The organism is Pseudomonas sp. Tul2A7 (assembly GCF_054790505.1).
Genome location: NZ_CP186499.1, coordinates 4,160,001 through 4,217,671, shown reverse-complemented (window position 1 = coordinate 4,217,671; position 57,671 = coordinate 4,160,001). Strand labels below are relative to the sequence as shown.

Sequence of the window (57,671 nt, the reverse complement as noted above, 5' to 3'; positions counted from 1 at the left end):
TGGAGACCTTGCCTTCCTGCGCCGGATCGACGCCGCTGATCTGGATCGGCTGCATCAAGCCCTTGTAGGAGAGCATGCCTTCCATCTCGGTGAACGGCACGGCGGCAGTCACTTCGGGATTTTTCATCGCGGCGGCGGCGACCGGCTGCCAGTCATCGATCGGCTTGACGCCAACGATGGTCGCGTGCGGCACCATGCCGAGGATGCGCGAGCTCATTTCGCGCTGGAAGCCGTTCATCACCGACAACACCACGATCATCGCCAGCACGCCGAGGGCGAGGCCGATCATCGAGGTCATCGAAATGAACGAAACAAAGCGATTGCGGCGCTTGGCGCGGGTATAGCGCGTGCCGATAAAGATCGATAACGGTCTGAACATTCGCTGGGGCACCGTATAAAAATAAAAGACCCGACGCCTTTTCAGGTGTCGGGTTTCAGCCAATCAGATAGGCGTGAGGCGACCTTCTTGCAGGTGCAGTACGCGATCCATCTGGCGGGCCAGGTTCATGTCGTGGGTCACCACCAGAAACGCCGTGCGCATCGAGGTGCTGAGTTCCAGCATCAAATCCTGAATGCCCTGCGCGGTGTGGGAGTCGAGGTTGCCGGTTGGCTCGTCGAGCATCACCAAGCCTGGCTTGTTCACCAAGGCACGGGCGATGGCCACACGCTGACGTTCACCGCCGGACAGCTCCGCCGGTTTGTGCTCCAGGCGATGACCGAGGCCGACGCGTTCCAGCAACGCCGTGGCGCGCTGACGGGCTTCCGGGATCGGCGTCTTGCCGATCAACAGCGGCATGCAGACGTTTTCCAGCGCAGTGAATTCCGGCAGCAAGTGGTGGAACTGGTAAACGAAACCGAGCGCACGGTTACGCAGCAGGCCACGCTTCTTCTCGCTCAGCGCCGACAGCTCTTCGCCGTCGAGCCAGACGCTGCCCTTGGTCGGCGTATCGAGACCACCGAGCAGGTTGAGCAACGTACTTTTACCCGAACCCGAGGTGCCGACGATCGCCACACGCTCGCCCGGATGCAACTCCAGTTGCAGGCCGGCGAGGACTTCTACCGATTCCGGGCCTTCCTCGTAGGATTTGCCCAGGTTACGGCAGCTCAAGATTGCTTGTTCACTCATGCCCGACTCACTCATAACGTAGCGCCTCCGCCGGCTGGGTGCGCGCGGCACGCCAGGCGGGATACAGGGTGGCGAGGAAACTCAGAACCAACGCCGCGGCGCAGACCATGACGACATCCTGGCTCTGTACCTGCGACGGAAGATAATCAATGAAATACACGTCAGCATTAAGGAATTTGTGGCCGATCAGGCCTTCCAGTGCCGAGATCGCCGCGCTGACATTAAGCGCCGCGAAAATGCCGACCACCGCGCCAATCGCCGTGCCGACCACACCGATCACCGTGCCCTGCACCATGAACGTACGCATGATCGTGCCCGGCGTCGCGCCCAACGTGCGCAGGATGGCGATATCGCCCTTCTTGTCGTTCACCACCATCACCAGCGTGGAAATGATGTTGAACGCAGCGACGGCGACGATCAGCAGCAACAGCAGGCCGATCATGGCTTTTTCCATGCGGATCGCCTGATACAGATTGCCGTGGGTGCGCGTCCAGTCACGGGCGTAGTAATGGTCTTCGCCGAGTTGCTGGGCGATGTTCCAAGCTACGCGCGGTGCCTGGAACAGGTCGTCGAACTTCAGGCGGATGCCCTGCACCTGATCAGGCTTCCAGCGGTGCATCTTCGCCAGATCCTGCAGGTTGGTGACGCCCAGATAGCCATCGAGTTCGCCAGCGCCGACATGGAAAATGCCGACCACGGTGAAGCGTTTCATGCGCGGGAACATCCCGGCCGGGGTCACGCTGACCTCCGGCGCGACGAAGGTGACTTTGTCACCGATGCCGACGCCGAGCTTGGTCGCGGCCTTGTCGCCGATGACGATGCCGAAGCTGCCCGGCGTCAAATCGTCGAGTTTGCCCTGCTTCATGAAGTTGTCGATGATCGACACGTTGCGCTCAAGCGCAGGGTCGATGGCGTTGAGCAACACCTTGGACACCTGACCGTTATTGGTCAGCAGGCCCTGCATCTGGGTGAACGGCGCTACCGCCGTCACCTGCGGGTTCTGCTTGACCGAGGTCGCCAGGCTTTGCCAATCGTTGATCGGCTCAGTGGATTCAATGGTCGCGTGGGGCACCATGCCCAGCACGCGGGTGCGCATCTCATGATCGAAGCCATTCATCACCGACAGCACGACGATCATCACGACCACGCCAAGGGCGAGCCCGATCATCGAAGTCAGGGAAATGAATGACACAAAATGATTGCGACGCTTTGCACGGGTATAACGCGTGCCGATAAATACGAAGAGAGGTCTGAACATGTCGGGGCTTGTTCGGAGGGAAAAGGAACGTCCTTGTGGCGGGGGTCGATAACCAGCTTTACACTCAGACCACCGCCGCTACCATGGGTTCGCCATGTCGACATTAGATGAAGAAGATCGCCGCGAATACTACCGTATCGAGGACACGATCGCACTGGAAATTCGGCCCCTGTCCGCTCCCGAAGCCGCAGGCCAGGAAGTGTTGCAGGATGCTTCCCCACTGTTCAACCTGCTCAGCGAACTGCACCTGAGCGAATTCGAGTCGCAGCACCTGTTGCGCCAGATCAGCGAACGCGATCGCGCCATCGCCGCGTTCCTGAAATCGCAGAACAAACGCATCGACCTGCTCAGCCAGGTGGTCGCTCTGACCGTGCTCGGCCATATCGGCGAGCCGCAACCGGTGATCATCTCCGAAGGCGGGATCGACTTTCAGTACCCGACGCCGATTGCCACCGGCGCACACCTGTCGGTGAAACTGGTGCTGATGCCGCAAGCGCTGGGCCTGTTGCTGCGCGCCCGCGTGACCCATTGCGACCGCAAGGGCGAAGGTTATGACGTCGGCACCGAGTTCGAACACTTGACCGATGCCCAGCGCCAATTGCTCGCCCGCTATATCTTGCAGAAGCAGGCACAGGAACGACGTCTGGCCCGCGAACAGAACGAATCAGGCATTTAATTTAAGGAAGAACCGTGACCCTCATCTACGGCCACCGCGGCGCCAAGGGCGAAGCACCGGAAAACACCCTGAGCAGTTTTCAGGAATGTCTCAAGCACGGCGTGCGCCGTTGCGAACTCGATCTGCACCTGTCCAAGGACGGCGAGTTGATGGTCATCCACGACCCGACCCTCAAACGCACCACGGAACGGCGTGGCAAAGTCGTCGAGCACACCGCCGCCGAACTGGTCACTTACGACGCGCGCAAGGGTGGCCCGGGCTGGATCAAGCCGTGCCCGATTCCGACGCTGGAAGAGTTGTTCGAGAAGTGTGATTTCGAGCACTGGCAACTGGAAGTCAAAAGCGCGTCGCGTACTCGCGCGGCAACCACGGTGCTGGCGATTCGTGAAATGGCCCAACGGCATGGCCTGCTCGACAAGGTGACGATCACCTCGAGTTCGCGAGAAGTGCTGAAAGCGGCGCTGGATCTGGTGCCGGATGTGTCGCGCGGGCTGGTCGCCGAATACGCCTGGCTCGACCCGTTGAAGGTCGCGGCCAGTTATGGCTGTGAGATTCTTGCGTTGAACTGGACGCTGTGTACGCCGGAACGCCTGCAGAAGGCGCAGCGTCAGGGGCTGCATGTGTCGGTGTGGACCGTCAACGAGCCTGCGCTGATGCGCAGACTCGCCGACTTCGGCGTTGACAGCCTGATTACAGACTTTCCCGGTTTGGCCACTGCCACCCTCGAGAATTGCTGAAATCGGTCTCCCCGGCCGGCTCAGGCCACCGGCCGGAGCCCGTCAAAAAAGCCGGTTGAGGCCGTCGTACGCCGCTACCCGATAGGCTTCGGCCATGGTCGGGTAGTTGAACGTGGTGTTGACGAAGTACTTCAGGGTGTTCAGTTCGCCCGGCTGGCTCATGATCGCCTGACCGATGTGGACGATCTCCGACGCTTGATAACCGAAGCAATGAACGCCCAGCACTTCCAGGGTTTCGCGGTGGAACAGGATCTTCAGCATGCCTTGCGGCTCGCCGGCGATCTGTGCACGCGCCATGCTCTTGAAGAACGCCTTGCCGACTTCGTACGGCACTTTGGCCTGGGTCAGTTCCTGCTCGTTCTTGCCGATCGAGCTGATCTCCGGAATGGTGTAGATGCCGGTCGGCACGTCATTCACGAAGCGCCAGCTACCGTTATCAACGATGCTGCCAGCAGCCGAACGACCCTGGTCGTGGGCGGCACTGGCCAGGCTCGGCCAGCCGATCACGTCACCGGCACCGTAGATGTTCGGCACGCAGGTGCGGTACGCCTCGTCGACTTCGATCTGGCCACGGCTGTTGACCTTGACGCCGATGTTTTCCAGACCCAGCGTGTCGGTGTTGCCGGTACGGCCGTTGCACCAGAGCAAGGCGTCGGCCTTGATCTTCTTGCCGGACTTCAGGTGCAGGATCACGCCGTTGTCGACGCCTTCAACGCGATCGTAATCTTCGTTGTGGCGCACGGTGATGTTGTTGTTGCTGAAGTGGTAGCTCAACGCCTGGGAGATTTCCGAGTCGAGGAAGCTCAGCAACTGGCCACGGTTGTCGACCAACTCGACCAGCACACCCAGACCGCTGAAGATCGATGCGTATTCGCAACCGATCACGCCGGCACCGTAAACGATCAGTTTGCGCGGGGTGTGGTTGAGGCTGAGGATGGTGTCGCTATCGTAGATACGCGGGTGGTGGAAATCGATGTCCGCCGGGCGATACGGGCGCGAACCGGTGGCGATGATGATGTGCTTGGCCACCAGTTTCTCGACCACGCCGTTGGCGCAGACCACTTCGATGGTTTGCTCGTCGGCGAAGCTGCCGGTGCCGAAGAACACGTCGACGCGGTTACGGGCGTAGTAACCGGTGCGCGAAGCGACTTGTTTGGAAATAACCTTTTCAGCGCTTTTCAACACGTCCGGGAACGAGAACCAGCGCGGCTCGCCGATCGCCCGGAACATAGGATTGGTGTTGAACTGCATGATCTGCCGCACCGAGTGACGCAGTGCCTTGGACGGGATGGTGCCGAGGTGGGTGCAGTTGCCGCCGACCTGGCGACGGCTGTCGACCATCGCGACCTTGCGCCCTGCTTTGGCGGCGTTCATTGCCGCGCCTTCTCCCGCCGGGCCGGAACCCAGCACCACCACGTCGTAGTTGTAGACAGCCATGCGTACTCCTCAGAACAGGCCGCGGTGCCAGCAGCACCGGCGGCTAAATCACGCCGAACGGCGGCGCGAAGGAACAATTGGGGGTCAATCAAGAACCCGGACACAGTCTATAGAAGCGTCAACGCCGCGCACATTAACCCTTGGTCGCGTCGTAGGCTACTTTTGCCTGCACTACAACGCCAGCTTTCGTATTGTTCTCAGTCAGTTTTCTTGCCACTGAGGCGCTCGAAAGCCGCATTGGTGCGGACGACAAAACCTGTATCGGCACGAATCACAAAGAATGCACCAATGTCATGTTTTTCGGCATAGTCCCAAGCCCTTTCGGGGCCGAGAATCAGCAACAGCGTCGATAGTCCATCGGCCATCAACGCTGAAGGATGAATCACCGTGACTGACGCCAGGTCGTGTAGGACCGGTGCACCGGTGCGGGCATCAAAGGTGTGGGAATAGCGCCGACCGTTTTGCAGGAAATAATTGCGGTAATCGCCCGAGGTGGAAACGCCGTAACCATCGACATTGATGATGCGTTCAGCGACCTGTTGATCATCACGGGGTTCTTCCAAAGCGATGCGCCAAGGCGAACCGTCGAGTTTTTTGCCTTTCGCCTTTAACTCCCCCGTCGCTTCAGCGAGGTAATCGTGAATGCCCAATGCGTCGAGCCTGGCAGCGATGGTTTCGACTGCATAACCGGCGGCGATGCTATTGAAGTCGACCTCGACGGCGGCATCCTTGCACAACTGATCACCATTGATGTGCAGATGCTGTTGGCCGACTCGCTGCATCACTTCGGCCAGCGCAGCAGCGTCAGGGACGTTCTCTTCGCGGCCTTGTGGGCCGAAGCCCCAGAGATTCATCAGTGGTTCGACGGTCAGGTCGTAGGAGCCTTCGCTTTGCGCTGAGAGTTGTTCGCCTGTGCGGACCAATTCGAGTATCGACGCAGGCATTTTCTGACAGCTGTTGGCGGGCAAAGCGTTGAAGCGCTCGATGTCCGAATCATTGCGATAGGTGGACAGCTGCCGATCGACTTCGCCGAGGATGCCCTCCACTTCACTGCGAACCTGCGTCGCTTCAGGTATGCCAGCGTGACGCAGGTACTTGATCGAATACGTGCTGCCCATGGTAGGTCCGCCGAAGCTTTCCATGGACTCGCCATTACCGCAGCCAGCCAATAGACCGCCAAGAATCACAAGCCCAAGCAAGCGTCCAGTGAACAATTATTCATCTCTCCGTAAAACCGCGGCGGCCATTATGAATTAAAGGATCTGCAACATCTTTATACAAAATCCAATAGCGAGTACCTGAACATGTCCTCCACCACGGGCAAAGGCAAAGCGATCTTTCGCGTTGTCAGCGGCAACTTCCTCGAAATGTTCGACTTCATGGTCTATGGCTTTTACGCCACGGCCATCGCCAAAACCTTCTTCCCCACCGACAGTGCCTTCGCTTCGCTGATGCTTTCGCTGGCTACTTTTGGTGCCGGTTTCCTGATGCGTCCGCTGGGGGCGATTTTCCTCGGCGCCTACATTGACCGCCATGGTCGTCGCCAAGGACTGATCATCACCCTCGCGCTGATGGCTGCCGGTACGGTGCTGATTGCCTGTGTGCCGGGCTACGCCACCCTCGGCGTCGCCGCACCGCTGCTCGTACTGCTCGGTCGCTTGTTGCAAGGCTTCTCGGCCGGCGTGGAGCTGGGCGGTGTCTCTGTCTATCTGGCAGAGATCGCGACACCGGGCCGCAAGGGCTTCTTTGTCAGTTGGCAATCTGCCAGTCAGCAAGCGGCAGTGGTCTTCGCCGGGTTGCTCGGCGTCGGCCTCAACCACTGGCTGAGCCCGGAACAAATGGGTGATTGGGGCTGGCGCGTGCCGTTCCTGATCGGTTGCATGATTGTGCCGGTGATCTTCGTCATTCGTCGTTCGCTGGAGGAAACGCCAGAGTTCCAGGCCAGAAAACATCGCCCTACCCTGCGGGAAATTGTCCGCTCGATCGGTCAGAACTTTGGCATCGTCATCGCCGGCATGGCGCTGGTGGTGATGACCACGGTGTCGTTCTACCTGATCACCGCGTACACCCCGACCTTCGGCAAGGCTGAGCTGCACCTGTCGGACTTCGATGCGTTGCTGGTGACGGTGTGTATTGGTCTGTCGAACTTCTTCTGGTTGCCGGTGATGGGTTCAATGTCTGACAGGATCGGACGTAAACCCCTACTGCTGGCGGCGACGATTCTGGCAATTTTGACGGCCTACCCTGCCCTGTCGTGGCTGGTGGCGAACCCGAGCTTCAGCCATTTGCTGATCGTCGAGCTGTGGTTGTCGTTCCTGTACGGCTCATACAACGGCGCGATGGTGGTGGCGCTGACCGAGATCATGCCGGTGGAAGTGCGTACGACCGGGTTCTCGCTGGCTTACAGCCTGGCAACAGCGACGTTTGGTGGGTTTACCCCGGCGGCGTGTACGTATCTGATTCATGTGCTGGATAACAAGGCTGCGCCGGGGATCTGGCTCAGTGGCGCGGCGGTGCTGGGGTTGATTGCGACGCTGGTGTTGTTCCACGGCAACCGGCATGAGTTGCGCACAGCGCAAGCTTCGGTCGCCGGCGGCGCCAACTAGATCGCCTTGGTCAGCGCGATCGTTCCCACGCTCTGCGTGGGAATGCCTCAAGGGACGCTCCGCGTTCCAATGGGACGCAGAGCGTCCCGGGCTACATTCCCACGCAGAGCATGGGAACGATCACGCCACAAACAAAAACGCCCCGACCAAAGTCGGGGCGTTTTCATGTGCAGCTATCGCTTAGCGCGGGAATGCTGGCGGGTTTACACCTGCCATGTCTTCCATCACGCGGATAACCTGGCAGCTGTAACCGAACTCGTTGTCGTACCAAACGTACAACACAACGCGGTTGTCCTGAACGATGGTCGCTTCAGCATCGACCACACCGGCGTGGCGCGAGCCAACGAAGTCGGTCGAAACCACTTCCTGCGAGTTGACGAAGTCGATTTGCTTGTGCAGATCGGAGTGCAGCGCCATGTAGCGCAGGTACTCGTTCATCTCTTCACGGGTGGCGGCTTTCTCAAGGTTGAGGTTGAGAATGGCCATCGACACGTTTGGCGTCGGAACACGGATCGCGTTACCGGTCAGCTTGCCGGCCAGCTCAGGCAGGGCCTTGGCAGCAGCGGTGGCAGCACCTGTCTCGGTGATTACCATGTTCAGCGCGGCGCTACGGCCACGGCGATCGCCTTTGTGGAAGTTGTCGATCAGGTTCTGGTCGTTGGTGTACGAGTGAACGGTTTCGACGTGACCGTTGATGATGCCGAACTTGTCATTCACAGCTTTCAGCACCGGCACGATGGCGTTGGTGGTGCAGGAAGCGGCGGACACGATCTTGTCCTCAGCGGTGATTTCACCGTGGTTGATGCCGTGAACGATGTTCTTCAGCTTGCCCTTGCCAGGTGCGGTCAGAACCACGCGGTCGATACCCGGGCACTGCAAGTGCTGACCCAGGCCATCGGCGTCACGCCATACACCGGTGTTGTCCACCAGCAGCGCGTCTTTGATGCCGTACTGGGTGTAATCCACTTCAGTCGGGTTCTTCGCGTAGATCACCTGGATCAGGTTACCGTTGGCGGTGATGGTGTTGTTTTCTTCGTCGATGGTAATGGTGCCGTTGAACGAACCGTGTACCGAATCGCGACGCAGCAGGCTGGCGCGTTTGGTCAGGTCGTTTTCGGCGCCTTTTCGCACGACGATGGCACGCAGACGCAGACCGTCGCCACCACCGGTTTTTTCGATCAGGATGCGCGCCAGCAGACGGCCGATACGACCGAAGCCGTACAGCACAACGTCAGTGCCTTTACGTGCGGAAGCGTTTTGCTGGCCAACCACGTCAGCCATTTCTTCACGAACGAATTGCTCGGCGCTGCGGCCGTTGCCTTCGTTACGGAATTTGAACGCCAACTTGCCCAGATCTACCGAAGCCGCGCCGAGCTTGAGCTCGCTCATGGCTTTGAGCAGTGGGAATGTTTCGTGGACGGAGAGTTCGCTGTCGTCGGAAGAACGGTGGCGCGCAAAGCGGTGAGCTTTGAGAATCGCGATGACAGACTGGTTGATCAGGCTGCGGCCATAGATCGAGCTCACCACGTTGTTATTGCGGTAGAGCTGACCGATAAGCGGAATCATCGCTTCTGCGAGTGCTTCACGGTCGATCCATTCACCAAGACACTGGTCGGGCTTCTGAGTCACGGTAACCTTCCACATGTAGGGGCAGAAAAAAGGGGCTACATTATGCCGCCGACAACCTCCTGTAGCAATGCGCGCTTGTCGCGAAATCGGTAACAAAATTCCGTTCAAAAAAATTACGCCTCTCTCAAGCCCAGTAAAACCGGGGCTTTCAGCGCAGTCAATTTTTCGACGACTGTTAGACGATGTCTGTAACCCTCCGTAACACCACCCCGTTTCGGCACTACATAACCACAAAAAAACGGCTGGTTTTTATGGTTACCACTACATTTCGTCCAAACAGCGAAGATAGACGTAGTCTGCAACTGACAGGCGGCACCCGACGCCGCTACAATTACCGACTTTGTCGCAAAGCCTGGAGCTCAACCTTCCGTGCCCGTTCTGCGTCTACCGCTACTCCCTGCCGAGGCAGGTAAACAGCATTGGGGCAATCTGCCCGGTGCTGCCCTCAGCCTGGCGATTGCCGAGGCTGCCAGCGCTGCCAAGCGCTTCACCCTGCTACTGACCGCCGACAGCCAGAGCGCTGAACGACTGGAACAGGAGCTGAGTTTCTTCGCCCCGGATTTGCCCGTGCTGCATTTCCCCGACTGGGAAACCCTGCCGTACGACCTGTTCTCGCCGCACCAGGACATCATTTCCCAGCGCATCGCCAGCTTATACAGGCTGCCGGAACTGGCGCATGGCGTACTGGTGGTGCCGATCACCACAGCATTGCACCGCTTGGCGCCGACCAAATTCCTGCTCGGCAGCAGCCTGGTACTGGATGTCGGCCAGAAACTCGATGTCGAACAGATGCGCTCACGGCTCGAAGCCAGTGGCTATCGCTACGTCGACACGGTTTATGAGCACGGCGAGTTCACCGTACGCGGTGCGCTGATCGACCTGTTCCCGATGGGCAGCAAGTTGCCGTATCGCATCGACCTGTTCGATGACGAAATCGAAACCCTGCGCACCTTCGACCCGGAAAACCAGCGCTCCATCGACAAGGTCGATTCGGTCAAGCTGCTGCCGGCTCGTGAGTTCCCGCTGCAGAAAGACGCGGTCACCCGTTTCAAGGCGCGCTTCCGCGAGCGTTTCGACGTCGACTTCCGTCGCTGCCCGATCTTTCAGGATCTGAGCAGCGGCATCACTCCGGCCGGTATCGAGTACTACCTGCCGCTGTTCTTCGACGAAACTTCGACGCTGTTCGATTACCTGCCGCAGGACACCCAGGTGTTCTCGCTGCCGGGCATCGAGCAAGCGGCGGAAAACTTCTGGAACGACGTGCGCAATCGCTATGAAGAGCGCCGCGTCGATCCTTCGCGTCCTTTATTGCCACCGGCGGAATTGTTCCTGCCGGTGGAAGACTGCTTCGCGCGCCTGAAGAGCTGGCCGCGTGTGGTTGCCAGTCAGCAAGACGTCGAAAGCGGCGCTGGTCGCGAACGCTTCCCGGCGCAAGCCCTGCCGAATCTGGCGATCGAGGCCAAAGCCACGCAACCGCTGGCCGCGCTGGCCGGGTTCCTCGATGAATTCCCCGGACGCGTGCTGTTCACCGCCGAATCCGCCGGCCGTCGCGAAGTGCTGCTGGAGTTGCTCGAACGTCTGAAGTTGCGGCCGAAAACCGTCGACAGCTGGCCAGACTTCGTCGCGAGCAAGGATCGCCTGGCAATCACCATTGCCCCGCTCGACGAAGGCCTGATGCTCGACGACCCGGCGCTGGCATTGGTCGCGGAAAGTCCGCTGTTCGGCCAACGCGTGATGCAGCGTCGCCGCCGCGAGAAGCGTGCCGACGGCAATAACGATGCGGTGATCAAAAACCTAACCGAGCTGCGCGAAGGCGCGCCGGTGGTGCACATCGATCACGGTGTCGGCCGCTATCTGGGCCTGACCATTCTGGAAATCGACAATCAGGCAGCCGAATTCCTCACCCTCGAATACGCCGAGAACGCCAAGCTTTACGTGCCGGTGGCCAACCTGCATTTGATTGCGCGCTACACCGGCAGCGACGACGCCCTGGCCCCGCTGCACCGCCTCGGCTCCGAGGTTTGGCAGAAAGCCAAGCGCAAAGCCGCCGAACAGGTGCGCGATGTCGCCGCTGAACTGCTCGACATCTATGCCCGTCGCGCCGCTCGCGAAGGTTACGCATTCGCCGACCCGAAAGCCGATTACGCGACCTTCAGCGCAGGCTTCCCGTTCGAAGAAACCCCGGATCAGCAGTCGACCATCGAAGCCGTGCGTGAAGACATGCTCGCGCCGAAACCGATGGATCGACTGGTCTGCGGCGACGTCGGCTTCGGCAAGACCGAAGTGGCCATGCGTGCGGCGTTCATCGCCGTGCATGGCGGTCGTCAGGTGGCGATTCTGGTGCCGACCACCCTGCTCGCCCAGCAGCACTACAACAGCTTCCGCGACCGCTTCGCCGACTGGCCGGTGACCGTAGAAGTCATGAGCCGCTTCAAATCGGCCAAGGAAGTGAATGCGGCGATTGCCGATCTGGCCGAAGGCAAGATCGACATCGTCATCGGCACGCACAAGCTGCTGTCCGACGACGTCAAAATCAAAAACCTCGGGTTGGTGATCATCGACGAAGAGCACCGTTTCGGTGTCCGTCAGAAAGAACAGCTCAAAGCCCTGCGCAGTGAAGTCGACATTCTGACCCTGACCGCCACGCCGATTCCGCGCACGCTGAACATGGCGGTGTCGGGCATGCGCGACCTGTCGATCATCGCCACGCCGCCAGCGCGACGCTTGTCCGTGCGCACCTTCGTCATGGAGCAGAACAAGAGCACGGTCAAAGAGGCCCTGCTGCGTGAATTGCTGCGTGGCGGCCAGGTTTACTACCTGCACAACGATGTGAAAACCATCGAGAAATGCGCTGCCGACCTCGCCGAACTGGTGCCGGAAGCACGCATCGGCATCGGTCACGGACAGATGCGCGAGCGCGAACTCGAACAGGTGATGAGCGACTTCTATCACAAGCGCTTCAACGTGCTGATCGCCTCGACCATCATCGAGACCGGCATCGACGTGCCGAGCGCCAACACCATCATCATCGAGCGCGCCGACAAGTTCGGCCTGGCGCAACTGCACCAGTTGCGTGGTCGTGTCGGCCGTAGCCACCACCAGGCGTATGCGTATCTGCTGACGCCGCCGCGCCAGCAAATCACCTCGGACGCGGAAAAGCGTCTGGAGGCAATTGCCAATACTCAGGATCTCGGTGCCGGTTTCGTGCTGGCGACCAACGATCTGGAAATCCGTGGTGCCGGCGAACTGCTTGGCGATGGCCAGAGCGGGCAGATTCAAGCCGTGGGCTTCACGCTGTATATGGAAATGCTCGAACGCGCGGTGAAATCGATCCGCAAGGGCGAGCAACCGAACCTCGATCAACCGCTCGGCGGTGGCCCGGAAGTCAACCTGCGGGTGCCAGCGCTGATTCCGGAAGACTATCTGCCGGACGTTCACGCACGCCTGATTCTGTACAAGCGCATCGCTTCGGCGACCGACGAGGAAGGCCTGAAGGATCTGCAAGTCGAGATGATCGACCGTTTCGGCCTGCTGCCGGAGCCAACCAAGAATCTGGTGCGCATCACGGCGCTGAAGTTGCAGGCCGAGCAATTGGGCATCAAGAAAGTCGATGGCGGCCCGCAAGGTGGGCGTATCGAGTTTGCCGCGCAGACGCCGGTCGATCCGATGACGCTGATCAAGCTGATCCAGAGCCAGCCAAAACGCTACAAATTCGAAGGCGCGACGATGTTCAAGTTCCAGGTACCGATGGAACGCCCGGAAGAGCGCTTTAATACTGTAGAGGCGCTGTTTGAGCGCCTCCTCCCGAAAACTGTTTGAAGGACGCCCAATGCGCCTGTTTCGTTCGCTGACTTTGCTGCTGACCTCGCTTTTGATCACAGTGTCAGCACCCTCGGTTTTCGCCGATGACCTGTATCAGGTCGAAATGATTCTGGTCCGGCAGAACGCCGTGCCGGCGATCGTCAGCCGTGCCGCGCCGGAAGACTGGGCCGCTGGCGCTCAGCGTTTGGCCGATGACAGCCAGCGCACGCCTGCACTGAATGACGTGGTGACTAAACTCACCGCCAGCGGCGACTACAGCGTGCTGATGCACAAGGCCTGGCAGCAAACCCTTGGCGAAGCACCGGCAAAAGTTGCGGTCAGCGACGGTCAGGAGCAGTTCGGCCAATTCCCGATCGAAGGCACGCTGGAGATGAAGCTCGGGCGCTTCACTGACGTCGCTGCCGATTTCTGGGTCAATCAGATCGACGCCAATGGCCTGGTCACCGCCAGCGAGCGCCTGAAACAGGACAGCCACACCAAGAACGGCCAGCTCAACTATCTCGACAACGGCCATCTGGCCCTGCTGATCAAGATCACTTCCCTGACCGCACCTGCGCCACGGGAAGCGCCTGAAGCGATTCCGGACTGATCGAAGTCCTTATGAACCCGCCGCTGAGTAAACCGTTGGCGCCCTCCTGGGTCAGCCGATTCAAGGAACAGAGCCTGGAGCGTGGCCGCCGCTACGCCCTGGAAAATCGGGTACGCATCGCCCAGGTCGGTGATGCGACCATCACCGCCAGTTGCGAAGGCTCTGGCGGTAACGTGTACCGTCAGACCATTCACCTGCGCGAGTCAGCCAAAGGCACTTTGTTGCTGGTGGACGCTGGCTGCACCTGCCCGGTGCGCACCAACTGCAAACACTGCGCCGCTGTTTTGCTGAAAGTGCAGGAAACCCTCGATTACCCCGCCGCTGCCAAAGACGCCGAACTCTTGGAAAAGCTGCAGGCCGTGCTGGAAAACCGCAGCCCGAAAGCGCCACCGCAAGTGCTGGTCGATAACGTGCAGCCATTGCCCCGCCTGTGGCTGGCCAGTGTCGAATTCAGCGCTTTCGAACCGCGTAACGGCAAGATGCAGCGCTACATTCAGCATCGCGCGGCGCTGTCGTTCAGCTATCTGGATGAATACGTCAGCGGGCAGAAGAACAGCGACATCCTGATTCGTCAGGAAACCCAGACGCTGCGGATAAAACGTCACCCGGAAGTCGAACAGTCCTACCGCGAACAGTTACGCATCCTCGGCTTCCGCATCGCCACACGCCAGAGCAAAGCACTGCCGGAAAGCGCCGGCGAGCTGTACGAGATGGTCAATGACAGCGCCTGGCTGACCTTCACCCTCAACGACCTGCCGAAACTGCGCAGCCAAGGCTGGGAACTGCAGATCGATGAGGAGTTCGGCTTCGATCTGACCGCCGTCGATGACTGGTACGCCACCGTCGAGCAGGTGCCGGAGCGTGACTGGTTTGATCTGGAGCTGGGGATCATCGTCAACGGTGAGCGCCTGAGCCTGTTGCCGATCCTGCTCAACCTGATGCGTTCGCACGCGGAAATTCTCAATCCGGAACGCCTTGCCCGTCGCCGCGACGATGAACTGATTCTGGTCAATATCCCGCAACGCACCAGCGACCATGGGCCGTTGCAAGTGGCTTTGCCGTTGGGCCGGTTGAAGCCGGTATTGATGACGCTCGGCGAGTTTTATTTGCAGGAGCCGGGCGAAACCACCCTGCGCCTGAGCAAGGCGGATGCCACGCGGCTCAACTCGCTGGAAGGCCTGCCGCTGCTGTGGGAGGGCGGTGAGCAGATCCGCACGCTTGCTCAGCGCCTGCGTGATATTCGTGATTTCAGCGCAGAGGCTCCGGAAGGTCTGAACGCGACGCTGCGCCCTTATCAGCTCGAAGGTTTGAGCTGGATGCAATCGCTGCGGCAACTGGAGGTCGGCGGGATTCTTGCGGACGACATGGGTTTGGGCAAAACCCTACAGACTCTGGCGCATATTCTCAGTGAGAAAATCGCCGGTCGCCTCGATCGCCCGTGCATGGTGGTGATGCCGACCAGCCTGATTCCGAACTGGCTCGATGAGGCGGCGCACTTCACCCCGCAACTGAAAGTAGTTGCGCTGTACGGCGCCACTCGCAAAAAGCACTTTGACAATCTGGCGGATTACGACCTGATCCTCACCACTTACGCACTACTGCCCAAAGACGTCGAGCGTCTGGCCAAGCAGCCGCTGCATGTGTTGGTGCTGGATGAGGCGCAGTACATCAAAAACCCGAACAGCAAAGCCGCTCAAGCCGCACGCGAGCTCAATGCTCGCCAGCGCCTGTGCCTCAGCGGTACGCCGCTGGAAAATCACTTGGGTGAACTGTGGTCGCTGTTTCACTTCCTGCTGCCGGGCTGGCTCGGCGACGTGAAAAGCTTCAACGCCGATTACCGCGTGCCGATTGAAAAGCGTGGCAGTGAAGTCAGACTTCAGCACCTCAACGGTCGGATAAAACCGTTTCTGCTGCGCCGCACCAAGGAACAGGTGGCCACCGAGCTGCCGCCGAAAACTGAAATCATCCATTGGGTCGATCTCAACGAAGCGCAGCGCGATGTGTACGAAACCATGCGTCTGGCGATGGACAAGAAAGTCCGCGACGAGATCACCCGTAAAGGCGTGGCGCGCAGTCAGATCATCATTCTTGAGGCGCTGCTCAAGCTGCGTCAGGTTTGCTGCGATCTGCGTCTGGTCAACGACGCCACCCTGCCCGCTCGCGGCAGCACCTCGGGCAAACTCGACAGCCTGATGGAAATGCTCGATGAGTTGTTCGAAGAAGGACGGCGGATTCTACTGTTCTCGCAGTTCACCTCGATGCTGTCCTTGATCGAAGACGAGCTGAAAAAACGTCATGTCGCTTACGCGCTACTGACGGGCCAGACCCGTGATCGACGTACGCCGGTGAAGGAATTCCAGAGCGGCAAGCGTCAGATCTTTCTGATCAGCCTGAAGGCCGGCGGCGTCGGTTTGAACCTGACCGAGGCGGACACGGTGATTCACTACGACCCGTGGTGGAACCCGGCGACCGAGAATCAGGCGACGGATCGGGCGTATCGGATTGGTCAGGAGAAACCGGTGTTCGTTTACAAGATGATTGCTCGGGGCACGGTGGAAGAGAAGATTCAGCACCTGCAAAAGGAAAAATCCGACTTGGCGGCGGGCGTGCTGGATGGGCGCAAGGCTGGGGACTGGAAGTTGCAGAGTGATGATATTGAAGCGCTGTTTGCGCCGTTGCCGGATAAGCTCGACAAGCGTTGAAATCTTTTTCGTCTGTTAAATAGCTTTCGCGAGCAGGCTCGCTCCCACACTGGATCTGTGGCATTCACCAATCCAGTGTTCACAGGGATCTTGTGAATCCCACAAATCTAATGTGGGAGCGAGCCTGCTCGCGAATGGCTCACCTCGGTCTAACGGTTAAAACCCAGGCTCAACCCTTGGATACAGGCAACGGCGCAAACAATGCCTCAATGTCACTCTGCTCCAGCTTCCAGCCACCTGTTGTCCCGCCTTCAAGCACCGCCCCGGCCAACACGGCTTTCTCCTGCTGCAACGCCTGTATTTTTTCCTCTACAGTGCCGCGAGCAATCAGCTTGTAAACAAACACCGGATTGTTTTGCCCGATTCGATACGCGCGATCGGTTGCCTGATTCTCCACCGCCGGGTTCCACCAAGGGTCGAAGTGGATCACTGTGTCCGCAGCGGTCAGATTCAAACCGGTACCCCCGGCCTTCAGACTGATCAGAAACAGCGGCACCTTGCCGCCCTGAAAGTCCTTCACCGGTGTGCGTCGATCCGTGGTGTCACCGGTCAGCAGCGAATAGGCAATGTCCCGTTGCTGCAATTCTTCCTCGATCAAGGCGAGCATTGAGGTGAACTGCGAGAACAGCAGGATCCTGCGACCTTCGCCGAGCAGCTCTTCGAGCATCTCCATCAGGCTGACTAGCTTGCCACTGCCGGAGCGCAGCGCTTTTGCTGTCAGCGGCATCTTGATCAGGCGCAAGTCGCAACAGACCTGCCGCAGCTTGAGCAAGGCATCAAGAATGATGATCTGACTGCGCGCCACGCCACTGCGGGCAATTTCGTCGCGGACTTTTTTGTCCATCGCCACCCGAACCGTTTCATAGACGTCGCGTTGGCCGTCGCTGAGATCGACCCAATGGACAATTTCGGTTTTCGGCGGCAACTCGGTGGCGACCTGATCCTTTTTGCGACGCAACAAAAACGGCTTGATGCGTGCTGTCAGGTGCTGCATACGCTGAACATTGCCGTGCTTTTCGATTGGCGTGCGGTAATCGCGATTGAAGGACTTGCTGTCGCCAAGCCAACCGGGCATGAGGAAATGAAACTGCGACCAAAGCTCGCCCAGGTGGTTTTCCAATGGCGTGCCGCTCAGGCACAAGCGCTGGCGGGCCTGCAGGTCACGGGCCGCTTGCGCCGCTTTACTGATCGGGTTTTTGATGTTCTGCGCTTCGTCGAGAATCAGCACGCTCCACGTCTGCGGCTGCAAGGTCTCCAGATCCCTTGGCAGCAACGCGTAAGTGGTCAGCACCAGATCGTACTCAGCCAGATTGACGAAATCCTTTTGCCGCCCCGTGCCGTGCAGCGCCAATACTTTCAACTGAGGGGTGAAACGCTCGGCCTCGTCGAGCCAGTTGGGAATCAGGCTGGTCGGCATCACCGCCAGAGCCGGGCAATCGAGGCGACCGGCGTGTTTTTCCGTGAGCAGATGCGCCAAGGTCTGCAGCGTTTTGCCCAGCCCCATGTCATCGCCCAAAATCCCGCCGACTTCAAGCTCGCGCAGGGTCTGCATCCAGTTCAGGCCTTCGAGCTGATACGGGCGCAGTTGCGCATTAAGGCCGGCCGGCGCAGCGACGTGGGTGTGACTGGAATTCTGCAGGCGATTGGCAAAGGTGCGCAGCCGCTCGCCACCCTGCCAATCCAGCGGCACGCCATCGAGCATACTCAAGCGCGCGGCATCCGGGACACTCAAGCGCAGTGCATCGCCCTGATGACCGCCCAGGTACAACTCGCCCAGCGCGGCCATCAGCGGCTTGACCCGACTCAACGGCAGCGCGACCTTGGCGCCCAATGGCTCGCCAAAACCGCTGGGCTTCAGTTCGATCAGGAGTTTTTCGTCATCGCTGCGTTGTGCCAGATTGACCGGGTCAAGCAAGCGCGGCTGGGTGCGCAACAAGTGCAGAAGGATCGGTAGCAAACTATAGCGCTGGCCATTGACGACGATACCCAACTGCAAATCAAACCACTGATGCCCAGCCTCTTCTTCGACCTCGGCGTACCAATGCTCAACCGGTTGCACATCGAAATGAAAGCCGGGGCTTATCTCCACTTCCCAGTTCGAGGCGCGCAACGTGGCAAGCCCTTCGTGCATAAACCCGAGCCAGGCGGAATCATCCGGCAACGTGAACATCTCACCGGGACGATCCAGCGAGCTCTTGCGCGTGGCTTTCTTGAAGCCGTGCTTTTGCAGAATCTGGCGCAGTTTCTTTTCCACCGCAGGCTGGCGTTGGATGCGCTGGGTCTCGGTACCGTTAAGGATCATCACTTCCGGGTTGCGATCCACCGTCGGCTGACCGTTGTAGGTAAATACCAGAGCGGCGCGGTGCTCCAGAACGTATTCCCAGCGCGAGCGCTCCCGACCGCTGACGAGGGTCAGTTGTGGCTGAGGAAGTACGTCGTCGATGATCCGTTCGGTCAGCTGGTGTGGCGGCGGGATTCTCGTTGCCGCGCTCATGCGATGGCTGAACTGCATGGCCTGACGCGCCGGAATGTCCGGCGCCAGAGTCAAATGGCTGGCCAGTTTTTCTTCCAGTTCATTGAACAGAGGGCCAATCTGCCGCTGTTCACGGTCCAGGTAGTAAAGCGGCTCCAGCGCCAGCACAGTTTCCTGCGCAGCCTCGGCACTGCTCCACTGCGCACGGAAACCGCCGTCGGCCTGCTCGGCCCAGGCGAACTGGCCGATACGCTTCGGGCCCGGCACCAACGGTTGCAGATCCTCGAAATCGAGAAACAGCCGCGATGTGCGCAAGAGCATTTCCAGCAGTTCGGCGCCGCTGCTGCCTTCCAGCGGATAGCCGCTGTAATAGGCATGGTGGGAGTGCATGGCAACCAGCAGCCTGGCGACACGCAGATCCAGCTCGGACAGGTAGCCGGGCTGACGCATGAGCATTTCCGCTAGCGAATACATCGGTTTTACTTCGCGTAACTCGCCGCTCTTGAGCTGGGAAACCTTGAAAATATCGAGCAGCCACTTGCCGCTCACAGGCGTTGGCTTGAGCTTGTAAAACAGGCGCGTGCCTGCGGTTTGCGCGCCTTCTTCAGCGGGTTTGGCCGGCACGGGAATGGTCGAAAGCCAATGCTCCAGCGCCCGCCCCAAAGGGATTTGTGCGTCACTTTCAGACGCATCATCAGCACTGCGCTGCAAGTGATAGAGCACCGCAGCGCAGTGCTTGCAGTCGATTACGACAGGACAGCTGCACAGGCAACGCAAGTTGACGGAACCCAGCCGATCTTCGGACAGGTAAATGCTTTGTTCATACGCCTGACTTTCCGAACCGACGCAGAACGCCTCGATCTTTCTGTCATTGATTTCGATGATCTCTACCCGGTCCTCGGCGGCATAAGCGCGAGCCTTGGCCAGCGCCTTGCTACTGAATGCCTGAGTCCAGGTCAACGACTTGAGCCGTTCGATGAGAATGCTCATGGGCAGTCCTTCAGCCGACCAACACCCGTGCCAACGCCGATTTCACCTTGCCCATGCCGTCATGCAGCGCCTGCTCGATCTCGGCCATGGTGATCACTTCCGTGGTCTTGCCCGCTGCCGGGTTCACCACCAGTGCCAGACAGGCGTAATCCAGATCCAGCTCACGGGCCAGTGCCGCTTCCGGCATGCCGGTCATACCGACGATGTCGCAGCCATCACGTTCCAGACGCACGATCTCGGCGACCGTTTCCAGACGCGGGCCTTGGGTGCAGGCATACACACCCTGATCGCTGTATTCGCAACCTTCAGCGGCCACGGCGGCGATCAATTGCTGACGCAGCGGTTCGCTGTAAGGAAAGCTGAAGTCGATGTGGGTGACGTGCTCCAGATCATCGGCGAAAAAGGTGTGCTCGCGGCCGCTGGTGTAGTCGACGATCTGATGCGGCACGCAGAAATGCCCGGTGCCCATCTCAGGGTGAATACCGCCCACCGCGTTCACCGCGATGATTGCCTCGGCACCGGCCTGCTTCAGCGCCCAAAGGTTGGCGCGGTAGTTGACCTTGTGCGGCGGGAAGCGATGCGGGTGGCCATGACGTGCAAGGAACAACACTTCCTTGCCGGCGTATTCGCCAATTTGTACGTCGGCCGATGGCGCGCCGTAGGGCGTGTCCACCGCCAGCGATTGGCGAATGGTCAGGCCTTCTAGTTGGGTCAGGCCGGTGCCACCGATGATTGCGTAAACCGTCATAGCGAAAAATCCTTAATCGATCAGTTGAGCGTCTTTGAGCGCGCCGATGGCGGTGAGCCAGCGCGGATCCTGACGGTAATCGGTGCTGGCGAATGCCTGACCGCGCATACGGGCGATGCGGTCGGAAGGCTTGACCTTCATCCGTTGTGCGGCGCTCAGGGCCAGTTCGGCAGCGGCGCGGTCGTTGCACACCAGGCCCATGTCGCAACCGGCAGTCAACGCGGCTTCGATACGGCTGGCGGCGTCGCCAACCACGTGGGCGCCGGCCATCGACAGGTCGTCGCTGAAGATCACGCCGTCAAACTGCAACTCGCCGCGCAGGATGTCTTGCAACCAGCGGCGGGAGAAGCCGGCTGGCTGCGAGTCGACTTGGGGATAGATGACGTGCGCCGGCATGATCGCGGCCAGCTGCTTGCTGAGTTTGGCGAAGGGTACGAGGTCGTTGGCGCGGATCTCGTCGAGGCTGCGTTCGTCGTTTGGAATCGCGACGTGGGAGTCGGCTTCGGCCCAGCCGTGGCCAGGGAAATGCTTACCGGTGGCAGCCATGCCCGCGCTGTTCATACCGCGAATGAATGCACCGGCGAGTACTGCGGCACGCTCGGGATCGCTCTCGAATGAACGGGTGCCGACCACGGCGCTGCGCTGGTAATCGAGATCGAGCACCGGGGCGAAGCTCAGGTCGAGCCCGACCGCGAGTACTTCGGTGGCCATGATCCAGCCACACTGCTCGGCGAGGTATTCGGCATTCGGGTTATCGGCGATGGCACGCATGGCCGGCAGACGCACGAACCCCTGGCGCAGACGCTGCACACGACCGCCCTCTTGATCCACCGCCAGCAGCAGGTCCGGGCGAATCGCGCGAATCGACGCACTGAGTTCACGCACCTGGCGTGGATGCTCGATGTTGCGCGCGAAAATGATCAGGCCGCCCACTTCGGGCTGACGCAACAATTGGCGATCCTCGGACGTCAGCCAGGTACCGGCGACGTCCACCATCAACGAGCCTTGCAGGCCAGCAGTCATAGAAATTCCTTGAAAACGAAAAACCCGATCTGCAGGAAATCGCTACCGTGAACAATGCTCGGCAGGTTGGCAATTTCTATGGAGATCGGGTTCAGAACGAGAGTCGGCATGGGCGGCTAGCTTAGCGGATACAAGCTGCCGCGCCCACCCGTGTGCGGTTAAACCTTGGCGGCGACCGGCGTTGACTTGCTGCGCGGACGCAGTTGCGCGGTGGCCATGGCTGCATCGGTGACGCCGGTTTCAGCGCGCATACCCGCGGCGAGGAACGGCACCATCAGACGCATCACTTGTTCGATGGAGGTATTGACGCCGAAATCGGTCTCGGCGATTGCGCGCAAAGCCTTGATGCCGGACATGCTGAACGCGGCGGCGCCGAGCATGAAGTGCACGCGCCAGAACAGCTCGATCGGCGGAATGCGTGGTGCGGCTTCGTTGACCAGCAACATGTAGCGACGGAATACCTTGCCGTACATGTCTTCCAGGTAGCGGCGCAAATGGCCTTGGCTCTGGCTGAACGCGAGACCGAGCAGGCGCATGAAGATCGACAGATCATTGCCGCTGCGTGGCTGAACCACGAGGGCCTGTTCGACAAGGATTTCCAGCAGCTCTTCGAGGGTTGGCTTGTTTTCAGGCTTGGCCTGACGTCGCTCCAACTCTTTATCGAGACTGATGCAGAACGGGCCGAGAAAGCGCGAAAAAACCGCTTGGATCAGCGCTTTTTTCGAGCCGAAATGATAGTTCACCGCTGCCAGGTTGACGCCAGCCTTGCTGGTAATCAAACGCAATGAGGTTTCAGCGAAACCTTTCTCCGCGAACAACTGCTCGGCAGCATCAAGAATGCGTTCAACGGTTTCCGACTGGGCCATGGCTACTCCGCCTGACAAACACTTGTTTGAAACATACGTTTCAGCCTGTGCCTTGTCAAGCCTGCCAGTTCGTTTTGGGAATGGTCGGTCAGCTATTTAACCACACAAGGCCAACGCTTTATTAAACGCTTCTTCCGACCGTCCGGCGGCAGGCAAAAAAACGGGCATTGCCAAGGGCGCTTCACTGTATATAATCCCAGTCACTGTATAAAAAGACAGAGCGATCAATATGCTAAAGCTGACGCCACGCCAAGCCGAGATTCTGGCCTTTATCAAACGCTGCCTCGAAGACAACGGCTACCCGCCAACCCGTGCGGAAATCGCTCAGGAACTGGGCTTCAAGTCGCCGAACGCGGCTGAAGAGCATCTCAAGGCACTGGCCCGAAAAGGCGCCATCGAGATGACACCTGGCGCTTCGCGCGGTATTCGCATCCCTGGCTTCGAAGCCAAGGCAGACGACTCTACCCTGCCGATCATTGGCCGGGTCGCTGCCGGCGCGCCAATCCTCGCCCAGCAACACATAGAAGAATCCTGCAACATCAATCCGACCTTCTTTCATCCGCGCGCTGACTATCTGTTGCGCGTACACGGCATGAGCATGAAGGACATCGGCATCTTCGACGGTGACCTGCTGGCGGTCCATACCACACGTGAAGCGCGCAATGGCCAGGTTGTCGTTGCCCGCATCGGCGACGAAGTGACGGTCAAACGCTTCAAGCGTGAAGGCAGCAAAGTCTGGCTGATTGCCGAAAACCCTGAGTTCGCCCCGATCGAAGTCGACCTGAAAGATCAGGAACTGGTGATCGAAGGTTTGAGTGTCGGCGTCATTCGCCGCTAAAGGAGGCTTTATGCAGTTCCCACACACCCCTCAGCAAACACAACTGCCTTTATTCGAAGCGTTTCTGGCACAACCGATGGCGCCGATCCTCAAAGAGGTCGTCGAGCGCCCGTGGATTGTCGAACCTGAAGTATTCAGTGAGCTGTCACTGCGTGGTGCTGCCGGGAACTGCCTGAACCTGCTCGCCCCGATTCTTCGCGAACTCAGTGAAGATCAGGACGCGCGCTGGCTGACGCTGATAGCGCCTCCTGCAAGCCTGACCCAAACCTGGCTACGGGATGCTGGCCTGAACCGCGAGCGCATTTTGTTGCTGCAACCACGAGGCGTTCAAAGCGCTCAGCAGCTGGCTTGCGAAGCTCTGCGGTTGGGGCGCAGCCACACTGTGGTCACTTGGCTTAACCCGCTAAACACCCATTCACGGCAACAACTGATCAGCGCCGCCCGCACGGGCGATGCTCAGAGCCTGAATATTCGTTTGGGTTGATTGGTAGTTATACGCGCTGTGTGAAGCGCAGGGCTTCTCCAGGGAAAGAGAAGCCGATCTGAAGCGGTAACGTCAAAAAGTAAAGAGACGCCAGGATCAATGAAGAACCCGCGGCCCCTCTTCCTTATCAAACTCGCCTTCAACCATACGGCCGGCCATCTGCACGCCGACGCTTAACATCGCCTTGGCGATTTCCACATGCTGACCTTGCAGGAACGCCTTGGCATCCTCGGAGAAATCCAGCGTCACCAAAGAACCCTCGTCCTCAGCCCTGCGCAGCTCGATTCGGCCGTCTGGTAACTCGACAATTTCTAGAAAGGACGTTGGCATATAGGTCTGTTCTCCACGAAAGGCAGGGATTATATAGACATCATTCAGGCTTCGCTCGGGATCTTGACCAGCAGCATGTTTCAGATTGCCACCGTGTCAATCGCCCTCAGCACTCGTTCAAGCCTTCGCGAAAGCGTATCGCCAAGCCTTTCAGATTCTGCCGCCAGCTCTCCAGCTCCTCTCGACTCGACTCTTCTGGCGACTCCTCTTCATCCAGATTAATCGCCTGAATCAGCGGCTGAGTCACGTCTCCTTTGGGCTTGTGTGGCACCCGCGGCGGCTGAAACAGCGCCGAATGCGCAGCCAGCAGTTTCGCCAACCAGGTTTCCGAATTCCCCGCCAGCTCGACCATCTCGGCCAATTCAGGTATCGCGATCGATTCCAGCACTTCACGCGTCAACAGCATCTCGGCCCGCGACGCATTGGCCTGCGGCAGACGATAGAAACCAGCGATCTCATGACAAAGCCCCAACAAGGCGCCGTACAGGTGAAACAACGCCGATTCTCGACCAGCCTGAATCAACGCCAGAGAATTCATCGCCCGCCCTTCTTCAGCGCGAGCCAAGGCTTCGAGCGACAGGCCGGCGAAATAGATCTTCTGATTGGTACGGGTATAGAGTTCGTGAGCCATGACGGCACTCTCCACAACGAAATAATTGCTTCACACAGGCCGGACAGTGTCGTGGATCAGTCGATCCTACCGCAAGCACAAAACAAAAAGGCCGCATGAAAACCCGTGGGTTGTCATGCGGCCTTTCAGTATCAGACTAACGCTTACTCGGCTTTGGCCTTCGTACGCTTGTCTTCAACCGTCCACTTACCGCCGTCGAAGTACGCCTTCCAACCGGTAGGCTTGCCGTCGACTTCGGTCTGCACGTATTGCTCTTTGGTCTTGCGGCTGTAGCGAATAACCGCTGGCAGACCATCAGGATCCTTCTTCGGCGCGTCGCAGAGGAAGTGATACTTCGGATCGATTTCGTCCTTGTGCGGCACAATCTCGATCACCAGCGGAGCACGGGTCTCACGGTTTTTCGGGAACTGGCTGGCGGCCAGGAACAGACCAGAGGCACCGTCACGGAGGATGTAGGTGTCGTTGACCTTTTCGCATTTCAGCTCAGGCATCTTCACCGGATCCATCTTCGGCGGCGCTGCATCACCGCTTTTCAGCAGTTTGCGGGTGTTCTTGCACTCAGGGTTGGTGCAACCGAAGAACTTGCCGAAACGGCCAGTCTTGAGCTGCATCTCGCTGCCGCACTTGTCGCATTCCAGGCTCGGACCTTCATAGCCCTTGATGCGATAGCTGCCCTCTTCGATTTCGTAGCCGGCGCAATCCGGGTTGTTACCGCAGATGTGCAGCTTGCGCTTCTCGTCGAGCAGATAAGCGTCCATCGCCGTGCTGCAAATCGGGCAGCGATGCTTGCCACGCAGCACCAGCGATTCCGACTCACCTTCGTCGTCCGCAGCGATCTCGTCGCCCGGCACCAGGTTGACGGTGGCCTTGCAGCGTTCTTTCGGCGGCAGGCTGTAGCCGGAGCAACCGAGGAACACGCCGGTCGACGCAGTACGGATCTGCATCGGACGACCGCAGGTCGTGCACGGGATGTCGGTCATGACCGGCTGGTTGGCGCGCATGCCGCTTTCAGGATTTTCAGCTACTTCGAGTTTCTTTTTGAAGTCGCCGTAGAACTCGTCCAGCACACTTTTCCAGTCGCGCTCACCCTGTGCCACGTCATCGAGGTTCTCTTCCATGCCAGCAGTGAAGCCGTAGTCCATGAGGTTGGAGAAGCTTTCCGACAGACGCTCGGTGACGATGTCGCCCATCTTTTCCGAGTAGAAACGACGGTTGTGCAAGGTCACATAACCGCGATCCTGAATGGTCGAAATGATCGCAGCGTAAGTCGAAGGACGACCAATGCCACGTTTTTCCATTTCTTTAACCAGGCTGGCTTCCGAGTAACGCGCCGGCGGCTTGGTGAAGTGCTGCGACGGATCGAGTTTGATCAGCTTCATCACGTCGCCCTGCGCCATATCAGGCAGAACGTCGTCGTCGCCTGGTTTGGCAATCTGCGGCATGACGCGGGTGTAACCGTCGAATTTGAGGATACGGCCCTTGGCGCGCAGCTCGAAATCGCCAGCGCCGACGCTGACGGTGGTCGACAGATATTGCGCCGGCAGCATCTGGCATGCGAGGAACTGGCGCCAGATCAGTTCGTAGAGGCGCTCAGCGTCACGCTCCATGCCTGCGAGCTTGGTCGGCGTGGTGTTGGCGTCGGAAGGACGGATCGCTTCGTGAGCCTCCTGTGCGCCTTCTTTGCTGCTGTAGACGTTTGGCGTTTCCGGCAGGTACTTCTTGCCGAACTCGTCTTCGATATAAGTGCGCGCCATCGCCACGGCATCAGCCGAGAGGTTGGTCGAGTCGGTACGCATGTAAGTGATGTAGCCAGCTTCGTACAGACGCTGGGCCATCATCATGGTTTTCTTCACGCCGAAGCCTAGGCGGTTACTCGCAGCCTGTTGCAGGGTCGACGTGATGAATGGCGCCGAAGGCTTGCTGCTGGTCGGCTTGTCTTCGCGCTTGACGATGCTGTAGCTGGAAGACTTGAGTTTCTCCAGCGCAGCCATGGCCTGAGCTTCGTTGAGCGGCTTGAACGCTTCGCCGTTCTCGCGAGCCACTTCGAAACGCACGGTCGAGCCTTTCGTGGTGCCGAGATCGGCGTGCACTTCCCAGTACTCTTCCGGGTTGAACGCACGAATTTCGCGCTCACGCTCCACGACCAGCTTCACGGCAACCGATTGCACGCGACCGGCGGACAAGCCACGAGCGATTTTCGCCCAAAGCAGCGGCGAGACCATGTAACCCACAACGCGGTCAAGGAAACGACGCGCCTGCTGCGCGTTGACACGATCGATGTCCAGCTCGCCCGGTTCCGAGAAGGCTTCCTGAATCGCCTTCTTGGTGATTTCGTTGAACACCACGCGCTTATAGCGACTGTCGTCACCACCGATGGCTTCGCGCAGGTGCCAGGCAATGGCTTCCCCCTCGCGATCCAAGTCGGTTGCGAGATAGATGGTGTCAGCATCTTTGGCGAGCCGGCGCAGCTCTTCGATGACCTTCTCTTTACCCGGGAGGATCTCGTACTTGGCTTTCCAGCCATGATCGGGATCGACACCCATACGCGAGACCAGCTGCTTGCGCGCTTTCTCTTTCGGCGAGAGCACCGGACCTTCGCCCGCAGCAGCCTTGCCGCGCTTGGCGGCTGGCTCTTTGCTGGCGCTAGCCGAACCGCTGGTGGGCAGGTCTCGGATATGGCCGATACTCGACTTCACCACGTATTGGTTACCCAGATACTTGTTGATGGTCTTGGCCTTAGCCGGGGATTCCACAATGACCAGCGATTTGCCCATGGATCAGAAAATTCCTGAATTCTAGAAGTGAAAGGCGGTTGGCGCCTGACGCGGCACCGCTATATATAGTTGATACAAGGTGAGGTCAAGCACAGGGTTCTGTGCGCCCTCGCCTTATGCCTTGGAAAAAAGGCTCGGTTCGGCTTGCACCAAAGCAAAGCGTGGCACCTGCTCGCCGTCAACTTCGACTGACTCGAGAAACATGCTCAGTGGGCGCACCCAAAAGCCGTAATCACCATACAGGGCTTGGTAAAAGACCACTTCTTCTTCGGTCTCGGAATGCCGCGCAACACTGAATACGCGGTACTGCGGACCTTTGTAATGTTGGTAGAGCCCAGGTTGTATCGGCATGCTTCGGCCCTCACTCAAATTTTTTCAAAATAAAAACAAAATAAATCCACAAAAACAAAAACCGGGGCACTTGGCCCCGGCTTCCATCAACGAGACGCTTAGACGCGTTCGAAGACGGTGGAGATGCCTTGGCCGAGACCAATGCACATAGTGGCCACCCCGAAGGTGCCGCTATTCTGCTTCATCACGTTCAGCAAGGTGCCGGAAATACGGGCACCGGAGCAACCGAACGGGTGACCCAGGGCGATCGCGCCGCCGTGCAGGTTAACCTTCTCGTTCATCTTGTCGAGCACTTTCAGATCTTTCAGCACTGGCAAGGCCTGTGCGGCGAATGCTTCGTTGAGCTCAAAAAAGTCGATATCGTTGATGCCAAGGCCCGCACGCTTCAGGGCTTTTTGTGTTGCCGGAACTGGACCATAGCCCATGATCGCCGGATCCACACCCGCCACTGCCATCGAACGGATAACCGCCATTGGCTGGATACCCAAGTCCTGCGCACGCTGCGCCGACATCACGATCATGCACGAAGCACCATCGGTGATTTGCGACGAAGTACCGGCAGTCACGGTGCCGCCCTTTGGATTGAAGGCTGGCTTGAGAGCCGCCAGACTTTCCAGGGTGGTTTCCGGACGAATGGTTTCGTCGTAGTCGAACAGTTTCAGGAACCCGTTCTCGTCGTAGCCCTGCATCGGGATGATTTCGTCTTTGAACTTGCCTTCCACCGTGGCCTTGTGGGCCAACTGGTGGGAACGCACGCCGAAAGCGTCTTGCTGTTCGCGAGTGATGCCGTGCATTTTGCCGAGCATTTCCGCGGTCAGGCCCATCATGCCCGAGGCTTTCGCCGCGTACAGCGACATGTGCGGGTTCGGATCGACACCGTGCATCATGCTCACGTGGCCCATATGCTCGACGCCGCCAACCACGAACACGTCACCGTTTCCGGTCATGATCGCTTGCGCAGCAGTGTGCAATGCGCTCATCGACGAGCCACACAGACGGCTGACGGTCTGGCCAGCCGAAGTGTGCGGGATCTGAGTCATCAGCGACGCCATGCGGGCGATGTTCCAGCCCTGCTCCAGGGTCTGATTGACGCAGCCCCAGATCACGTCCTCGACTTCAGCTGGATCGACCTTGGCGTTGCGTTCCAGCAATTTGCTGATCAAGTGCGCCGACATGTCTTCGGCGCGGGTGTTGCGGTGCATGCCGCCCTTGGAGCGGCCCATCGGAGTACGACCGAAGTCGACAATCACGACGTCTCTTGGATTCAAGCTCATAAAATTTCACTCTCGCTCAAAAGTTGGGACGCTTAACCGAAGAACCGTTGGCCGGTTTTGGCCATTTCACGCAGTTTCGCGGTCGGGTGGTACAGCGCGCCCAAATCAGCGTACTGGTCAGCCAGGGCAACGAACTCGGCAACACCGATCGAATCGATGTAGCGCAGCGCACCGCCACGGAATGGAGGGAAACCGATACCGTAGACCAGACCCATGTCGGCTTCGGCGGCAGTTTCAACGATGCCGTCTTCCAGGCAACGCACGGTTTCCAGGCACAGCGGGATCATCATCCAGTTGATGATGTCTTCGTCAGTGACTTCGCGCTGCTCGTAAACGATCGGCTTGAGCACTTCCAGCACCGATGGATCGGCGACTTTCTTCTGCTTGCCTTTCTTGTCGGCCTCGTAAGCGTAGAAACCCTTGCCGTTCTTCTGGCCCAGGCGCTTGGCTTCGTACAGCACGTCGATGGCCGAACGACGGTCATCCTTCATGCGATCCGGGAAACCTTCAGCCATTACGTCACGACCGTGGTGACCGGTGTCGATGCCGACCACATCCATCAGGTATGCCGGGCCCATTGGCCAGCCGAATTTTTCCATGACCTTGTCGATACGGACGAAGTCCACACCGGCGCTGACCAGCTTGGCGAAACCGCCGAAGTACGGGAACAGTACGCGGTTGACCAGGAAGCCCGGGCAGTCGTTGACGACGATCGGGTTCTTGCCCATTTTCTTGGCGTAGGCAACGGTGGTGGCAACGGCCAGCTCACTCGACTTCTCGCCACGGATCACTTCCACCAGCGGCATCATGTGCACCGGGTTGAAGAAGTGCATGCCGACGAAGTTTTCCGGACGCTTGAGGGCTTTCGCCAGCAGGCTGATGGAAATGGTCGAGGTGTTGGACGCGAGGATGGTGTCCTCTTTGACCTGACCTTCCACTTCAGCCAACACGGCTTGCTTGACCTTAGGGTTCTCGACGACAGCTTCGACAACCAGATCGACGTGACCGAAATCGCCGTAGGACAGGGTCGGACGAATGGCGTTGAGTACCTCAGCCATTTTCGCAGCGGTCATGCGACCTTTATCAACGCGGCCAACCAGCAGCTTGGCGGCTTCGGCCAGACCTTGCTCGATGCCGTGCTCGTTGATGTCTTTCATCAGGATCGGCGTACCTTTGGAGGCCGACTGATAAGCGATACCGCCGCCCATGATGCCGGCGCCGAGCACAGCGGCCTGCTTCACGTCTTTGGCGATTTCGTCGTAGGCCTTGGCCTTTTTCTTCAGTTCCTGATCGTTCAGGAACAGGCCGATCAAGCTCTGCGCGGCAGAGGTCTTGGCCAGTTTGACGAAACCGGCAGCTTCGACTTCCAGCGCCTTGTCACGACCGAAGTTCGCGGCTTTCTGGATGGTCTTGATCGCTTCCACCGGCGCCGGGTAGTTCGGGCCAGCCTGACCGGCGACGAAACCTTTGGCGGTTTCGAAAGCCATCATCTGTTCAATGGCGTTCAGCTTGAGTTTTTCAAGTTTCGGCTGACGCTTGGCCTTGAAGTCGAACTCGCCGGAGATGGCGCGTTTGATCAGTTCAAGGGCAGCTTCCTGCAGTTTCTCAGGAGCAACCACGGCGTCGACGGCGCTGACTTTCAGAGCGTCTTCAGGGCGGTTTTCCTTACCGGAGGCAATCCATTCGATGGCGTTGTCGACACCAATCAGGCGCGGCAGACGCACGGTGCCACCGAAGCCTGGGTAGATGCCCAGCTTGACTTCCGGCAGGCCGATCTTGGCCTTGGTCGACATGACGCGATAGTCAGCTGCCAGGCACATTTCCAGGCCGCCGCCCAGCGCGATGCCATTGATGGCCACGACGGTCGGAACGTTGAGGTCTTCGAAATCGCTGAAGATCTTGTTGGCTTCGAGATTGCCAGCAACCAGCTCGGCATCCGGCAGCTTGAAGTTGTCGACAAATTCGGTGATGTCGGCGCCGACGATGAATACGTCCTTGCCACTGCTGACGATCACGCCCTTGATCGAAGCATCTGCCTTGATGGTGTCTACGGCCTGACGCAGTTCGTTCAGGGTTAGACGGTTGAACTTGTTGACGGACTCACCCTTGAGGTCGAATTTCAATTCGACGATGCCACTTTCAAGAGCTTTAACCGTGATGGCTTTACCTTCGTAAATCATCAACTGATCTCCACGATATGGAAGCTGAACAGTACACGTCGGACGCAGGCGAATGGCTCGGCAGGACGCTTTTTCGTCGATGCTGACGCCAATCCACCCGGCACACCCGCCAACGCGATAGTCGGGATTCTGTAGGAGCAGTCTGTAAGACAAACGCTCAATTCATACGCCCGTTTGATTTGGGTACGTCACCTTCACGGAATTTCCGACAATTGTCAATCGCCCAAAATACGGGTTGAAATGCGACTTTGCGGTCATTTCTGTAAGACGAAGACCCGCAACACGCGTCTGCATGTGAAGCCATTCATAGAATCAATAGTTAGAAAAGTCGCCCTAATTCGCAGCAGCCCTTGTTTAAAGGGCTACGCTGGGTGGACGACAGGGAAATGCGCTGACTGACTCAGCATCAAAAAGATTTCCGGCCTGCCTGGCCACCCCAGCCCGATGAATCATGTCGGGCTTTTTATTGCGCGTCTGCCAGACCTTCCCCACCATTGCAGTGGGAAAAGTCTGCGCGTCATGCCAGTGCTTTCAGGGTGGCATCGATATCCAGCAAAACCGTGGCGTCGCCCTTCTCGCCCCAATACAAGGCGATCATCTGCTTGTCTGCCTCGACTTTGAAAACGTTGCCCGGCAATTTTTCGAAATGATCAAGCAGCGCCCGATCTTCGCAGACTTCCTGCCACTGATTGACCCACACCCCCGGCGCTTTCTGCCAGTAAGTCCAGCAGGCAGGCGACTTGCCACGGCGCGGCCGATGATACTGCGCGCACGGGTTCGGCGGCTCTTGCGCCAGCCAGTGCGGCCATTCCTGAGGCGCCAGTTGCATGGCCAGACCGATGCGGCGCGCCTCCATGCGCAGGGCGATGCGACCGCTTTGCGCGCGCGATGGGCGCAACCACGCCAGCGGACTTAAAACCACCAGCAGGATTGACACCACCAACCAGACCGTCATATCTCTATTCCCAATTCTTGGTGAGCGCATTGTGTCACTTTGGAACCAACGCGCTTGAAACCAGCCATACTTAACAATATTGAAACCTCACGAGGAGCACCTCATGCCCTACCACCACATCCTGGTCGCCGTAGATCTGACCGAAGAGTGCGACCCTGTGATTCACCGCGCCCGCGAGCTGTCGGTAAGCAATGGCGCCAAGCTTTCGCTGGTGCATATCGTTGAGCCGATGGCCATGGCATTCGGCGGCGACGTGCCAATGGATCTGTCACAACTGCAACAACAGCAGTTCGATCAGGCCAAGGAACGACTTGAGCGCTTGAAACAAAAGTACACTGAGCTTGAAGGCGCCAATTGCCACCTGACCTATGGCCAGCCACGCCAGGAAATCCATCATTTCGCCAAAGAACAAACGTGCGATCTGATCGTGGTCGGCAGCCATGGCCGTCATGGTCTGGCGCTGTTGCTCGGCTCGACCGCGAATGACGTTCTGCACGGCGCGCCATGCGACGTATTAGCGGTACACCTGGTCAAACGTTGAAACACTGATCATTGTGGGAGCGAGCCTGCTCGCGAAGGCGTCGGCACATTCAGCATTAATGCCGCCTGACACACCGCATTCGCGAGCAGGCTCGCTCCCACATTGGGTCTCCACCCGCATGTGAAAAGCCCGGCGTTCATCACTGAACGCCGGGCTTTTTCACATCCGGATCAATCAGGCATCCAGCTCGGCCCAACGCTCCATCAACGCATCCAGCTCAGCCTGCAATTGCTCCAGCGAAGCAATCACCTTGGCTGTTTCAGCCGGTGGACGCTGATAGAAACCGCCTTCAGCCATCTCGGCCTCCACTGCGGCGATCTGCTGTTCCTTGGCGTCGATATCGCCCGGCAGCGCTTCCAACTCGCGTTGCAGCTTGTAGCTCAACTTTTTCTTGGCAGCCGGAGCAGCTGCCGCAGGCGCTGCGACCACTGCCGGCTCTGCAGTAACCACTGCCGAATTAAGATCAGCCTTGCCCGACTTGCTTTCAGTCACGCCCAACAGACGCGGCGAACCGCCCTGACGGATCCAGTCCTGATAGCCGCCGACGTATTCACGCACCTTGCCTTCGCCTTCGAAGACCAGGGTGCTGGTGACGACGTTGTCGAGGAATGCCCGGTCGTGGCTGACCATCAGCACCGTGCCGTTGAAAGTCAGCAGCACTTCTTCGAGCAGCTCGAGGGTTTCCACGTCGAGGTCGTTGGTCGGTTCGTCGAGCACCAGCAGGTTCGCAGGTTTGCTGAACAGTTTGGCCAGCAACAGACGCGCACGCTCACCACCCGACAGCGCTTTGACCGGCGTGCGGGCACGCTGCGGGCTGAACAGGAAGTCGCCGAGGTAGCTCAGCACGTGACGGCTCTGACCGTCGATATCGATGAAGTCGCGACCTTCGGCGACGTTATCGATCACGGTTTTTTCCAGATCCAGCTGATGACGCAGTTGGTCGAAGTACGCCACGTCGATCCGCGTGCCCTCTTCCACTTTGCCGCTGGTCGGTTGCAGACCGCTGAGCATCAGTTTCAGCAGGGTGGTCTTGCCGGTACCGTTGGCGCCGAGCAGACCGATACGGTCGCCGCGCGTCAGCACCATCGAGAAATCCTTGATCAGGAACGGGCCGCCCGGGTGAGCGAAACTCACGTTCTCGAGGACCATCACCTGCTTGCCGGACTTGTCGGCAGTGTCCAACTGAATGTTGGCCTTGCCAGTGCGCTCGCGACGCTCGCTGCGCTCAACACGCAGGGCTTTCAGGGCGCGGACGCGGCCCTCGTTACGGGTGCGGCGCGCCTTGATGCCCTGGCGGATCCAGACTTCTTCCTGGGCCAGTTTCTTGTCGAACAGCGCGTTGGCGGTCTCTTCAGCGGCCAGCGCGGCTTCTTTGTGCACGAGGAAGCTGGCGTAGTCGCCGTTCCAGTCGATCAGGCCGCCGCGATCCAGTTCGAGGATGCGTGTGGCGAGGTTTTGCAGGAAAGAACGGTCGTGCGTGATGAACAGCACGGCGCCCTGGAAATCTTTCAGCGCTTCTTCGAGCCAGGCAATCGCACCGATGTCCAAGTGGTTGGTCGGTTCGTCGAGCAGCAGCAGATCCGGCTCGGACACCAGCGCCTGTGCCAGCAGCACGCGACGACGCCAGCCGCCGGACAACTGGGCGAGGGTCTTGTCGGCCGGCAGTTGCAGACGGCTCAAGGTGCTTTCGACCAGAGTCTGCAAACGCCAGCCATCACGGGCTTCGAGGTCTTGCTGAACATGCATCAGCTTGTTCAGGTCTTCTTCAGTGACGCAGTTCTGCGCGAGGTGATGGTACTCGGCGAGCAACGCACCCACGCCATCAAGGCCTTCAGCGACCACGTCGAACACCGTCCGATCGTCGGCCACTGGCAGTTCTTGCGGCAATTCGCCGATTTTCAGACCGGGGGCACGCCACACCGAGCCTTCATCGGGCTTCTGGTCGCCCTTGACCAGTTTCATCATGCTGGACTTGCCAGTGCCGTTGCGGCCGATGATGCACACCCGCTCACCACGGGCGATCTGCCAGGACACCTTGTCCAACAACGGCATAGCGCCGAACGCAAGGGACACATCGCTGAATTTGAGCAGGGTCATGAGCTTCTCCAAAAACCGGGCGCGCATTCTACCTGAGTTAGGGCTTCAGCAGGCCGGCAATTTGTCTGTCGAAGCACTCTGCACAACAATTGTTGCGAACTTGTGCTGCGAGGCCCGCAAAGCTTTCGCCGCTTGCTGGCAAAAGGCTAAGCTACAGACAATTCAGTGCTGATTCGTGTCGGCACTTGTCATGATTTCTCTGCCCGGATGTCTCATGCGCAGTCGCCTTTTCAGTGTTTTGTCCTGTTTGCTACTTACCGCCGCTGCCGCTCAATCCGCCCAGGCGGTGGACCTGTCCACCCAACGCCAGTATTACGATGAAGCCAAGCGCGCCTTGGCCAAGGGCGATACCGGCCCGTATTTCCGCTACAGCCAGGCGTTGGCCGATTACCCGCTGGAACCGTACCTGGCCTACGACGAACTGACCGCGCGCCTGAAGACCGCGAGCAACGCCGAGATCGAGAAGTTTCTCGCCGAGCACGGTGACCTGCCCCAGGCCAACTGGATGAAACTGCGCTGGTTGCGCTGGCTCGCCGACCGAGGCGACTGGGCGACCTTCGTCAAGTACTACGACCCGAAACTCAACTTCACCGAGCTGGATTGCCTCAATGCGCAATACCAGATCACCCACGACAAGAAAGCCGAGGGTTACGCCAACGCCGACAAGCTGTGGCTGACCGGCAAATCGCAACCCGCCGCGTGTGACGCGCTGTTCGGTATCTGGGCCGCCGACGGCCAGCTCACCGAGCAGAAACGCTGGGAGCGCACCAAACTCGCCGCTCAGACGCGCAACTATCCACTGGCCAACAGTCTGGTCAACGGCCTGACCACCCTCGCCCCACGCGGTCGCTTGCTGGTGGATGTGGCGCAGAAACCGGAACTGCTCAATCAACCTTCGCGCTTTACTCCGGCCGATGAGCCGATGTCCGACGTGGTCAGCCTCGGCCTGCGTCGCCTCGCCCGTCAGGATCCGGACAAGGCCATGGCCCTGCTCGACGGCTACGCCAGCAGCATGCATTTCTCCCGCGATGAAAAAGTCGCGATCGCCCGGGAAATCGGCCTGACTCTCGCCCGGCGCTTCGACAGCCGTGCGCTGGACGTGATGACCAAATACGACCCGGAGTTGCGCGACAACACCGTTTCCGAATGGCGCCTGCGCTTGCTGTTGCGTCTGGCCCGTTGGGACGATGCGTATCAGTTGACCCGCCGTCTGCCGCAGGATCTGGCCACCACCAACCGCTGGCGCTACTGGCAGGCACGCAGTCTGGAACTGGCTCAGCCGCAGAACCCGGAAGCGCAGACGCTGTACAAAGGCCTCGCACGGGAACGTGATTTCTACGGTTTCCTCGCCGCCGACCGCTCGCAATCGCCGTACTCGCTGAACAACAAGCCACTGGTCCTCAGTCAGGCGCTGATCAACAAGGTGCGCAACACCCCGGGCGTACGCCGCGCGCTGGAATTCCACGCCCGCGGGCAGATCGTCGACGGTCGCCGCGAGTGGTATCACGTCAGCCGCCATTTCAATCGCGATGAAATGGTTGCCCAGGCGAAACTGGCTTACGACCTGAAATGGTACTTCCCGGCGATCCGCACCATCAGTCAGGCGCAGTACTGGGACGATCTGGATATCCGCTTCCCGATGGCCCACCGCGAAACGCTCGTGCGTGAAGCCAAGGTACGTGGTCTGCATTCGAGCTGGGTGTTCGCCATTACCCGCCAGGAAAGTGCCTTTATGGACGACGCCCGCTCCGGTGTCGGTGCCAGTGGCCTGATGCAATTGATGCCCGGCACCGCCAAGGAAACCGCGCGCAAGTTCAGCATCCCGCTTGCCTCGCCGCAGCAAGTGCTCGATCCAGACAAGAACATTCAACTCGGCGCCGCGTATCTGAGCCAGGTGCACAGCCAGTTCAACGGCAACCGTGTCCTCGCCTCCGCCGCCTACAACGCCGGCCCCGGTCGTGTGCGCCAATGGCTGCGCGGTGCTGATCATCTGAGCTTCGACGTCTGGGTGGAAAGCATTCCGTTCGACGAGACCCGTCAGTACGTGCAGAACGTGCTGTCGTATTCGGTGATTTACGGCCAGAAGCTCAACTCGCCACAGCCGCTGGTGGATTGGCATGAACGGTACTTTGACGACCAGTGATCACGCGGCTGACGCCGAGTAACAAAAAATGCCCGTATCGCGAGATACGGGCATTTTTTATAGGTACAACCTGAGCGGTTACTTAGTGAATGGCAGGATCGGTGACAGGATTAGTTGAAGCGCTCTTGCCATCATTGAATTGCAACGCCGCCAACCGCGCATACAACGGATTGCTGGCAATCAACTCCTGATGAGTACCAATGGCCACAAGTTTGCCCTGATCCATTACCGCAATCCGGTCAGCGTTTTTCACCGTGGCCAGTCGATGCGCGATCACCAGCGTGGTGCGGTTCTGCATCAGGCTCGGCAGCGCTTCCTGAATCAGGTGTTCGCTCTGCGCATCGAGGGCGCTGGTGGCTTCGTCCAGCAGCAGGATCGGTGCGTCGACCAGCAACGCCCGAGCGATCGCCAGACGTTGGCGCTGACCACCGGAAAGACCAAGGCCACCATCGCCGAGATGGGTCTGGTAACCGTTGGGCATTTTCTCGATGAAGTCGTGGGCGTGAGCAATTTTTGCCGCGTCCTTGACTTGCTCCAGCGTCGCCCCTGGATTGCCGTAACGAATATTCTCTTCGACGCTGCCAAAAAACAGCGCCGGCGACTGTGACACCAAGGCAAAGTGGCGGCGCAAATCCAGCGGATCAAGACGGGTCAACGGCACACCATCGATGAGGATCTGCCCCTCTAGCGGGTCATAAAATCGCAACAGCAAGTCATACACGGTGGACTTGCCGGCGCCGGACGGCCCGACCAGCGCCAGCGTCTCACCGGCCCGTATTGTCAGATTCAAGCCATTGACCGCGTAGCTTTCAGGACGCGAGGGGTAGGAAAAACGCACGTCCTGCAGTTGCAGTTCGCCGCGCACGCGCTGCGGCAAGGTCATCAGCCCGGTGGTAGGTGGCTGGATGATATTTTCCGAACCCAGCAGCTCAGCGATCCGCTCGGCGGCACCCGCCGCACGCTGCAGTTCGCCGATGACCTCGCTCAACGTACCTATCGCACTGCCGACAATCAGGCTGTAAAAAACAAACGCGGCCAGTTCACCACCGGTGATGCGCCCGGCGATCACGTCCATGCCGCCGACCCACAACATCACCGCCACCGCACCGAGCACCAGTACGATCACCATGGTGATCATCCACGAACGCTGAAAGATGCGTTTGCGTGCCGTGTCGAACGCGTCTTCGACCGTTGTCGCAAAACGGCGCTCGTCCTGCACCTGATGGTTGTAGGCCTGCACGGTTTTGATCTGGCCGAGGGTTTCCGACACATAGCTGCCGATATCGGCGACGCGGTCCTGGCTCAGCCGCGACAGGTTGCGTACACGCCGACCGAAAATCAGGATCGGTGCGACCACGAACGGCAAAGCAATCACCACGATGCTGGTGAGTTTGGCATTGGTCACGAACAGCAGGATGACACCGCCAATCACCATCAACAGGTTGCGCAGGAACATCGACAGCGACGAGCCGATCACCGATTGCAGCAGCGTCGTGTCGGCGGTCAGCCGCGACTGAATCTCCGAACTGCGGTTGTTCTCGTAGAAGCCGGGATGCAGATAGACCAGATGGTTGAACACCTCACGGCGAATATCGGCCACGCAGCGCTCGCCGATCCACGACACCCAGTAAAACCGCGCGAACGTGCCGACCGCCAACCCCAACACCATCAGCATGAAGATGCCGATGCTCTGGTTGAGCTGATGCGGCGACTGGGTCATGAAGCCACGGTCGACCAGCAATTTGATCCCCTGCCCCATCGACAGCGTGACGGCGGCGGTGACGATCAACGCCAGCAGCGCAGCGATGACTTGCCAGCGGTAAGGGGCCAGAAATCGAGTGGTCAGACGCAGGGCCCGACGGTGTCGTGAAGAAAGCTTCGGGGTCATTCAGGTACACATCCGTGTTGGTGAAAGGGCTAGCCTAAACCTTCTTGGAGCGGAACTCTGTAAATCACAATGAGTCAGGTTAAATATGCCCCCAAAGACTAGGCCATAGTTACTATTGGTCTAAAGTCCCGGTTGAGACGAGCGGTCGTTTCTGTTTGAGTGGAGATGCCTCCACTGACAGACCGCAGGAAGTTGTCACAGCCCGGTCACGTGGCGGTTTTACCCTAGGCGCACAACCTGATGAGGAGACAGGCCATGTCCTTGCAACACAGCAGCGAAGACAAAATTGAAGTGATCCGCACCAAGCCCGGCCAATCTCTGGGTTGCTCGATACTGGATAAGGATGGGCGCGAAGTACCGATCACTGAAGAAATGATCCAGCAAGCATGCAGTGAGCTGGAGAAGCGATTGGTCAAGCCTGCCGAACAAGAGTGATATAGCCACCGTCTTCCTGACCCGGCCCCTTTGGCCGGGTTTTTTCTGTCTGCAGATCAGGTATTTGTGGCGCAGCCTTCGCGAGCAGGCTCGCTCCCACAGAAGATCTTCAGTGAATCACAGATCCATGTGGGAGCGAGCCTGCTCGCGAAAGGGCCGACCCGGTTTCTAGACAGCCACCGCCCCCAGCGCCGCCACGATCCTCGCCAACTCTGGCGACGCCCCTTCAATCCGCAGCTTCAGCCCTTCAATCTCGCGTCGCACCGGATATTGCTTGCGCAACACATCGAACGCCGCCCGCTGCTCGCCGACATTGCCTACCAGGCTGCGGCGAAAATCCGCATCATCGCGGCGCGGGTCGTAGACACCACGGCACAACATCGCCAGCGCCCAGGCCGGATCACTGTCGCCATGCAAGGTCACTTGCGACAACCACGGCGCCGGTAGCAAGTCACTGAGCTGGATGCTGGACGGCTGACCGCTGAACTCGCAATAGGCCTGATAGATCTGCGCCGTTCCGCGCTGTTTGCCATCAAGGCTGTAACCGGCAATGTGTGGCGTGGCCAGCACGCAGAGTTCGGCCAGCGCCACGTCGACCTCCGGCTCTGCCTCCCAGACATCGAGAACGGCCTGCAGGTCTTCACGCTCCAGCAGCACTTTGCGCAACGCGGCGTTATCCACAACCGGACCACGCGCTGCGTTGATCAACCAAGCGCCGGGCTTGAGCTGCTGCAAACGCTGCTGATCGAACAAATGCCAAGTGGCCCCGTCGCCGCTGCGGGTCAATGGCGTGTGCAGACTGATCACATCGCACTGCTCGATGATCTGCTCCAGGCTGACGTAATCGCCGCCTTCGGCAGACTGACGCGGCGGATCGCAGACTTTGACATTCCAGCCCAACCCTTTCAGAACCTTGATCAGGCGCCCTCCCACCTCACCGGCGCCGACGACACCGTAGGTCCGCTGAGTCAGATCGATACCTTCGATTTCGGCAAGCGTCATCAGACTGCCCAGCACGTAATCGACCACGCCCCGGGCATTACAGCCAGGCGCACTCGACCAAGTGATGCCGGCCTCATTGAAGTAGTCGAGATCCAAATGATCAGTACCAATGGTGCAGGTGCCGACAAAGCGCACCTTGCTGCCCTCCAGCAACGCGCGGTTGACGTTGGTCACTGAGCGCACAAGCAATACGTCAGCCTGCTCGACCGTCGCTCGGTCGATGGAACGGCCCGGCACCCGGCGGATCTCGCCGAAACCGGCAAAAAAGGCATCGAGCAGCGGGATATTTTCGTCGGCAACAATCAGCATGGCGGGCTCCTTTGGCGGATCGGCAGTTTAGGTGCAGATCGGTCGCCGGGCCAGCAGGCTTTGCGCTTACAAATCCGCAACAGAGGATTTTTCCTGACCAAGGCGTCAGCGGCGTAGAATGCGGCGCCTTGCGCATCAACACCTGTGGACGCTTTGCCCGTGAATTCTGTAACTGATCAACCTGTCGCTGTTTCCCTGACCCGCCCCGCGCGTATTCGCCTGGAGTTCAAGAACCTGCTCGCCCTGGCGTTGCCGATCATCATCGCGCAACTGGCGACCACGGCCATGGGCTTCGTCGATGCGGTGATGGCTGGCCGCGTCGGGCCCAAGGATCTGGCGGCCGTGGCGCTGGGCAACTCGATCTGGGTGCCGGTGTTTCTGCTGATGACCGGCACCCTGCTGGCAACTACGCCGAAAGTCGCCCAGCGTTTTGGCGCTGGCACTCACAGCGAAATCGGCCCGCTCGTGCGTCAGGCGTTGTGGCTGGCGCTGGTAGTCGGGCTGATCGCGACGGCGATGCTGGTCGCCGCCGAGCCGGTACTGCACTTGATGAAGGTCGATCCCGAGCTGATCGGCCCGTGCATGCAATACCTGCATGGCATCGCCAGCGGTTTGCCGGCGGTGGCGTTCTATCACGTGCTGCGCTGCACCAGTGACGGCATCGGCCGCACGCGCCCGGCCATGGTGCTGGGCCTGTGCGGTCTGGCGCTGAATATTCCGCTGAACTACGTCTTCATCTACGGCCACTTCGGTGTGCCGGCGATGGGCGGCGTCGGTTGCGGTTGGGCCACGGCCATCGTGATGTGGGTGATGGCCTTGGGACTGGCCGGGTATGAGCGCTGGGCGCCAGCCTATCGCTCGAGCGAGATCTTCAGCCGTTTCGACTGGCCGCAATGGGCAGTGATCAAGCGTCTGCTGGGGATTGGTCTGCCGATCGGCATCGCGGTGTTTGCCGAGTCGAGTATTTTCGCCGTGATCGCGCTGTTGATCGGCAGCCTCGGCGCTACCGTGGTGGCCGGGCACCAGATTGCGCTGAACGTCAGTTCGTTGGTGTTCATGATTCCGTACTCATTGGGTATGGCGGTGACCGTGCGCGTCGGTCAGGCATTGGGCCGTGAAGAACCACGCGAGGCACGCTTCGCCGCGGGCGTCGGCATGGGCACCGCACTGGCTTACGCCTGCCTGTCGGCGAGCATGATGCTGTTGCTGCGCGAGCCGATTGCGGCGATCTATACCGCCGACCCGACGGTGATTCACATTGCGGCGATGCTGATTGTGTATTCGGCGCTGTTCCAGTTTTCCGACGCGATCCAGGTGACCGCCGCCGGCGCGCTGCGTGGTTATCAGGACACTCGGGTGACGATGATCCTGACCCTGTTCGCCTATTGGGGCATTGGTTTGCCGGTGGGTTACGCCCTCGGCCTGACCGACTGGCTCGGCGAGCCACGCGGCCCGAGCGGCTTGTGGCAGGGTTTGATCGTTGGCCTGAGCTGCGCAGCGTTGATGCTGTCGATTCGCCTGACGCGCAGTGCGCGCAAGCGGATTCGGATCAGTCGCTCGGCGGGCTAAACCCTTTAAACCGGGACAAAAAATGTGGGAGCCAGCCTGCTGGCGAATGCGGTGTATCAGTCGCCATTAATAGTGACTGAGGTACCGCTTTCGCGAGCAGGCTCGCTCCCACATTTGGTTTTGCGTTCGCCTGGGACTCAGGCGTGTTTCTTACGAATCCAGTACAGGTAAGTACCGGCCTCTTCGTGCTGGCTCACCAGTTCATGGTCGAGAAACACGCAGAATTTGGGGATATCGCGTTTGGTCGAGGGATCGGTGGCGATCACCTTGAGCAGGCCGCCGGGCGCCAGGTCACGGATGTGCTGGTGCAGCATCATCACCGGTTCCGGGCAATTGAGGCCGCTGGCGTCGAGGGTACCGTCGACCGGGGTATCGATCATTTCACTCATGATTCACTCCTGAAACTGGCCGGCATTGTCGCGCATTGCCAGGTATTCGGTCATCTGTGGCGTTACGCCACACCCTGTGTAGGAGCTGCCGAAGGCTGCGATCTTTGCTTTTTAAGATCAAAAGATCGCAGCCTGCGGCAGCTCCTACAGGGGTTTTGCGGTGTATCAGCGGGATTTGGCTTTCTTGATGTCATGCCGACGCAAGTGGCAGGTCACTTCTTCGCGGTCGTGATACAGCTGTTTGCAGCCGATATCGACCTTGATCCCGCGTGCCTTGAAACCATCAGCAATGCGTTCGAGCAAACGCTTCACTTCGGCATAACGTTGCTTCATCGGCAACTTCAGGTTGACCACCGCCTCTCGGCAATGCCCCTCGCCGATCCATTCTTCGAGCATCGCGGCGTTACGCGCCGGCTTCTCGACGATGTCGCAGACCATCCAGTCCACCGGCTGCTTGGGCTTGAAAGTAAAACCGTCGGCCATCAAATGCTGCACCAAGCCAGTGTCCATCAGGCTTTCAGCCATCGGGCCATTGTCGATGGCGGTCACCAGCATGCCGCGGTTGACCAGTTGCCAGGTCCAGCCACCCGGCGCGGCGCCGAGGTCAACGCCGGTCATGTCACTGTGCAGACGATCTTCCCACTGATCACGCGGAATGAAATGGTGCCACGCTTCTTCCAGCTTCAGCGTCGAACGGCTCGGCGCCTCACGCGGGAACTTCAGGCGTGGAATGCCCATCGGCCACATCGCCGAGTTGCCGGCATCGGCCATACCCAGAAACACTTCACGACCGCTCTTGAAGGTCAGCAGCAGACGCGGCTTGCTGGCGTCTTCCACCAGTTTGCCGGCGCCGGTCAGAGCCTTGCGCAGCGGGCCTTCGAATTTCTTGCAGAAGTTCGACAGCTCTTTGCCGTCATTGGTATCAACGACTTCCAGCCACAGGCTGCCGCACACCGGGAATTCGGCCATGTGCGCGAGGATCACGCTGATGCGATCAGTTTCCGGCAGATCGATGAAAACCCCGCGCGCCCATTGGCGCGGGAAGATCAGCTCGGCGAAACGCTGGCCGCGCATCAGGCGTTCGGCACCGTCTTCTTCGGTGCAGACAAATTCGGCGCAGGCGGTGGCCGCTTTGGCCTTGGCGTAGCCGGCCACGTTGAGTTGCGCGGCGAGGTCGGAAATCTCCGAACAGACTTCGCCTTCGAAGCCTGGCCGGCAATGCATGAATAGGGTGTTCATTCTTACTCCTGGGCAGCGGGCGCTCATTCGGCCACTGCGCGATGTCCAGACCTTGCGTTGCAGCAAAGCCTGTCACGAAAACCGGCGCATGATAGCCGATGTCGGAACCTTGGTTCCGCTCATAGAGTCCAGTTATTAGCCAGCTAATGAAAACAGGGCTACGTTGATAGCTCTGCCCGTCCCCTCAATCCGTAGCCGTGCGGATTCAAAGGAGTGATCGTAATGCCGTCCCTCGATAGTCTGAAGACCCTTAAAACACTGCAAATCGACGACAAGACCTACCACTATTTCAGCTTGCCGGATGCCGCCAAAAGCCTGGGCGATCTCGACAAGTTACCGATGTCACTGAAAGTCCTGCTGGAAAACCTGCTGCGCTGGGAAGATGAAAAAACCGTCACCAGCGCCGACCTCAAGGCCATTGCTGCGTGGCTCAAGGAGCGTCGCTCCGATCGTGAAATCCAGTACCGCCCTGCCCGAGTATTGATGCAAGACTTTACCGGCGTACCCGCCGTGGTTGATCTCGCCGCCATGCGTGCGGCGATGGCCAAGGCTGGTGGCGATCCGCAGCGAATCAACCCGTTATCGCCGGTGGACCTGGTGATCGACCACTCGGTGATGGTCGACAAGTTCGCCACCGCCAATGCGTTCGAGCAGAACGTCGACATCGAAATGCAGCGCAACGGCGAACGTTACGCCTTCCTCCGTTGGGGCCAGAGCGCCTTCGACAATTTCAGCGTGGTGCCACCGGGCACCGGGATCTGCCACCAGGTCAACCTCGAATACCTCGGGCGCACCGTGTGGACCAAGGATGAGGACGGCCGCACCTATGCGTTCCCCGACACGCTGGTCGGCACCGATTCGCACACAACGATGATCAACGGCCTCGGCGTACTCGGCTGGGGCGTCGGCGGGATCGAGGCAGAAGCGGCGATGCTCGGGCAACCGGTGTCGATGCTGATCCCGGAAGTGATCGGCTTCAAACTGACCGGCAAACTCAAGGAAGGCATCACCGCCACCGACCTGGTGCTGACCGTCACGCAGATGCTGCGCAAGAAAGGCGTAGTGGGCAAATTCGTCGAGTTCTACGGTGACGGCCTCGCTGATCTGCCACTGGCCGACCGTGCGACCATCGCCAACATGGCCCCGGAATATGGCGCGACGTGCGGCTTCTTCCCGGTTGATGACGTGACGCTGGAATACTTGCGCCTGTCCGGCCGGCCACCGGAAGTGGTGAAACTGGTCGAGGCGTACACCAAAGCGCAAGGATTATGGCGCCTGCCCGGTCAGGAGCCGGTGTTCACCGATAGCCTCGCACTGGACATGGGCAGCGTCGAAGCGAGTCTGGCCGGACCGAAACGCCCGCAGGATCGCGTGTCGCTGCCGAATGTGCCGCAAGCCTTCAGCGACTTCATCGATCTGCAATTCAAACCCACCAGTAAAGAAGAAGGACGTCTGGAAAGCGAGGGCGGTGGTGGGGTCGCGGTGGGCAATGCCGATCTGGTCGGCGAAGCCGAATACGAGTACGAAGGCCACACTTATCGCCTGAAAAACGGCGCAGTCGTCATCGCCGCGATCACCTCTTGCACCAACACCTCCAACCCGAGCGTGATGATGGCCGCCGGGCTGCTGGCGAAAAAAGCGGTGGAAAAAGGCCTGACCCGCAAACCTTGGGTGAAGAGTTCGCTGGCACCGGGCTCGAAAGTGGTCACCGACTACTACAAGGCTGCGGGGCTGACGCAATACCTCGACCAGCTCGGGTTTTCACTGGTCGGCTACGGCTGCACCACGTGTATCGGCAACTCCGGGCCGCTGCCCGAGCCGATCGAGAAAGCCATCCAGAAAGCCGACCTCACCGTCGCTTCGGTGCTCTCCGGCAACCGCAACTTCGAAGGCCGCGTGCATCCGCTGGTGAAAACCAACTGGCTGGCCTCGCCGCCACTGGTGGTCGCCTATGCCTTGGCCGGCAGCGTGCGCAGCGACATCAGCAGCGAACCGTTGGGCGAAGATCAGCAAGGCAATCCGGTGTACCTGCGCGACATCTGGCCTTCGAGTAAAGAGATCGCTGATGCGGTGAATCAGGTCAGCACGGCAATGTTCCACAAGGAATACGCCGAAGTGTTTGCCGGTGATGAACAATGGCAGGCCATCGAGGTGCCGCAAGCGGCGACTTACGTGTGGCAGGACGATTCGACCTACATCCAGCATCCACCGTTCTTCGACGATATTTCCGGGCCGCTGCCGGAAATCAAGGATGTCAAAGGTGCGCGGGTGTTGGCCCTGCTCGGCGATTCGGTGACCACCGACCACATCTCCCCTGCCGGCAACATCAAGGCTGACAGCCCGGCCGGGCATTATCTACGCGAAAAAGGCGTGGAGCCACGGGACTTCAACTCTTACGGCTCACGTCGCGGCAATCATGAAGTGATGATGCGCGGCACCTTCGCCAATATCCGTATCCGCAATGAAATGCTCGGTGGTGAAGAAGGTGGCAACACGATCTACATGCCGACCGGGGAGAAACTGGCGATCTATGATGCGGCGATGAAGTACCAGGCTTCGGGCACGCCGCTGGTGGTGATTGCCGGGCAAGAATACGGCACCGGTTCCAGCCGTGACTGGGCGGCCAAGGGCACCAATCTGCTGGGCGTGAAAGCGGTGATCGCGGAAAGCTTCGAGCGGATTCACCGCTCCAATCTGGTGGGCATGGGTGTGCTGCCGCTGCAGTTCAAGCTTGATCAGAACCGCAAGAGCCTTAACCTCACCGGCAAGGAAACCTTTGAGATTCTGGGGCTGACCGGCGTCGAGTTGACTCCGCGGATGAATTTGCCGCTGGTGATTACTCGTGAGGATGGCAAGCAGGAGAAAATCGAAGTGTTGTGCCGCATCGATACGTTGAATGAGGTGGAGTACTTCAAGTCGGGCGGGATTTTGCATTACGTCCTGCGCCAGTTGATCGCCTCATAACGCACAAACCAATGTAGGAGCTGCCGCAGGCTGCGATCTTTTGACTTTGGCTTTTTAAAGCAAGATCAAAAGATCGCAGCCTGCGGCAGCTCCTACATGCAGACGAAAAAAAACCCGCCGAAGCGGGTTTTTCCCAAGACCATTATCGACTCCCTGTCGGCAGCGATCCTTGCAAATGGTCGATCATCCCTGATCCTGAAACACTCCCTGTGTCTCAGTTGATGTGTGTAGATTACGCAGTGGATCCAATCGGCAATAGTCGTAAAAGCTACCAGTGCGTGTAAGACATTCGCCATAGCAACCCTTCCGAAAACCCTTAGCCGTGTCAGGCATCGAGCATGGAAGCGGCGATCTGTGCGACTTTCAGCTGCCCTGAGGCTTGCTCCAGCGCGTCATCCTCCAAAAACCACGCAGCCGACAAACCGGCGAACGCCAGCACCCACTGCAGCAGCCTGCGGCGATCAAGCCCGGCAGCCTCGACAATCACATCCAGCTGTCGGCGAAAACGCGCGGGATCCGTGGCCGTCGGCAAATCCGGGTTACACATCAGGTTGGCGTAGTCAAAACCACGCTCGCCCCTGACCCGTTTCGGATCGATTGCCAACCAGCCACGCGATTCGAAATCCAGAACATTGTCGTGATGCATGTCGCCGTGCAGCACCACCATGTCCTGTGGATCGGCGAGGAGGGTTTCGGCGGCTTGCAGGCTCAGGCTGTAGAGACCGTCATGTTGGGCAGCAGCAACTCGCAGCGAAGCAAACCATGGCCCCAACTCCACCAGCGGCGGCGGTGGTGTTACGCGCAGTGCATGCAATCGTGCCAGCGCCGAACACAGAATCCGGCTCGCCTCGTCATCTTCGCCATTCACTGCCATGTGCATCAGCGAGCGTCGGCCCATGGCGCGTTCCATCAGCAGGCCATCTTCGTGATGCGCCAACACCCGCGCGGCACCGTCACCGCCCCACCAGGTCATCAGCTGATTGCCGTGCTTCTCATCGATATCCAGCGCAACCTTGAGCATGGCCGGCCTGTCTTTCACGCGTACCGGCAGCAGACGGCTGCCGGGCGTGATGATCGGCGCGCCGTCCGGCACCAGTGCCCAGCGTTTCAGCCAAGGTTCGAAAATGTCAGCCACCGTCACGTTCGCGGGCCTTGGCGCTCTCGGCAAGAAACTGTTCGAGCCGGCTCAACTGCTCCTCCCAGCCACGGCTGTCCATGAAATAGGCCTCTTTCTGGCGAACGTCGGGAATATGCGCGAAACCTGACTCGGAAACCTTGAGCAGTGTGCCGTCCTCGTAATCCTGTAGCTCGAACTTGACCAGCGTGGTCGGCTCTTGGGAATAGTCAATCTTCGGATTGACCGCATACGGATGCCAGCGGAACGAAAACAGTTGCTGCGGCTCGACCCGCTCGATCAACACGTTCCACAACACATGTTCATAACCCGGATACGTGACCTGCCCTTGCGTCCATTCACCAGCAATAAACCGCCTGCCCTCCAGCGCCACACCAAACCACTGGCCAAACGCCTCGGCATCGACCAATGCACGCCAGACATGCGAACGCGACGCCTTGAGCGTGATTTTGCGTTCGAAACTATTGGGTACTGGTTTCATACGTCACCTCCTGTTCTGAACACTAGGCCTCTATGACCACATGTCCAATGTGAAGTTGTATCAGAGCGGTGCAGTCATTCATCAGCAAGGAAACATCAAGCTGCAGTTTTCTAACCGGTACTGTGATGGATCCAGGCACCCTTCGCCCAACGAAACTGTTACCTTTTCCAACGAATTTGAATCAACAAGGACGAATCATGCCGCCATCCCTCGCCGAACGTTACCGCGGTGCCCTGCTTGGTCTGGCATGCGGCGACGCTGTCGGTACTACGGTTGAGTTCAAACCACGGGGATCATTCCAACCGTTGACCGATATGGTCGGCGGTGGCCCGTTCCACCTCAAGCCAGGGCAGTGGACCGATGACACCTCGATGGCCCTGTGTCTGGCAGAAAGCCTGCTGAACAAGAATGGCTTCAATGCTGCCGATCAGATGGGCCGCTACCTCAACTGGTGGCAATGGGGCTATCTCAGCTCGACCGGTGAATGTTTCGATATCGGCATGACCGTCAGTCAGGCGCTGGCGCAATATCAGCAAACCGCTGATCCCTTCGCCGGCTCGACCGACCCGTACAGTGCCGGCAACGGATCACTGATGCGTCTGGCTCCGGTGGTGCTGTTCTACTTTCCCGACGCCCGGCAAATCCAGAGCTTTGCCGCCGACAGTTCGCGAACCACCCACGCAGCACCAGAAGCCATCGAAAGTTGCCAATTGTTGGCCGGGTTGATTGCCAGAGCGCTTGAAGGCGCGAGCAAAGCAGAACTGCGGCAGTTGCCTTTCGCCAGCTTCTCGCAACCCAAGGTCGCCGCCATTGCGCGTGGCGATTTCCTCGCTCTGTCCGAGGCAGACATCAAAGGCAGTGGCTACAGCGTGCAGTCGCTGGAAGCAGCGTTGTGGTGCTTTCACCACACGGACAGCTTCAAAGCGGCCATTTTGCGGGCGGCCAACCTGGGCGATGACGCCGATACCACCGCCGCGATTACCGGACAGTTGGCCGGCGCCTATTACGGCGTGCGTGGGATTCCTGAACACTGGCTGGAAAAGCTGCACGACGTTGAAGAGATTGCGGCGACCGCCGACCGTTTGCTTGCGGCTTCCCGAATGCGCCCGCCGGAATAAGCGCAACGCAGCCGCTACACTGCTCGGCACTTACTTCGATACAGCGAGATTTGACCATGTCCCCACGCCTGCTTCTGGCCCTCACGCCCCTCCTGTTCACCCCCCTCGCCCATGCCGCCGTCGACTGCGCCAATGCCAGCGACCAGGCGACAATGAATCAGTGCGCCGGGCAGGACTTCAAAGCGGCGGACAAGGAGTTGAACGCGGTGTACCAGCAGATCACCGGGCGTTTGAAGGACAACCCGGATGGCAAGAAGCTATTGGTCAGTGCACAGCGGGCGTGGCTCGGGTTTCGGGATGCCGAGTGCAAGTTTTCATCGTCCGGGGTAACTGGCGGGAGCGTTTATCCGTGGGTCTACAGCAGTTGTCTGACCGGGGTGACCAAGGTGCGGGTTGAGGCGCTGAAACAGTATCTGAAGTGTGAAGAAGGTGACATGAGCTGCCCGGTGCCTGGGGCCTGATTTTTTGCCACGGTTTTGAGGAATCCTTCGCGAGCAGGCTCTCACATTGGAACGCATTTCAAATGTGGGTCAACGCCCGTTCAACGCGTTGCGCGTGATCATGTTCTGCTCAGGCCGATACGAATCGGCCCTGTGCACACTCGCGCACACAACAGGTGCACCACTGCGCAAGCTTTCCTCCAGCACATGCCGTAGCCGCAACAAACCCTCCCGTTGCATCGTCAGGTTGGCCTCGATCTGGCGTATCTCATCCATACGGATATCGATTTGCTCGATGGTCAGCGATTTCGAACAACTGCCATCCTGCAAGAAAAGACCGCGTATGGTGTCGAGAGAAAATCCCAGCCGCTGGGCATCGCGCACCAGAATCAATCGCGCGACAGCCGCCTCGCCATAGTGACCCTGCCCCCGCCATCAATATCAGCGGCCACCGAGTGGATCGCGCCCCTCCTCTGCTCTCGACTTGTTTCGAATTCGAGAGCCTATCGACATTGAAATCCCCGCAAAACGATTGATCTGAGGTTCAGTCTTTCGCCCCTGCATCCGATGCCAGCGATGCCCTTCACAAAAAAAGAACAATTTATTATTGCCATTCGATAATTTAACATCGAGAATTAGTCATTCCCAATGACACCGCAAGGATTTTTCATGAGTACTCGTAACAACGGATTGGCACTGCAGCGCATGCATTGGGTCGGACTACTGGCAGCGATTCTTGTCTGGGTTTTGGGGGTGACCGAGGTCGGTGGCAACGCTTCGATCTGGTTCTTCAAAACGGATGAAATGCTCGCGGCGCTGCTCTACGCCTTCGCCGAAAACTCGCCGCAATTACTTGACCCGTTTGTCGAAGGTGCCCTGCTTGCCCCCGACACATGGCTCTCGCCAATGGTCACTGCGCTGCTCGTCGTTCTGGATTTCCTGCCCGTCCTGCTTTCGACCTACGTGCTTTGGCTGACCGGGTTGTTTTTCCTGCGCTTGTCCCGCGGCGAAACCTGGACCGAGCGCAATATCAAGGTGTTATGGCGAGTAGGGATTTTGTGCATCATTTCACCGGCCGCCTACCCGCTGGTAGAGACCCTGCAAGGTTTGGCCCTGTCTATTGATCTGCCGCCAGGGGATCGTATTTTTCAGTTCTCGGTCGGCCTGTCTTCCACTTCTGCCTACGAGATTGTCAAAGGCGTATTGCTCTGTTTGTTTTCAATTATCATGCGCGATGCAAAAGTACTCAGCGATGAGCAAAGCCAATACATATAGAACAATACAATGACCATTATCGTCCGCCTTGACGTTGTCATGGCCACGCAAAAAATTCGCTCGAAAGAGTTGGCCAGCCTGCTGGGCATCACCGAGGCCAACCTGTCATTACTGAAAAATGGCAAGGTCAAGGGCGTGAAAATGGCCACCCTGGACAAGCTCTGCGCAGCACTCGATTGCCAGCCCGGCGATTTGCTGGAATACCAGAAAGACTGAACCTTGCGCATCCGCGCGAGTTAATTGTCGTCAGTCCACAGCGTTTTACTCTTATTCAATCCTTAGTTTGTAAGGCGACTTTGTCATGACCCGGTTTTTATTCTGCGCGCTGTTTTTCCTGACAGCGTTGATCAGCGGCTGCGCCACGCAAATGGACGTAGCGATAAATGCCACACCTGATCCGGATTATCATTTTGATCGAAAGGCGACTGTACTGGTGACGTCTGCGACTGGCAGCGATGAAAACGCGCTGAATGCCCGTTACTATCTTCGCGACATGGTTAATGCGTTGAAAGACAGGGGCTTCCAAGAGGTTTATACCGACGCCAGTCTGCCGAAGAACCATGCGCCGATAAAAATGACCGTCAGCCTCGATGTCGGCAGCCGACAGGTGACTTACCGATATACCGCCACCGAGTACGGGCAAGTGCCGAACAGCACCTCTACCGTGTGCAAGACCAGCAAGAAAAAGGACGATCGGCTGACGTGCACGAGTAAACCGAACACGACCTATGGTCCGATAGGTACCTCGGAGCGCACCGGTTACACCACGCTCAGCACCTTCGTTGCCACTGCACGCGATGAAGTCAGTAAGCGCCCGGTCTACCTGCTTCGCGCTTCGTCCTATAACGAAGACTGCCAATCCTCCAAGGTCGAAGACTTTCTAGTGGAGCAAGGCCTGCAGAACCTCAACTTCGAGGACCGTGTTCAGCGCAACTACACCGTCACGATGCCCGAGGGTTATCGCTGCAAATAGGCTTTGCAGGGCAACTCACAGCCTCGGCTCAACCAGCATGAGCCGAGGCTGCGAACCGTTAGACGTGCGGGTCTCCAGGCGCTTTGGTCGGCGCCGCGTATTGCGGCTTGAGATGACCGTCCTGATCCAGCAGCCAGGCATCCATGATCTGCCGCACCACAGGGCCGGCGACACGACCACCAGCCTCACCGTTCTCGATCATCACCGAGATCGCAATCTTCGGATGCTCAGCCGGCGCAAAGCCAACGAACAAGGCGTTATCGCGGTGGCGCTCGAGGGTTTTCTCGCGGTTGTAGCGTTCGCCTTGCTTGATCGCCACCACCTGCGCCGTACCACTCTTGCCAGCGATACGGTATTGCGCACCGGCCGCGGCCGCACGAGCAATGCCTCGGGCATCGTGCATCACCATCTGCATGCCGTGGTTGACCTGTTCCCAATCTCGCGGATCCTTGAGCAGGATGTTCGGCATCGGATGCTCATCGACCGGGGCAACGCCATCGACGGTTTTGGCCAGGTGCGGCCGGTTCCATACACCTTTGTTGGCGATCAATGCCGTGGCCTGAGCCAGTTGCAGTGGCGTGACTTGCATGTAGCCCTGGCCGATGCCGAGGATGACCGTTTCGCCCGGGTACCAGGCTTGCCGGCGAGTCGCGCGTTTCCACGCTTGCGATGGCATCAGGCCGGGCGACTCTTCGAACATGTCCAGCGAGACTTTCTCGCCGAGGCCGAACATCGCCATGTAATCGTGCAGACGATCAATACCGAGCTTGTGGGCCAGGTCATAGAAGTAGGTGTCGTTGGAACGCATGATCGCCGCGTCCATGTCCACCCAGCCGTCGCCGCTGTGGTTCCAGTTGCGGTACTTGTGATCAAAGTCCGGGAGCTGGTAATAACCGGGGTCGAAGACGCGGGTTTGCGGCGTCACCACACCGGCATCGAGGCCAGCGATGGCCACTTCTGGCTTGATGGTCGATCCCGGCGCGTAGAGTCCGCGCAGTACACGGTTGAACAGCGGCCGGTCGATCGAGTCCCGCAGTGCCGAGTATTCCTTGGAGCTGATACCGGTGACGAACAAATTCGGGTCGAAGCTCGGATTGCTGACCATGGCCAACACTTCACCGGTCGACGGATCGAGCGCTACCACTGAACCACGACGATCACCCAGCGCGGCTTCGGCGGCTTCCTGCAGCTTGATATCAAGGCTCAGGACGATGTTCTGGCCGGGGACCGGGTCGGTGTGTTTGAGCACTCGGAGTACGCGTCCTTGGGCGTTGGTTTCCACCTCTTCGTAACCAACGTGGCCGTGTAGCTGGGCTTCATAGAAACGTTCGATGCCGGTTTTGCCAATCGATTGGGTACCGCGGTACTCCACCGAGTCGAGGGTTTTGGATTCTTTTTCGTTGATCCGGCCGACGTAACCGATCGAGTGGGCGAAGTGCGCGCCGAGCGGGTAATGGCGAACGAACTGCGGCTCGACGTCCAGGCCCGGAAGGCGGAACTCGTTGACGGCCAGTACGGCAATTTGCTCTTCCGTCAGCTCATAGAACAGCGTCACCGGTGTAAACGGGTGACGGGACTGCTTCATGGCTTTATCGAAGACTGTGCGATCTTCTGCAGGCAGGTGCAGAAGGTTGATGACCTCGTCCAGTTCTTGATTGACGTCGGTGGCGCGTTCGCGGGTGATGGTCAGGTTGAAACTGGGACGGTTATCCGCGAGCAGCACACCATTGCGGTCGTAGATCAAGCCGCGTGTCGGCGGGATCGGCAAGACGTGGACGCGATTGTTTTCAGAGATGGTCGAGTGGTAGTCGAATTCCACCACTTGCAGGATGTACAGGCGCACGACCAGGGCGCAGCTGACGGCGAAGACGAACATGGCGCAGGCGATCAACCGTTTGTTGACCAGACGCGTCTCTTTTTCGTGATCCTTGATCGGGATGGGCTCAGGCATTTCTACAGCAACTCTTTGACATAACATAAATGAGTGCCGATCCATGGGCATGACATCAGTCCGTTAAAAAACGAGCTGCACCATACCAAAAACTGCCCGCTCACTCAGAAGGAATTTCCCCAATGGCATCTCTTGCGCCGGTTGGGGGCAGGTCAATGCGCTGTAAGAACTTTCCTGCGGGCAAAACAAAACCCCAACTGCTTTCGCAATTGGGGTTTCGGAATTTAATCTTGACGATGACCTACTCTCACATGGGGAAACCCCACACTACCATCGGCGATGCATCGTTTCACTGCTGAGTTCGGGATGGGATCAGGTGGTTCCAACGCTCTATGGTCGTCAAGAAATTCGGGTACCGAATCGTGGCCATGTGGCCTCGCTTCAGCAAATTGGGTATGTGACAGCTTTCGGTGTTTTGTGCTGCTTTTTTAAGTGCAGTCGAACTTTCGGTTCGTTTCGTCTTCACACACCGCAATCTGGTCTCTTCGACGCAAATTGCTTGGGTGTTATATGGTCAAGCCTCACGGGCAATTAGTATTGGTTAGCTCAACGCCTCACAGCGCTTACACACCCAACCTATCAACGTCGTAGTCTTCGACGGCCCTTCAGGGAACTCAAGGTTCCAGTGAGATCTCATCTTGAGGCAAGTTTCCCGCTTAGATGCTTTCAGCGGTTATCTTTCCCGAACATAGCTACCCGGCAATGCCACTGGCGTGACAACCGGAACACCAGAGGTTCGTCCACTCCGGTCCTCTCGTACTAGGAGCAGCCCCTCTCAAATCTCAAACGTCCACGGCAGATAGGGACCGAACTGTCTCACGACGTTCTAAACCCAGCTCGCGTACCACTTTAAATGGCGAACAGCCATACCCTTGGGACCGGCTTCAGCCCCAGGATGTGATGAGCCGACATCGAGGTGCCAAACACCGCCGTCGATATGAACTCTTGGGCGGTATCAGCCTGTTATCCCCGGAGTACCTTTTATCCGTTGAGCGATGGCCCTTCCATACAGAACCACCGGATCACTAAGACCTACTTTCGTACCTGCTCGACGTGTCTGTCTCGCAGTCAAGCGCGCTTTTGCCTTTATACTCTACGACCGATTTCCGACCGGTCTGAGCGCACCTTCGTACTCCTCCGTTACTCTTTAGGAGGAGACCGCCCCAGTCAAACTACCCACCATACACTGTCCTCGATCCGGATAACGGACCTGAGTTAGAACCTCAAAGTTGCCAGGGTGGTATTTCAAGGATGGCTCCACGCGAACTGGCGTCCACGCTTCAAAGCCTCCCACCTATCCTACACAAGCAAATTCAAAGTCCAGTGCAAAGCTATAGTAAAGGTTCACGGGGTCTTTCCGTCTAGCCGCGGATACACTGCATCTTCACAGCGATTTCAATTTCACTGAGTCTCGGGTGGAGACAGCGCCGCCATCGTTACGCCATTCGTGCAGGTCGGAACTTACCCGACAAGGAATTTCGCTACCTTAGGACCGTTATAGTTACGGCCGCCGTTTACCGGGGCTTCGATCAAGAGCTTCGCGTTAGCTAACCCCATCAATTAACCTTCCGGCACCGGGCAGGCGTCACACCCTATACGTCCACTTTCGTGTTTGCAGAGTGCTGTGTTTTTAATAAACAGTCGCAGCGGCCTGGTATCTTCGACCGGCATGAGCTTACGGAGCAAGTCCTTCACCCTCACCGGCGCACCTTCTCCCGAAGTTACGGTGCCATTTTGCCTAGTTCCTTCACCCGAGTTCTCTCAAGCGCCTTGGTATTCTCTACCCAACCACCTGTGTCGGTTTGGGGTACGGTTCCTGGTTACCTGAAGCTTAGAAGCTTTTCTTGGAAGCATGGCATCAACCACTTCGTCACCCAAAGGGTAACTCGTCATCAGCTCTCGGCCTTAAGATCCCGGATTTACCTAAGATCTCAGCCTACCACCTTAAACTTGGACAACCAACGCCAAGCTGGCCTAGCCTTCTCCGTCCCTCCATCGCAATAACCAGAAGTACAGGAATATTAACCTGTTTTCCATCGACTACGCTTTTCAGCCTCGCCTTAGGGACCGACTAACCCTGCGTCGATTAACGTTGCGCAGGAAACCTTGGTCTTTCGGCGTGGGTGTTTTTCACACCCATTGTCGTTACTCATGTCAGCATTCGCACTTCTGATACCTCCAGCAAGCTTCTCAACTCACCTTCACAGGCTTACAGAACGCTCCTCTACCGCATCATCCGAAGATGATACCCGTAGCTTCGGTGTATGGTTTGAGCCCCGTTACATCTTCCGCGCAGGCCGACTCGACTAGTGAGCTATTACGCTTTCTTTAAAGGGTGGCTGCTTCTAAGCCAACCTCCTAGCTGTCTAAGCCTTCCCACATCGTTTCCCACTTAACCATAACTTTGGGACCTTAGCTGACGGTCTGGGTTGTTTCCCTTTTCACGACGGACGTTAGCACCCGCCGTGTGTCTCCCATGCTCGGCACTTGTAGGTATTCGGAGTTTGCATCGGTTTGGTAAGTCGGGATGACCCCCTAGCCGAAACAGTGCTCTACCCCCTACAGTGATACATGAGGCGCTACCTAAATAGCTTTCGAGGAGAACCAGCTATCTCCGAGCTTGATTAGCCTTTCACTCCGATCCACAGGTCATCCGCTAACTTTTCAACGGTAGTCGGTTCGGTCCTCCAGTTAGTGTTACCCAACCTTCAACCTGCCCATGGATAGATCGCCCGGTTTCGGGTCTATTCCCAGCGACTAGACGCCCTATTAAGACTCGCTTTCGCTACGCCTCCCCTATTCGGTTAAGCTCGCCACTGAAAATAAGTCGCTGACCCATTATACAAAAGGTACGCAGTCACAGAACAAAGTCTGCTCCCACTGCTTGTACGCATACGGTTTCAGGATCTATTTCACTCCCCTCTCCGGGGTTCTTTTCGCCTTTCCCTCACGGTACTAGTTCACTATCGGTCAGTCAGTAGTATTTAGCCTTGGAGGATGGTCCCCCCATATTCAGACAAAGTTTCTCGTGCTCCGTCCTACTCGATTTCATGACCAAGAGATTTTCGCGTACAGGGCTATCACCCACTATGGCCGCACTTTCCAGAGCGTTCCGCTAATCTCAAAGCCACTTAAGGGCTAGTCCCCGTTCGCTCGCCACTACTAAGGGAATCTCGGTTGATTTCTTTTCCTCAGGGTACTTAGATGTTTCAGTTCCCCTGGT

General features: G+C 58.6%; 44 protein-coding genes and 2 rRNA genes (2 of these 46 cut by a window edge). 18 read left to right on the top strand and 28 right to left on the bottom strand.

The genetic code is table 11. From position 1 onward, the window contains the following. The 3 genes from ACOYXJ_RS18995 to ACOYXJ_RS18985 all read right to left on the bottom strand — a co-directional run. A protein-coding gene (locus ACOYXJ_RS18995; RefSeq protein WP_150794820.1) for a lipoprotein-releasing ABC transporter permease subunit crosses the window boundary here: on the bottom strand, window positions 1-379 show its start. The gene continues 866 nt to the left of window position 1, outside the view; 379 of the gene's 1,245 nt are visible here — the first part of the coding sequence; its start codon is at window positions 377-379; the stop codon falls past the left edge of the window. Between the two features lie 63 nt (window positions 380-442). After that, window positions 443-1,141: a lipoprotein-releasing ABC transporter ATP-binding protein LolD gene (lolD, locus tag ACOYXJ_RS18990; protein ID WP_123451267.1), complete on the bottom strand. Its 699-nt coding sequence runs from the start codon at window positions 1,139-1,141 to the stop codon at window positions 443-445. Further along, window positions 1,134-2,384, bottom strand: coding sequence for a lipoprotein-releasing ABC transporter permease subunit (locus tag ACOYXJ_RS18985; protein ID WP_122596973.1), 1,251 nt, complete (start codon window positions 2,382-2,384; stop codon window positions 1,134-1,136). Before ACOYXJ_RS18985 ends, lolD begins: the two co-directional genes overlap by 8 nt. 94 nt (window positions 2,385-2,478) lie before the next feature. Here ACOYXJ_RS18985 and ACOYXJ_RS18980 point away from each other — a divergent pair, with 94 nt between their 5' ends. Then, window positions 2,479-3,060, top strand: a complete 582-nt coding sequence (locus ACOYXJ_RS18980; RefSeq protein ID WP_016986736.1) for a PilZ domain-containing protein — start codon at window positions 2,479-2,481, stop codon at window positions 3,058-3,060. A 14-nt stretch (window positions 3,061-3,074) separates the two neighbouring features. Next, window positions 3,075-3,797: a glycerophosphodiester phosphodiesterase gene (locus tag ACOYXJ_RS18975; protein ID WP_007910500.1), complete on the top strand. Its 723-nt coding sequence runs from the start codon at window positions 3,075-3,077 to the stop codon at window positions 3,795-3,797. A 42-nt stretch (window positions 3,798-3,839) separates the two neighbouring features. Here ACOYXJ_RS18975 and sthA read toward each other — a convergent pair whose 3' ends face one another. Beyond that, window positions 3,840-5,234 (bottom strand): Si-specific NAD(P)(+) transhydrogenase, encoded by a 1,395-nt coding sequence (gene sthA, locus ACOYXJ_RS18970; RefSeq protein ID WP_038362239.1) that lies wholly within the window; start codon window positions 5,232-5,234, stop codon window positions 3,840-3,842. Between the two features lie 197 nt (window positions 5,235-5,431). Further along, the gene (locus ACOYXJ_RS18965; protein ID WP_460372982.1) at window positions 5,432-6,376 is read right to left on the bottom strand and encodes an FAD:protein FMN transferase; all 945 of its coding nucleotides are present in this window, start codon (window positions 6,374-6,376) and stop codon (window positions 5,432-5,434) included. Window positions 6,377-6,538: 162 nt separating this feature from the next. On the opposite strand from ACOYXJ_RS18965, the gene tcuC reads away from it, so the two are divergent. Beyond that, window positions 6,539-7,840, top strand: a complete 1,302-nt coding sequence (tcuC, locus tag ACOYXJ_RS18960) for an MFS transporter (RefSeq protein ID WP_150794816.1) — start codon at window positions 6,539-6,541, stop codon at window positions 7,838-7,840. 180 nt (window positions 7,841-8,020) lie between these two features. On the opposite strand, the gene ACOYXJ_RS18955 is transcribed toward tcuC, so the two are convergent. Next, on the bottom strand, window positions 8,021-9,484 hold the full coding sequence (locus ACOYXJ_RS18955; protein WP_116030895.1) for a glyceraldehyde-3-phosphate dehydrogenase: 1,464 nt from the start codon (window positions 9,482-9,484) through the stop codon (window positions 8,021-8,023). Between the two features lie 354 nt (window positions 9,485-9,838). Between ACOYXJ_RS18955 and mfd the strand changes: the two genes are divergently transcribed. Genes mfd through ACOYXJ_RS18940 form a run of 3 tightly spaced genes read left to right on the top strand, consistent with a single transcriptional unit; the run spans window position 9,839 to window position 16,582 of the window. Then, window positions 9,839-13,288, top strand: coding sequence for a transcription-repair coupling factor (gene mfd / locus ACOYXJ_RS18950; RefSeq protein WP_150794815.1), 3,450 nt, complete (start codon window positions 9,839-9,841; stop codon window positions 13,286-13,288). A 10-nt stretch (window positions 13,289-13,298) separates the two neighbouring features. After that, window positions 13,299-13,880, top strand: coding sequence for a CsiV family protein (locus ACOYXJ_RS18945; protein WP_102902242.1), 582 nt, complete (start codon window positions 13,299-13,301; stop codon window positions 13,878-13,880). Window positions 13,881-13,891: 11 nt separating this feature from the next. Beyond that, window positions 13,892-16,582 carry a DEAD/DEAH box helicase gene (locus ACOYXJ_RS18940; RefSeq protein ID WP_150794814.1) on the top strand — a complete coding sequence of 897 codons (2,691 nt, stop codon included), beginning with the start codon at window positions 13,892-13,894 and terminating at the stop codon, window positions 16,580-16,582. A 169-nt stretch (window positions 16,583-16,751) separates the two neighbouring features. On the opposite strand, the gene ACOYXJ_RS18935 is transcribed toward ACOYXJ_RS18940, so the two are convergent. The 4 genes from ACOYXJ_RS18935 to ACOYXJ_RS18920 form a co-directional block, all read right to left on the bottom strand. Then, on the bottom strand, window positions 16,752-20,045 hold the full coding sequence (locus ACOYXJ_RS18935; RefSeq protein WP_460370960.1) for a DEAD/DEAH box helicase: 3,294 nt from the start codon (window positions 20,043-20,045) through the stop codon (window positions 16,752-16,754). Window positions 20,046-20,055: 10 nt separating this feature from the next. After that, entirely contained in the window at window positions 20,056-20,793 is a 738-nt protein-coding gene (locus tag ACOYXJ_RS18930; RefSeq protein ID WP_150794812.1) for an S-methyl-5'-thioinosine phosphorylase, read from the bottom strand. A 12-nt stretch (window positions 20,794-20,805) separates the two neighbouring features. Continuing rightward, a complete protein-coding gene (gene nagZ, locus ACOYXJ_RS18925; RefSeq protein WP_460370957.1) occupies window positions 20,806-21,816 on the bottom strand; it encodes a beta-N-acetylhexosaminidase in 1,011 nt (336 codons plus the stop codon). A gap of 158 nt (window positions 21,817-21,974) precedes the next feature. Then, complete coding sequence (locus ACOYXJ_RS18920) at window positions 21,975-22,682, bottom strand: TetR/AcrR family transcriptional regulator (RefSeq protein ID WP_007910473.1); 708 nt, start codon at window positions 22,680-22,682, stop codon at window positions 21,975-21,977. Window positions 22,683-22,911: 229 nt separating this feature from the next. Between ACOYXJ_RS18920 and lexA the strand changes: the two genes are divergently transcribed. Both lexA and sulA read left to right on the top strand, forming a co-directional pair. Next, entirely contained in the window at window positions 22,912-23,520 is a 609-nt protein-coding gene (gene lexA / locus ACOYXJ_RS18915) for a transcriptional repressor LexA (protein WP_016775490.1), read from the top strand. Between the two features lie 10 nt (window positions 23,521-23,530). After that, window positions 23,531-24,004, top strand: coding sequence for an SOS-induced cell division inhibitor SulA (gene sulA, locus ACOYXJ_RS18910; RefSeq protein WP_460370955.1), 474 nt, complete (start codon window positions 23,531-23,533; stop codon window positions 24,002-24,004). Window positions 24,005-24,100: 96 nt separating this feature from the next. On the opposite strand, the gene ACOYXJ_RS18905 is transcribed toward sulA, so the two are convergent. From ACOYXJ_RS18905 to ACOYXJ_RS18875, 7 genes are all read right to left on the bottom strand, one after another. Continuing rightward, window positions 24,101-24,334 carry a hypothetical protein gene (locus ACOYXJ_RS18905; protein WP_003226592.1) on the bottom strand — a complete coding sequence of 78 codons (234 nt, stop codon included), beginning with the start codon at window positions 24,332-24,334 and terminating at the stop codon, window positions 24,101-24,103. Window positions 24,335-24,440: 106 nt separating this feature from the next. Next, window positions 24,441-24,965 (bottom strand): DUF6586 family protein, encoded by a 525-nt coding sequence (locus ACOYXJ_RS18900; protein WP_460370953.1) that lies wholly within the window; start codon window positions 24,963-24,965, stop codon window positions 24,441-24,443. A gap of 143 nt (window positions 24,966-25,108) precedes the next feature. Continuing rightward, window positions 25,109-27,739, bottom strand: a complete 2,631-nt coding sequence (gene topA / locus ACOYXJ_RS18895) for a type I DNA topoisomerase (protein WP_460370951.1) — start codon at window positions 27,737-27,739, stop codon at window positions 25,109-25,111. Between the two features lie 114 nt (window positions 27,740-27,853). Beyond that, window positions 27,854-28,090 carry a DUF1653 domain-containing protein gene (locus ACOYXJ_RS18890; protein ID WP_007910467.1) on the bottom strand — a complete coding sequence of 79 codons (237 nt, stop codon included), beginning with the start codon at window positions 28,088-28,090 and terminating at the stop codon, window positions 27,854-27,856. Between the two features lie 98 nt (window positions 28,091-28,188). Next, on the bottom strand, window positions 28,189-29,364 hold the full coding sequence (gene fadA, locus ACOYXJ_RS18885) for an acetyl-CoA C-acyltransferase FadA (RefSeq protein WP_007910465.1): 1,176 nt from the start codon (window positions 29,362-29,364) through the stop codon (window positions 28,189-28,191). Window positions 29,365-29,396: 32 nt separating this feature from the next. Further along, window positions 29,397-31,544: a fatty acid oxidation complex subunit alpha FadB gene (fadB, locus tag ACOYXJ_RS18880; protein WP_034156439.1), complete on the bottom strand. Its 2,148-nt coding sequence runs from the start codon at window positions 31,542-31,544 to the stop codon at window positions 29,397-29,399. Between the two features lie 517 nt (window positions 31,545-32,061). Continuing rightward, entirely contained in the window at window positions 32,062-32,499 is a 438-nt protein-coding gene (locus ACOYXJ_RS18875) for a hypothetical protein (protein WP_150794808.1), read from the bottom strand. A 103-nt stretch (window positions 32,500-32,602) separates the two neighbouring features. Here ACOYXJ_RS18875 and ACOYXJ_RS18870 point away from each other — a divergent pair, with 103 nt between their 5' ends. After that, a complete protein-coding gene (locus ACOYXJ_RS18870; RefSeq protein ID WP_150708091.1) occupies window positions 32,603-33,040 on the top strand; it encodes a universal stress protein in 438 nt (145 codons plus the stop codon). Between the two features lie 174 nt (window positions 33,041-33,214). Here the strand turns inward: ACOYXJ_RS18870 and ACOYXJ_RS18865 are convergent, their stop codons facing one another. Then, complete coding sequence (locus ACOYXJ_RS18865) at window positions 33,215-35,137, bottom strand: ATP-binding cassette domain-containing protein (RefSeq protein ID WP_141127483.1); 1,923 nt, start codon at window positions 35,135-35,137, stop codon at window positions 33,215-33,217. A 214-nt stretch (window positions 35,138-35,351) separates the two neighbouring features. Here ACOYXJ_RS18865 and ACOYXJ_RS18860 point away from each other — a divergent pair, with 214 nt between their 5' ends. Beyond that, entirely contained in the window at window positions 35,352-37,280 is a 1,929-nt protein-coding gene (locus ACOYXJ_RS18860; RefSeq protein WP_150794807.1) for a transglycosylase SLT domain-containing protein, read from the top strand. An 82-nt stretch (window positions 37,281-37,362) separates the two neighbouring features. Here ACOYXJ_RS18860 and ACOYXJ_RS18855 read toward each other — a convergent pair whose 3' ends face one another. Continuing rightward, window positions 37,363-39,168 carry an ABC transporter transmembrane domain-containing protein gene (locus tag ACOYXJ_RS18855; RefSeq protein ID WP_460370946.1) on the bottom strand — a complete coding sequence of 602 codons (1,806 nt, stop codon included), beginning with the start codon at window positions 39,166-39,168 and terminating at the stop codon, window positions 37,363-37,365. A 255-nt stretch (window positions 39,169-39,423) separates the two neighbouring features. Between ACOYXJ_RS18855 and ACOYXJ_RS18850 the strand changes: the two genes are divergently transcribed. After that, window positions 39,424-39,603 carry a PA1571 family protein gene (locus tag ACOYXJ_RS18850; protein WP_038369402.1) on the top strand — a complete coding sequence of 60 codons (180 nt, stop codon included), beginning with the start codon at window positions 39,424-39,426 and terminating at the stop codon, window positions 39,601-39,603. 168 nt (window positions 39,604-39,771) lie between these two features. On the opposite strand, the gene pdxB is transcribed toward ACOYXJ_RS18850, so the two are convergent. Next, on the bottom strand, window positions 39,772-40,914 hold the full coding sequence (pdxB, locus tag ACOYXJ_RS18845) for a 4-phosphoerythronate dehydrogenase PdxB (protein ID WP_460370944.1): 1,143 nt from the start codon (window positions 40,912-40,914) through the stop codon (window positions 39,772-39,774). Between the two features lie 159 nt (window positions 40,915-41,073). Between pdxB and ACOYXJ_RS18840 the strand changes: the two genes are divergently transcribed. After that, the gene (locus ACOYXJ_RS18840) at window positions 41,074-42,483 is read left to right on the top strand and encodes an MATE family efflux transporter (protein ID WP_223026977.1); all 1,410 of its coding nucleotides are present in this window, start codon (window positions 41,074-41,076) and stop codon (window positions 42,481-42,483) included. Window positions 42,484-42,620: 137 nt separating this feature from the next. Here ACOYXJ_RS18840 and tusA read toward each other — a convergent pair whose 3' ends face one another. Beyond that, window positions 42,621-42,872, bottom strand: coding sequence for a sulfurtransferase TusA (gene tusA, locus ACOYXJ_RS18835; protein ID WP_460370941.1), 252 nt, complete (start codon window positions 42,870-42,872; stop codon window positions 42,621-42,623). Between the two features lie 165 nt (window positions 42,873-43,037). Beyond that, entirely contained in the window at window positions 43,038-44,111 is a 1,074-nt protein-coding gene (gene rlmM / locus ACOYXJ_RS18830; protein ID WP_116030921.1) for a 23S rRNA (cytidine(2498)-2'-O)-methyltransferase RlmM, read from the bottom strand. Window positions 44,112-44,333: 222 nt separating this feature from the next. Between rlmM and acnA the strand changes: the two genes are divergently transcribed. Continuing rightward, window positions 44,334-47,075: an aconitate hydratase AcnA gene (gene acnA, locus ACOYXJ_RS18825; protein ID WP_460370939.1), complete on the top strand. Its 2,742-nt coding sequence runs from the start codon at window positions 44,334-44,336 to the stop codon at window positions 47,073-47,075. A 325-nt stretch (window positions 47,076-47,400) separates the two neighbouring features. Here acnA and ACOYXJ_RS18820 read toward each other — a convergent pair whose 3' ends face one another. Further along, window positions 47,401-48,216: an aminoglycoside phosphotransferase family protein gene (locus ACOYXJ_RS18820; protein ID WP_460370937.1), complete on the bottom strand. Its 816-nt coding sequence runs from the start codon at window positions 48,214-48,216 to the stop codon at window positions 47,401-47,403. Further along, the gene (locus ACOYXJ_RS18815; RefSeq protein WP_095121031.1) at window positions 48,203-48,691 is read right to left on the bottom strand and encodes an SRPBCC family protein; all 489 of its coding nucleotides are present in this window, start codon (window positions 48,689-48,691) and stop codon (window positions 48,203-48,205) included. The genes ACOYXJ_RS18820 and ACOYXJ_RS18815 overlap by 14 nt, the downstream gene beginning before the upstream one ends. Window positions 48,692-48,888: 197 nt before the next feature. Here ACOYXJ_RS18815 and ACOYXJ_RS18810 point away from each other — a divergent pair, with 197 nt between their 5' ends. Both ACOYXJ_RS18810 and ACOYXJ_RS18805 read left to right on the top strand, forming a co-directional pair. Continuing rightward, window positions 48,889-49,809 (top strand): ADP-ribosylglycohydrolase family protein, encoded by a 921-nt coding sequence (locus ACOYXJ_RS18810; RefSeq protein ID WP_460370934.1) that lies wholly within the window; start codon window positions 48,889-48,891, stop codon window positions 49,807-49,809. A gap of 56 nt (window positions 49,810-49,865) precedes the next feature. Continuing rightward, window positions 49,866-50,270 (top strand): lysozyme inhibitor LprI family protein, encoded by a 405-nt coding sequence (locus tag ACOYXJ_RS18805; protein WP_150795847.1) that lies wholly within the window; start codon window positions 49,866-49,868, stop codon window positions 50,268-50,270. Between the two features lie 69 nt (window positions 50,271-50,339). Here the strand turns inward: ACOYXJ_RS18805 and ACOYXJ_RS18800 are convergent, their stop codons facing one another. After that, entirely contained in the window at window positions 50,340-50,633 is a 294-nt protein-coding gene (locus ACOYXJ_RS18800) for a MerR family DNA-binding protein (RefSeq protein WP_460370932.1), read from the bottom strand. A 285-nt stretch (window positions 50,634-50,918) separates the two neighbouring features. On the opposite strand from ACOYXJ_RS18800, the gene ACOYXJ_RS18795 reads away from it, so the two are divergent. The 3 genes from ACOYXJ_RS18795 (at window position 50,919) to ACOYXJ_RS18785 (ending at window position 52,497) form a co-directional block, all read left to right on the top strand. Continuing rightward, complete coding sequence (locus tag ACOYXJ_RS18795; RefSeq protein WP_150795846.1) at window positions 50,919-51,524, top strand: hypothetical protein; 606 nt, start codon at window positions 50,919-50,921, stop codon at window positions 51,522-51,524. 9 nt (window positions 51,525-51,533) lie between these two features. Further along, window positions 51,534-51,740: a helix-turn-helix domain-containing protein gene (locus ACOYXJ_RS18790; protein WP_007910409.1), complete on the top strand. Its 207-nt coding sequence runs from the start codon at window positions 51,534-51,536 to the stop codon at window positions 51,738-51,740. A gap of 85 nt (window positions 51,741-51,825) precedes the next feature. Next, the gene (locus ACOYXJ_RS18785; protein ID WP_460370929.1) at window positions 51,826-52,497 is read left to right on the top strand and encodes a hypothetical protein; all 672 of its coding nucleotides are present in this window, start codon (window positions 51,826-51,828) and stop codon (window positions 52,495-52,497) included. A gap of 58 nt (window positions 52,498-52,555) precedes the next feature. Here ACOYXJ_RS18785 and mrdA read toward each other — a convergent pair whose 3' ends face one another. From mrdA to ACOYXJ_RS18770, 3 genes are all read right to left on the bottom strand, one after another. Beyond that, window positions 52,556-54,448: a penicillin-binding protein 2 gene (mrdA, locus tag ACOYXJ_RS18780; RefSeq protein WP_095121026.1), complete on the bottom strand. Its 1,893-nt coding sequence runs from the start codon at window positions 54,446-54,448 to the stop codon at window positions 52,556-52,558. A gap of 228 nt (window positions 54,449-54,676) precedes the next feature. Continuing rightward, window positions 54,677-54,792 (bottom strand): 5S ribosomal RNA (gene rrf, locus ACOYXJ_RS18775). Between the two features lie 166 nt (window positions 54,793-54,958). Beyond that, window positions 54,959-57,671 (bottom strand): 23S ribosomal RNA (locus ACOYXJ_RS18770) (it continues 181 nt past the right edge of the window).

What these genes read in the sequence shown, in the direction of transcription:
- lolD (WP_123451267.1), bottom strand. Translation starts at nt 1,141, where the DNA reads ATGAGTGAGTCGGGCATGAGTGAACAAGCAATCTTGAGCTGCCGTAAC.
- ACOYXJ_RS18985 (WP_122596973.1), bottom strand. Translation starts at nt 2,384, where the DNA reads ATGTTCAGACCTCTCTTCGTATTTATCGGCACGCGTTATACCCGTGCA.
- ACOYXJ_RS18980 (WP_016986736.1), top strand. Translation starts at nt 2,479, where the DNA reads ATGTCGACATTAGATGAAGAAGATCGCCGCGAATACTACCGTATCGAG.
- sthA (WP_038362239.1), bottom strand. Translation starts at nt 5,234, where the DNA reads ATGGCTGTCTACAACTACGACGTGGTGGTGCTGGGTTCCGGCCCGGCG.
- ACOYXJ_RS18965 (WP_460372982.1), bottom strand. Translation starts at nt 6,376, where the DNA reads ATGGAAAGCTTCGGCGGACCTACCATGGGCAGCACGTATTCGATCAAG.
- tcuC (WP_150794816.1), top strand. Translation starts at nt 6,539, where the DNA reads ATGTCCTCCACCACGGGCAAAGGCAAAGCGATCTTTCGCGTTGTCAGC.
- ACOYXJ_RS18955 (WP_116030895.1), bottom strand. Translation starts at nt 9,484, where the DNA reads ATGTGGAAGGTTACCGTGACTCAGAAGCCCGACCAGTGTCTTGGTGAA.
- ACOYXJ_RS18945 (WP_102902242.1), top strand. Translation starts at nt 13,299, where the DNA reads ATGCGCCTGTTTCGTTCGCTGACTTTGCTGCTGACCTCGCTTTTGATC.
- ACOYXJ_RS18940 (WP_150794814.1), top strand. Translation starts at nt 13,892, where the DNA reads ATGAACCCGCCGCTGAGTAAACCGTTGGCGCCCTCCTGGGTCAGCCGA.
- ACOYXJ_RS18935 (WP_460370960.1), bottom strand. Translation starts at nt 20,045, where the DNA reads ATGAGCATTCTCATCGAACGGCTCAAGTCGTTGACCTGGACTCAGGCA.
- ACOYXJ_RS18930 (WP_150794812.1), bottom strand. Translation starts at nt 20,793, where the DNA reads ATGACGGTTTACGCAATCATCGGTGGCACCGGCCTGACCCAACTAGAA.
- nagZ (WP_460370957.1), bottom strand. Translation starts at nt 21,816, where the DNA reads ATGACTGCTGGCCTGCAAGGCTCGTTGATGGTGGACGTCGCCGGTACC.
- ACOYXJ_RS18920 (WP_007910473.1), bottom strand. Translation starts at nt 22,682, where the DNA reads ATGGCCCAGTCGGAAACCGTTGAACGCATTCTTGATGCTGCCGAGCAG.
- lexA (WP_016775490.1), top strand. Translation starts at nt 22,912, where the DNA reads ATGCTAAAGCTGACGCCACGCCAAGCCGAGATTCTGGCCTTTATCAAA.
- sulA (WP_460370955.1), top strand. Translation starts at nt 23,531, where the DNA reads ATGCAGTTCCCACACACCCCTCAGCAAACACAACTGCCTTTATTCGAA.
- ACOYXJ_RS18905 (WP_003226592.1), bottom strand. Translation starts at nt 24,334, where the DNA reads ATGCCAACGTCCTTTCTAGAAATTGTCGAGTTACCAGACGGCCGAATC.
- ACOYXJ_RS18900 (WP_460370953.1), bottom strand. Translation starts at nt 24,965, where the DNA reads ATGGCTCACGAACTCTATACCCGTACCAATCAGAAGATCTATTTCGCC.
- topA (WP_460370951.1), bottom strand. Translation starts at nt 27,739, where the DNA reads ATGGGCAAATCGCTGGTCATTGTGGAATCCCCGGCTAAGGCCAAGACC.
- ACOYXJ_RS18890 (WP_007910467.1), bottom strand. Translation starts at nt 28,090, where the DNA reads ATGCCGATACAACCTGGGCTCTACCAACATTACAAAGGTCCGCAGTAC.
- fadA (WP_007910465.1), bottom strand. Translation starts at nt 29,364, where the DNA reads ATGAGCTTGAATCCAAGAGACGTCGTGATTGTCGACTTCGGTCGTACT.
- fadB (WP_034156439.1), bottom strand. Translation starts at nt 31,544, where the DNA reads ATGATTTACGAAGGTAAAGCCATCACGGTTAAAGCTCTTGAAAGTGGC.
- ACOYXJ_RS18875 (WP_150794808.1), bottom strand. Translation starts at nt 32,499, where the DNA reads ATGACGGTCTGGTTGGTGGTGTCAATCCTGCTGGTGGTTTTAAGTCCG.
- ACOYXJ_RS18870 (WP_150708091.1), top strand. Translation starts at nt 32,603, where the DNA reads ATGCCCTACCACCACATCCTGGTCGCCGTAGATCTGACCGAAGAGTGC.
- ACOYXJ_RS18865 (WP_141127483.1), bottom strand. Translation starts at nt 35,137, where the DNA reads ATGACCCTGCTCAAATTCAGCGATGTGTCCCTTGCGTTCGGCGCTATG.
- ACOYXJ_RS18860 (WP_150794807.1), top strand. Translation starts at nt 35,352, where the DNA reads ATGCGCAGTCGCCTTTTCAGTGTTTTGTCCTGTTTGCTACTTACCGCC.
- ACOYXJ_RS18855 (WP_460370946.1), bottom strand. Translation starts at nt 39,168, where the DNA reads ATGACCCCGAAGCTTTCTTCACGACACCGTCGGGCCCTGCGTCTGACC.
- ACOYXJ_RS18850 (WP_038369402.1), top strand. Translation starts at nt 39,424, where the DNA reads ATGTCCTTGCAACACAGCAGCGAAGACAAAATTGAAGTGATCCGCACC.
- pdxB (WP_460370944.1), bottom strand. Translation starts at nt 40,914, where the DNA reads ATGCTGATTGTTGCCGACGAAAATATCCCGCTGCTCGATGCCTTTTTT.
- tusA (WP_460370941.1), bottom strand. Translation starts at nt 42,872, where the DNA reads ATGAGTGAAATGATCGATACCCCGGTCGACGGTACCCTCGACGCCAGC.
- rlmM (WP_116030921.1), bottom strand. Translation starts at nt 44,111, where the DNA reads ATGAACACCCTATTCATGCATTGCCGGCCAGGCTTCGAAGGCGAAGTC.
- acnA (WP_460370939.1), top strand. Translation starts at nt 44,334, where the DNA reads ATGCCGTCCCTCGATAGTCTGAAGACCCTTAAAACACTGCAAATCGAC.
- ACOYXJ_RS18815 (WP_095121031.1), bottom strand. Translation starts at nt 48,691, where the DNA reads ATGAAACCAGTACCCAATAGTTTCGAACGCAAAATCACGCTCAAGGCG.
- ACOYXJ_RS18810 (WP_460370934.1), top strand. Translation starts at nt 48,889, where the DNA reads ATGCCGCCATCCCTCGCCGAACGTTACCGCGGTGCCCTGCTTGGTCTG.
- ACOYXJ_RS18805 (WP_150795847.1), top strand. Translation starts at nt 49,866, where the DNA reads ATGTCCCCACGCCTGCTTCTGGCCCTCACGCCCCTCCTGTTCACCCCC.
- ACOYXJ_RS18795 (WP_150795846.1), top strand. Translation starts at nt 50,919, where the DNA reads ATGAGTACTCGTAACAACGGATTGGCACTGCAGCGCATGCATTGGGTC.
- ACOYXJ_RS18790 (WP_007910409.1), top strand. Translation starts at nt 51,534, where the DNA reads ATGACCATTATCGTCCGCCTTGACGTTGTCATGGCCACGCAAAAAATT.
- ACOYXJ_RS18785 (WP_460370929.1), top strand. Translation starts at nt 51,826, where the DNA reads ATGACCCGGTTTTTATTCTGCGCGCTGTTTTTCCTGACAGCGTTGATC.
- mrdA (WP_095121026.1), bottom strand. Translation starts at nt 54,448, where the DNA reads ATGCCTGAGCCCATCCCGATCAAGGATCACGAAAAAGAGACGCGTCTG.